The sequence below is a fragment of the Erythrobacter sp. JB3-1 genome (assembly GCF_057364995.1).
Genome location: NZ_CP200289.1, coordinates 1161049 through 1217581, shown reverse-complemented (window position 1 = coordinate 1217581; position 56533 = coordinate 1161049). Strand labels below are relative to the sequence as shown.

53 protein-coding genes, 1 tRNA gene and 1 pseudogene (2 of these 55 running past the window's edge) are annotated in these 56533 nt (G+C 56.6%); 34 read left to right on the top strand and 21 right to left on the bottom strand.

What is annotated here, in order from left to right; genetic code table 11:
* Positions 1-565, top strand: the 3' portion of a protein-coding gene (locus AC0V6M_RS05765; protein ID WP_486137887.1) for an SDR family NAD(P)-dependent oxidoreductase. Its footprint begins 188 nt before the window's first position; 565 of the gene's 753 nt are visible here — the last part of the coding sequence; its start codon lies off the left edge, out of view; the stop codon is at positions 563-565.
* A gap of 48 nt (positions 566-613) precedes the next feature.
* On the opposite strand, the gene AC0V6M_RS05760 is transcribed toward AC0V6M_RS05765, so the two are convergent.
* A tRNA-Thr gene (locus tag AC0V6M_RS05760) sits at positions 614-688 on the bottom strand.
* Positions 689-778: 90 nt separating this feature from the next.
* On the opposite strand from AC0V6M_RS05760, the gene AC0V6M_RS05755 reads away from it, so the two are divergent.
* From AC0V6M_RS05755 to AC0V6M_RS05715, 9 genes are all read left to right on the top strand, one after another.
* The gene (locus AC0V6M_RS05755) at positions 779-937 is read left to right on the top strand and encodes a hypothetical protein (protein WP_472643664.1); all 159 of its coding nucleotides are present in this window, start codon (positions 779-781) and stop codon (positions 935-937) included.
* A 141-nt stretch (positions 938-1078) separates the two neighbouring features.
* Positions 1079-1765: a 2,3-diphosphoglycerate-dependent phosphoglycerate mutase gene (gene gpmA / locus AC0V6M_RS05750; protein WP_486139576.1), complete on the top strand. Its 687-nt coding sequence runs from the start codon at positions 1079-1081 to the stop codon at positions 1763-1765.
* A gap of 7 nt (positions 1766-1772) precedes the next feature.
* Positions 1773-2267, top strand: coding sequence for a 5-(carboxyamino)imidazole ribonucleotide mutase (gene purE / locus AC0V6M_RS05745; RefSeq protein WP_486137886.1), 495 nt, complete (start codon positions 1773-1775; stop codon positions 2265-2267).
* A gap of 9 nt (positions 2268-2276) precedes the next feature.
* Positions 2277-3362 (top strand): 5-(carboxyamino)imidazole ribonucleotide synthase, encoded by a 1086-nt coding sequence (locus AC0V6M_RS05740; protein ID WP_486137885.1) that lies wholly within the window; start codon positions 2277-2279, stop codon positions 3360-3362.
* Entirely contained in the window at positions 3359-3883 is a 525-nt protein-coding gene (locus AC0V6M_RS05735; RefSeq protein ID WP_486137884.1) for a dihydrofolate reductase, read from the top strand. The genes AC0V6M_RS05740 and AC0V6M_RS05735 overlap by 4 nt, the downstream gene beginning before the upstream one ends.
* Positions 3883-4821, top strand: a complete 939-nt coding sequence (locus tag AC0V6M_RS05730; protein ID WP_486137883.1) for a bifunctional riboflavin kinase/FAD synthetase — start codon at positions 3883-3885, stop codon at positions 4819-4821. Before AC0V6M_RS05735 ends, AC0V6M_RS05730 begins: the two co-directional genes overlap by 1 nt.
* Positions 4822-4833: 12 nt before the next feature.
* Positions 4834-7887, top strand: a complete 3054-nt coding sequence (locus AC0V6M_RS05725; protein ID WP_486137882.1) for an isoleucine--tRNA ligase — start codon at positions 4834-4836, stop codon at positions 7885-7887.
* A 111-nt stretch (positions 7888-7998) separates the two neighbouring features.
* A complete protein-coding gene (gene lspA, locus AC0V6M_RS05720) occupies positions 7999-8553 on the top strand; it encodes a signal peptidase II (RefSeq protein WP_486137881.1) in 555 nt (184 codons plus the stop codon).
* Positions 8554-8568: 15 nt separating this feature from the next.
* Positions 8569-8979, top strand: coding sequence for a DUF3035 domain-containing protein (locus AC0V6M_RS05715; protein WP_472643672.1), 411 nt, complete (start codon positions 8569-8571; stop codon positions 8977-8979).
* 104 nt (positions 8980-9083) lie between these two features.
* Here AC0V6M_RS05715 and AC0V6M_RS05710 read toward each other — a convergent pair whose 3' ends face one another.
* Positions 9084-10394 carry a hemolysin family protein gene (locus tag AC0V6M_RS05710; protein ID WP_486137880.1) on the bottom strand — a complete coding sequence of 437 codons (1311 nt, stop codon included), beginning with the start codon at positions 10392-10394 and terminating at the stop codon, positions 9084-9086.
* A 224-nt stretch (positions 10395-10618) separates the two neighbouring features.
* Here AC0V6M_RS05710 and AC0V6M_RS05705 point away from each other — a divergent pair, with 224 nt between their 5' ends.
* Positions 10619-11317, top strand: a complete 699-nt coding sequence (locus AC0V6M_RS05705; protein WP_486137879.1) for a YiaD family glycine zipper/OmpA-like lipoprotein — start codon at positions 10619-10621, stop codon at positions 11315-11317.
* 215 nt (positions 11318-11532) lie between these two features.
* On the opposite strand, the gene AC0V6M_RS05700 is transcribed toward AC0V6M_RS05705, so the two are convergent.
* Complete coding sequence (locus AC0V6M_RS05700) at positions 11533-12312, bottom strand: 3'(2'),5'-bisphosphate nucleotidase CysQ (protein ID WP_486137878.1); 780 nt, start codon at positions 12310-12312, stop codon at positions 11533-11535.
* A gap of 110 nt (positions 12313-12422) precedes the next feature.
* Here AC0V6M_RS05700 and sucC point away from each other — a divergent pair, with 110 nt between their 5' ends.
* Together sucC and AC0V6M_RS05690 are read left to right on the top strand one after the other, a co-directional pair.
* Positions 12423-13637 (top strand): ADP-forming succinate--CoA ligase subunit beta, encoded by a 1215-nt coding sequence (gene sucC / locus AC0V6M_RS05695; RefSeq protein ID WP_486137877.1) that lies wholly within the window; start codon positions 12423-12425, stop codon positions 13635-13637.
* Positions 13637-14092, top strand: coding sequence for a GFA family protein (locus tag AC0V6M_RS05690; protein ID WP_486139575.1), 456 nt, complete (start codon positions 13637-13639; stop codon positions 14090-14092). Before sucC ends, AC0V6M_RS05690 begins: the two co-directional genes overlap by 1 nt.
* 5 nt (positions 14093-14097) lie before the next feature.
* Here the strand turns inward: AC0V6M_RS05690 and AC0V6M_RS05685 are convergent, their stop codons facing one another.
* The gene (locus tag AC0V6M_RS05685; RefSeq protein ID WP_486137876.1) at positions 14098-14577 is read right to left on the bottom strand and encodes a lysozyme inhibitor LprI family protein; all 480 of its coding nucleotides are present in this window, start codon (positions 14575-14577) and stop codon (positions 14098-14100) included.
* Positions 14578-14789: 212 nt separating this feature from the next.
* Here AC0V6M_RS05685 and AC0V6M_RS05680 point away from each other — a divergent pair.
* Positions 14790-15537: pseudogene (locus AC0V6M_RS05680) on the top strand (electron transfer flavoprotein subunit beta/FixA family protein).
* A 32-nt stretch (positions 15538-15569) separates the two neighbouring features.
* Complete coding sequence (locus AC0V6M_RS05675) at positions 15570-16505, top strand: electron transfer flavoprotein subunit alpha/FixB family protein (RefSeq protein ID WP_486137875.1); 936 nt, start codon at positions 15570-15572, stop codon at positions 16503-16505.
* Positions 16506-16668: 163 nt separating this feature from the next.
* Here AC0V6M_RS05675 and AC0V6M_RS05670 read toward each other — a convergent pair whose 3' ends face one another.
* From AC0V6M_RS05670 to AC0V6M_RS05640, 7 genes are all read right to left on the bottom strand, one after another.
* Positions 16669-17145 (bottom strand): flagellar biosynthesis repressor FlbT, encoded by a 477-nt coding sequence (locus AC0V6M_RS05670; protein ID WP_486137874.1) that lies wholly within the window; start codon positions 17143-17145, stop codon positions 16669-16671.
* 79 nt (positions 17146-17224) lie between these two features.
* Positions 17225-18448 (bottom strand): DUF445 domain-containing protein, encoded by a 1224-nt coding sequence (locus tag AC0V6M_RS05665; RefSeq protein ID WP_486139574.1) that lies wholly within the window; start codon positions 18446-18448, stop codon positions 17225-17227.
* 132 nt (positions 18449-18580) lie between these two features.
* Positions 18581-22114 carry an efflux RND transporter permease subunit gene (locus AC0V6M_RS05660; protein WP_486137873.1) on the bottom strand — a complete coding sequence of 1178 codons (3534 nt, stop codon included), beginning with the start codon at positions 22112-22114 and terminating at the stop codon, positions 18581-18583.
* Between the two features lie 5 nt (positions 22115-22119).
* Entirely contained in the window at positions 22120-23310 is a 1191-nt protein-coding gene (locus AC0V6M_RS05655; protein WP_486137872.1) for an efflux RND transporter periplasmic adaptor subunit, read from the bottom strand.
* 216 nt (positions 23311-23526) lie between these two features.
* Positions 23527-23793 carry a GlsB/YeaQ/YmgE family stress response membrane protein gene (locus AC0V6M_RS05650; RefSeq protein WP_486137871.1) on the bottom strand — a complete coding sequence of 89 codons (267 nt, stop codon included), beginning with the start codon at positions 23791-23793 and terminating at the stop codon, positions 23527-23529.
* 165 nt (positions 23794-23958) lie between these two features.
* Positions 23959-24258: a CtrA inhibitor SciP gene (gene sciP / locus AC0V6M_RS05645; protein WP_218316081.1), complete on the bottom strand. Its 300-nt coding sequence runs from the start codon at positions 24256-24258 to the stop codon at positions 23959-23961.
* The gene (locus AC0V6M_RS05640) at positions 24251-24652 is read right to left on the bottom strand and encodes a hypothetical protein (protein WP_486137870.1); all 402 of its coding nucleotides are present in this window, start codon (positions 24650-24652) and stop codon (positions 24251-24253) included. The genes sciP and AC0V6M_RS05640 overlap by 8 nt, the downstream gene beginning before the upstream one ends.
* 194 nt (positions 24653-24846) lie before the next feature.
* Between AC0V6M_RS05640 and mnmA the strand changes: the two genes are divergently transcribed.
* Positions 24847-26013: a tRNA 2-thiouridine(34) synthase MnmA gene (mnmA, locus tag AC0V6M_RS05635; RefSeq protein ID WP_486137869.1), complete on the top strand. Its 1167-nt coding sequence runs from the start codon at positions 24847-24849 to the stop codon at positions 26011-26013.
* A gap of 15 nt (positions 26014-26028) precedes the next feature.
* Here the strand turns inward: mnmA and AC0V6M_RS05630 are convergent, their stop codons facing one another.
* On the bottom strand, positions 26029-26379 hold the full coding sequence (locus AC0V6M_RS05630; protein WP_486137868.1) for a hypothetical protein: 351 nt from the start codon (positions 26377-26379) through the stop codon (positions 26029-26031).
* A gap of 92 nt (positions 26380-26471) precedes the next feature.
* On the opposite strand from AC0V6M_RS05630, the gene AC0V6M_RS05625 reads away from it, so the two are divergent.
* A complete protein-coding gene (locus AC0V6M_RS05625) occupies positions 26472-27569 on the top strand; it encodes a serine hydrolase domain-containing protein (RefSeq protein WP_486137867.1) in 1098 nt (365 codons plus the stop codon).
* 27 nt (positions 27570-27596) lie between these two features.
* Here the strand turns inward: AC0V6M_RS05625 and AC0V6M_RS05620 are convergent, their stop codons facing one another.
* The 3 genes from AC0V6M_RS05620 to AC0V6M_RS05610 all read right to left on the bottom strand — a co-directional run bounded on the left by AC0V6M_RS05620 (position 27597) and on the right by AC0V6M_RS05610 (position 29587).
* Complete coding sequence (locus tag AC0V6M_RS05620) at positions 27597-28412, bottom strand: PhzF family phenazine biosynthesis protein (protein ID WP_486137866.1); 816 nt, start codon at positions 28410-28412, stop codon at positions 27597-27599.
* Positions 28413-28423: 11 nt separating this feature from the next.
* Positions 28424-29086 (bottom strand): pyridoxamine 5'-phosphate oxidase, encoded by a 663-nt coding sequence (gene pdxH, locus AC0V6M_RS05615; protein ID WP_486137865.1) that lies wholly within the window; start codon positions 29084-29086, stop codon positions 28424-28426.
* A 288-nt stretch (positions 29087-29374) separates the two neighbouring features.
* Positions 29375-29587 (bottom strand): hypothetical protein, encoded by a 213-nt coding sequence (locus tag AC0V6M_RS05610; RefSeq protein ID WP_486137864.1) that lies wholly within the window; start codon positions 29585-29587, stop codon positions 29375-29377.
* A 250-nt stretch (positions 29588-29837) separates the two neighbouring features.
* Here AC0V6M_RS05610 and AC0V6M_RS05605 point away from each other — a divergent pair, with 250 nt between their 5' ends.
* From AC0V6M_RS05605 to pseC, 11 genes are all read left to right on the top strand, one after another.
* On the top strand, positions 29838-30818 hold the full coding sequence (locus AC0V6M_RS05605; protein ID WP_486137863.1) for a DnaJ C-terminal domain-containing protein: 981 nt from the start codon (positions 29838-29840) through the stop codon (positions 30816-30818).
* Between the two features lie 20 nt (positions 30819-30838).
* Positions 30839-31879 (top strand): YihY/virulence factor BrkB family protein, encoded by a 1041-nt coding sequence (locus AC0V6M_RS05600; protein WP_486137862.1) that lies wholly within the window; start codon positions 30839-30841, stop codon positions 31877-31879.
* 13 nt (positions 31880-31892) lie between these two features.
* Positions 31893-32729 (top strand): enoyl-ACP reductase FabI, encoded by an 837-nt coding sequence (fabI, locus tag AC0V6M_RS05595; protein ID WP_486137861.1) that lies wholly within the window; start codon positions 31893-31895, stop codon positions 32727-32729.
* Positions 32726-33655 (top strand): NAD-dependent epimerase/dehydratase family protein, encoded by a 930-nt coding sequence (locus AC0V6M_RS05590; RefSeq protein ID WP_486137860.1) that lies wholly within the window; start codon positions 32726-32728, stop codon positions 33653-33655. Before fabI ends, AC0V6M_RS05590 begins: the two co-directional genes overlap by 4 nt.
* Before the next feature lie 105 nt (positions 33656-33760).
* Positions 33761-35689 carry a polysaccharide biosynthesis protein gene (locus tag AC0V6M_RS05585; protein ID WP_486137859.1) on the top strand — a complete coding sequence of 643 codons (1929 nt, stop codon included), beginning with the start codon at positions 33761-33763 and terminating at the stop codon, positions 35687-35689.
* Between the two features lie 104 nt (positions 35690-35793).
* Positions 35794-36513 carry a polysaccharide biosynthesis/export family protein gene (locus AC0V6M_RS05580; RefSeq protein WP_486137858.1) on the top strand — a complete coding sequence of 240 codons (720 nt, stop codon included), beginning with the start codon at positions 35794-35796 and terminating at the stop codon, positions 36511-36513.
* Between the two features lie 30 nt (positions 36514-36543).
* Positions 36544-38715, top strand: coding sequence for a GumC family protein (locus tag AC0V6M_RS05575; RefSeq protein ID WP_486137857.1), 2172 nt, complete (start codon positions 36544-36546; stop codon positions 38713-38715).
* Complete coding sequence (locus AC0V6M_RS05570) at positions 38712-39914, top strand: tetratricopeptide repeat protein (RefSeq protein WP_486137856.1); 1203 nt, start codon at positions 38712-38714, stop codon at positions 39912-39914. The genes AC0V6M_RS05575 and AC0V6M_RS05570 overlap by 4 nt, the downstream gene beginning before the upstream one ends.
* Positions 39914-41335 carry an O-antigen ligase family protein gene (locus AC0V6M_RS05565; RefSeq protein ID WP_486137855.1) on the top strand — a complete coding sequence of 474 codons (1422 nt, stop codon included), beginning with the start codon at positions 39914-39916 and terminating at the stop codon, positions 41333-41335. The genes AC0V6M_RS05570 and AC0V6M_RS05565 overlap by 1 nt, the downstream gene beginning before the upstream one ends.
* Before the next feature lie 68 nt (positions 41336-41403).
* Positions 41404-42399: a UDP-N-acetylglucosamine 4,6-dehydratase (inverting) gene (gene pseB / locus AC0V6M_RS05560; RefSeq protein WP_486137854.1), complete on the top strand. Its 996-nt coding sequence runs from the start codon at positions 41404-41406 to the stop codon at positions 42397-42399.
* 17 nt (positions 42400-42416) lie between these two features.
* Positions 42417-43583, top strand: a complete 1167-nt coding sequence (pseC, locus tag AC0V6M_RS05555; RefSeq protein ID WP_486137853.1) for a UDP-4-amino-4,6-dideoxy-N-acetyl-beta-L-altrosamine transaminase — start codon at positions 42417-42419, stop codon at positions 43581-43583.
* 5 nt (positions 43584-43588) lie between these two features.
* Here pseC and AC0V6M_RS05550 read toward each other — a convergent pair whose 3' ends face one another.
* Positions 43589-44146: a sugar transferase gene (locus AC0V6M_RS05550; protein WP_486137852.1), complete on the bottom strand. Its 558-nt coding sequence runs from the start codon at positions 44144-44146 to the stop codon at positions 43589-43591.
* 136 nt (positions 44147-44282) lie between these two features.
* On the opposite strand from AC0V6M_RS05550, the gene AC0V6M_RS05545 reads away from it, so the two are divergent.
* The 5 genes from AC0V6M_RS05545 (at position 44283) to pseF (ending at position 49874) form a co-directional block, all read left to right on the top strand.
* Positions 44283-44987, top strand: coding sequence for a phytanoyl-CoA dioxygenase family protein (locus AC0V6M_RS05545; RefSeq protein ID WP_486137851.1), 705 nt, complete (start codon positions 44283-44285; stop codon positions 44985-44987).
* A 272-nt stretch (positions 44988-45259) separates the two neighbouring features.
* Positions 45260-46603 carry a hypothetical protein gene (locus AC0V6M_RS05540; protein WP_486137850.1) on the top strand — a complete coding sequence of 448 codons (1344 nt, stop codon included), beginning with the start codon at positions 45260-45262 and terminating at the stop codon, positions 46601-46603.
* A 15-nt stretch (positions 46604-46618) separates the two neighbouring features.
* Entirely contained in the window at positions 46619-47893 is a 1275-nt protein-coding gene (locus AC0V6M_RS05535) for a glycosyltransferase (protein ID WP_486137849.1), read from the top strand.
* Positions 47890-49158, top strand: coding sequence for a hypothetical protein (locus AC0V6M_RS05530; RefSeq protein WP_486137848.1), 1269 nt, complete (start codon positions 47890-47892; stop codon positions 49156-49158). Before AC0V6M_RS05535 ends, AC0V6M_RS05530 begins: the two co-directional genes overlap by 4 nt.
* Before the next feature lie 23 nt (positions 49159-49181).
* Complete coding sequence (gene pseF / locus AC0V6M_RS05525) at positions 49182-49874, top strand: pseudaminic acid cytidylyltransferase (RefSeq protein ID WP_486137847.1); 693 nt, start codon at positions 49182-49184, stop codon at positions 49872-49874.
* A 72-nt stretch (positions 49875-49946) separates the two neighbouring features.
* Here pseF and AC0V6M_RS05520 read toward each other — a convergent pair whose 3' ends face one another.
* The 3 genes from AC0V6M_RS05520 to pseG all read right to left on the bottom strand — a co-directional run bounded on the left by AC0V6M_RS05520 (position 49947) and on the right by pseG (position 54077).
* Complete coding sequence (locus AC0V6M_RS05520) at positions 49947-51248, bottom strand: hypothetical protein (protein WP_486137846.1); 1302 nt, start codon at positions 51246-51248, stop codon at positions 49947-49949.
* Between the two features lie 5 nt (positions 51249-51253).
* On the bottom strand, positions 51254-52306 hold the full coding sequence (pseI, locus tag AC0V6M_RS05515) for a pseudaminic acid synthase (RefSeq protein WP_486137845.1): 1053 nt from the start codon (positions 52304-52306) through the stop codon (positions 51254-51256).
* A gap of 190 nt (positions 52307-52496) precedes the next feature.
* Positions 52497-54077 carry a UDP-2,4-diacetamido-2,4,6-trideoxy-beta-L-altropyranose hydrolase gene (gene pseG / locus AC0V6M_RS05510; RefSeq protein WP_486137844.1) on the bottom strand — a complete coding sequence of 527 codons (1581 nt, stop codon included), beginning with the start codon at positions 54075-54077 and terminating at the stop codon, positions 52497-52499.
* Positions 54078-54120: 43 nt separating this feature from the next.
* Between pseG and AC0V6M_RS05505 the strand changes: the two genes are divergently transcribed.
* Positions 54121-55134 (top strand): GDP-mannose 4,6-dehydratase, encoded by a 1014-nt coding sequence (locus tag AC0V6M_RS05505; protein WP_486137843.1) that lies wholly within the window; start codon positions 54121-54123, stop codon positions 55132-55134.
* A gap of 8 nt (positions 55135-55142) precedes the next feature.
* Here AC0V6M_RS05505 and wecC read toward each other — a convergent pair whose 3' ends face one another.
* Positions 55143-56462, bottom strand: a complete 1320-nt coding sequence (wecC, locus tag AC0V6M_RS05500) for a UDP-N-acetyl-D-mannosamine dehydrogenase (RefSeq protein ID WP_486137842.1) — start codon at positions 56460-56462, stop codon at positions 55143-55145.
* Positions 56459-56533: the end of a non-hydrolyzing UDP-N-acetylglucosamine 2-epimerase gene (gene wecB / locus AC0V6M_RS05495; protein ID WP_486137841.1), read on the bottom strand. It continues 1077 nt past the right edge of the window; only the last 75 of its 1152 coding nucleotides appear in the window; its start codon lies off the right edge, out of view; the stop codon is at positions 56459-56461. Before wecB ends, wecC begins: the two co-directional genes overlap by 4 nt.

The window sequence follows — 56533 nt, the reverse complement described above, 5'->3', positions numbered from 1 at the left end:
TGTCGGCCGAGATGCGGATATTGTCGCAGGGTTCGACGCGGCAGAAGCCGCCTTTGGCATGGTCGATACTGTCATCGCCAATGCCGGTATTGATGGCCAGGGCATGGCGACCGAAACCAGCGAAGAAGAGATAGAGCGAACGCTAAGCATCAATCTAAAGGGCGCGATCCTGACCGCGCGTGAAGGTGCGCGGCGAATGATTGATGCGGGCGTGCCCAATGGCCGGATCGTGATGATTGCCTCGATCACCGCATTTGAAGCCTCTCCGGGGCTCGTCGCTTACTCAGCGAGCAAAGCGGGCGTGGTGCAAGCCGCACGCAGCATGGCAAAGGAATGGGCACGCACCGGAATCTGCGTGAACACCGTATCGCCCGGCTACATCCGCACCGACATCAACAATGACTGGTTCGAAACCGATGCTGGCAAACGTCAGGTGAAACGCTTTCCAAAGCAGCGCCTGATGGGCGAAGAGGGCTTGGACCCAGTGATATTGATGCTCTGCTCAGACGCGGCGGAATTTATCACGGGCGCGGATTTCGTTCTGGACGACGGGCAGAGTTTGTAGGCCCGCGTGAAGCGCAGGTGCTGCCAATTTCCATAAAACAGAGAAGAATGGTGCCACGAGAGAGAATTGAACTCTCGGCCTCGTCATTACCAATGACGCGCTCTACCACTGAGCTACCGCGGCGCCTGTTCAAGACGCGCGCCTATCGTTGGGTGCGGCGCCAATGTCAAGCGGCGCTTGAACCTGAGGCCCGATATCGGCAAGGCATTTCGCATGAGTGACACCAAAAGCAACAATCTGTCGCGCGAGGAGCGTTTGGCCGCGAAATTGCGAGAGAATCTGCGCCGCCGCAAAGCGCAAGGACGCGATCTTGCTAGCCCCGCGAGCGAATCGGGCGAAAGCAGGGTTTCCAAGGACGACGCCGGGGGCTAGTGGGTTTGACTTAAATTTTGGGTAACCCGAGCCACCCACTCCCTCCGCCCTTCCACCCGGATCGTATCCGAAAGTGTCCGGGTGGAAGGGCGGAGGGAGTGGGTGGCTCGGAACAGCAAAGCGGAAATCCGGAGAAACACCATCCCTAAACTTATTCTCGTGCGCCACGGCCAGAGCCAGTGGAACTTGGAGAACCGTTTCACCGGATGGTGGGACGTTGACCTCACGGAACAAGGCATTGCCGAGGCCAAGGCCGCAGGTGCGCTGATGCGCGAGAAAGGCGTGGTGCCAACCACCTGCTTCACCTCGCTGCAAACGCGCGCGATCAAAACGCTCAACCTCGCACTGGAAGAAGCCGGCCTGTTGTGGCTGCCGGTGACCAAGAACTGGCAGCTGAACGAGCGGCATTACGGCGGACTGACCAGCCTCAACAAACAAGAAACCCGCGACAAGCACGGCGATGAGCAGGTGCATATCTGGCGCCGCAGCTTTGACACGCCGCCCCCGCCAATTGAGCCGGGCAGCGAATATGATCCCGGTGCAGACCCGCGCTATGACGGGATTGATGTGCCTCAGACCGAAAGCCTGAAGCTGACGATTGAGCGCGTGCTGCCCTATTGGGAGAGCGCAATCCTGCCGGTGCTGGCCAGCGGCGAGACGGTAATCATTTCTGCGCATGGCAATTCGCTGCGTGCGCTGGTGAAGCATCTGTCGAACATTTCAGATGAGGACATCACCGGGCTCGAGATTCCCACCGGCCAGCCGATCATCTATGATTTCGACGATGCCATGGTCCCGGGCGAGCGGTACTATTTGAAGGACAGCTGAGGCGCATATGGCCAAGGATACCACCGGCAAAGTCGCCATCGTCATGGGCAGCCAATCGGATTGGCCCACGATGAAGCGCGCGGCTGACGTTCTTGAAGAGCTGGAAGTGGAGCATGAGGCGCGGATCGTGTCGGCCCACCGCACACCTGACCGCATGGCCGCCTTTGCCAAAGGCGCAGAGGGCGAAGGCTTTGACGTGATTATCGCGGGCGCAGGCGGAGCGGCCCATTTGCCCGGTATGATCGCGGCGATGACGCATCTGCCCGTGCTCGGCGTGCCGGTTCAGTCCAAGGCGTTATCGGGCTGGGACAGTCTGCTGTCGATTGTGCAAATGCCCGCTGGTGTGCCCACCGGCACGCTGGCGATTGGCGAGGCGGGCGCGACCAATTCCGGCCTGCTTGCTGCCAGCATTCTGGCGCTGTCAGACGAAGGCCTGTCGCAGCGGCTGCAAGATTGGCGGGCCGCGCGTAGCGCCGCCGTCACTGAAACGCCGCAGGACTAAAGGGGCGCCATGAGAACGCTTCCTCCCGGCTCGACAATTGGTATTTTGGGCGGCGGTCGGCTGGGCCGAATGCTGGCGGTTGCCGCGCTCCAACTTGGCTATCGCTGCGTCGGCTATGCGCCCCAAGGCGACAATATAGCGCGCGATGTCTGTACTGATTTCTTCGAGAATGACTGGAGCGACACCGCCGCGCTCGCCGCCTTTGCGGCCAAATGCGATGTGGTGACATGGGAGTTTGAGAACGTCCCGCTCTCCACGGTGCACGCTCTGCCAGAAACAATGCTGGCCCCCGGGCCGAAGGCTTTGGAAGTCGCGCAAGACCGCCTCAATGAAAAGAGCTTCGTCGAAGGGTTCGGCGCGCAGCCAGCGCCCTATAAGCGAGTTGAAGATGATGCGGATTTTACCAGAGCGCTGGAGATGGTCGGCGCGCCCGGCATCCTTAAGACCGCGCGCGATGGCTATGATGGCAAGGGCCAATGGCGCGTCGCCTCCGCGCATGACGCGGATGGCATCCGCTTCCCCGGTGTCGCCTGCGTCTATGAAGGCATGGTCGATTTCGAAACCGAGTTTTCAGTGATCCTCGTGCGCGGATATGATGGCGAGATCCGCTTCTGGGATTCCACCGCCAACACCCATGACAGTGGGATGCTGAGCAGCTCCATCCTGCCCGCTGGCCCGTTGGTCGAAGCGCAGGTTGAGGCCGCGCGCGGTATCGCCGGGCAGGTTGCCGATGCGCTGAAGTACGTCGGCGTCCTAACGCTAGAATTCTTCGCGACAAAGGCTGGCCCAGTCTTCAACGAAATGGCCCCGCGCGTGCACAATTCCGGCCATTGGAGCATCGAGGGCGCGGCCACCAGCCAGTTTGAGAACCACATTCGTGCCATTTGCGGCCTGCCGCTGGGCGGCACCGAAACCCGCTTTGCCAGCATCGAAATGCACAACATTATCGGCAAAGACGCGCTGGAGGCGCACGCACTGCTGGCCGAGAACGGCGAGCCGCATCTGCACCTCTATGGCAAGGCGGAGGCCCGCGAGGGCCGCAAGATGGGCCATGTCACCCGGGTGAGCCATGAAACAGGACCGGCCAGCGCGTGAGCGACAAGATATTCCTGATTTATGCCCGCGCTGGGAACGGCACGATTGGCAAGGATGGCAAGCTGCCCTGGCACCTGCCTGCGGACCTAAAGCGGTTCAAAGCCTTGACCATGAACCGCCCGATGATCATGGGGCGCAAGACTTTTGAGAGCCTGCCAGGCCTTTTGCCCGGCCGCCGCCATATCGTTCTAACCCGGCGCGATCGCTGGGACAGCAGCGGCGCAGAGGTGGTGCATTCCATCGACGAGGCGCTGGAGCTGGCCCGCGATGGCAATGAAACCGGCGAGATCGCCGTGGTGGGCGGCGCAGCGATATACGACGTGTTTCGCCCGCATGCCGACCGGATCGAAGTGACCGAAATCCATGCGGACTATGCCGGCGACACCTTCATGAAGCCGATTGGCGATGAATGGGAAGTCACCGCCCGTGAAGACTTTCCAGCCGAGGGCGATCAACCGGCTTACTCCTTCCTCACCTATCATCGGCAAGGACGCACAGACACGCTGGATGCGGACGCATAATGCGCTGGCTCGATCACCGTGAACCTGTCTCAGAGGCGCTGCGCGGCGCGATTATTGCGCTGGGCAATTTCGATGGCTTCCACCGCGGGCATCAGGCCGTCGCCGGTGAGGCGATCGACTGGGCGCATGCCGAAGGTCGCCCTTCGATCATCGCCACATTCGATCCGCATCCAGTGCGCTTTTTCCGCCCCGATGCCCCGCCGTTCCGCCTGACCACACTGGAGCAGCGCCAAGAGCTGTACCTGGGCGCAGGCGCAACCGCGATGCTGGTGTTTCATTTCGATGCTGAGCTCTCCAGCACCAGCGCGGAGGATTTCATCACCGAGATCCTGATCAAGCGCTTTGGCGCGCATGGCGTCGTGACCGGCGGCGATTTTACCTTTGGCAAAGGCGCGAAGGGCAATGTCAATCTGCTGCGCCGCTTTGGCAGCGAACACGGCCTTGAAAGCCGGGTCGTCTCCCCGGTCGAGGGAGAAGGCGCAATTGTCTCCTCCAGCCGCATTCGCGAGGCCTTGCGCGAGGGCCAACCGGAACTCGCCGCAGAGCTGTTCACCCGTCCCTTCGCGATCCGCGGCATTGTTGAGCACGGCGACAAAAACGGGCGCAAGCTCGGCTATCCCACCGCCAACCTGCATGTCGAAAGCTACCTGCGGCCCAAATACGGTGTCTACGCCGTGACCGGCAAAGTGCTGGCCACAGGCGAAGAGCTCAAAGGTGCAGCGAACATGGGCATCCGCCCTCAGTTTGAGCCGCCCAAGGAATTGCTGGAGCCGCATTTCTTTGATTTCTCCGGCGACCTTTATGGCCAGGAAATCGAAATCGCCTTTCACCACTTCCTGCGCGGCGAGGCGAAGTTCAACTCGCTCGATGATCTCATCGTGCAGATGGACAAGGATTGCGAGGAAGCGCGAAGGCTTCTAAGCGCGCCGAAAGCGTAGATTAGGCCAACAATGACCGAAGAAACCCAAAAGCGAGATTACAAGGACACCGTCTTCCTGCCGAAGACCGCGTTTCCAATGAAAGCCGGCCTGCCTCAGAAGGAGCCGGGCATTCTCGCGCGTTGGCAGGATGCGAACCTGTACCGCACTATGCGCGACACCCGCAGCGGTCGCGAGAAGTTCATCCTGCATGATGGCCCGCCCTATGCCAATGGCGACATGCATATCGGCCATGCGCTAAACCATATCCTCAAAGACATGGTGTGCCGCACGCAGAACCTGATGGGCAAGGATGCGCCCTATGTGCCGGGCTGGGATTGCCACGGCCTTCCAATCGAGTGGAAGGTTGAGGAGCTGTACCGCAAGAAAAAGAAGAACAAGGACGAGGTTCCGCCAAAGGAATTCCGCGCCGAATGCCGCGCCTATGCGCAGAAATGGGTCGATGCCCAGCGTGAGCAGCCGAAACGCCTTGGCATTATGGGCGATTGGGACAATCCGTACCTCACCATGGACCCTCAGGCAGAGGGCACGATTGTTGCCGAGCTGATGAAGTTTGTGGAGGCGGGCAACCTCTATCGCGGGTCGAAGCCGATTATGTGGAGCCCGGTTGAAAAGACCGCTCTGGCCGAGGCTGAGGTTGAGTATGAAGACCTGACCGACAGCCCACAGATTGACGTGGCGTTTGAGATCGCGGAATGCCCGAATGTGCCCGAACTGGTCGGCGCGCATGCGGTGATCTGGACGACGACGCCTTGGACGATCCCAGTGAACCAGGCGATCGCCTATGGGCCGGATGTTGAATATACGATCATCGATTGCCTGCTCAGTTTTGATGGCGCCGCTGAGGACGGTCAATACGATCAAGCTATAACAAGAGTCGAAAACGTCTTGCCATGGTACAAACGTGGCAACCGAATTTTGATCGCGACCGATTTGATCGAGCCTTTCTTTGAGCGTCTAAACATAAGCCTGAAGGGAATTGACCTCGGTGACCCCACCTTAGGGAAGATGATCTTCGAGCCACATCTTGCGATGGACGAAACCCTTTCCGAAATCTCAAAGACAAAACTGGTAGGCTCAGACTTAGCCGGAACCATCGCCAAGCACCCAATGGCGGACAAGTTCCCGGACAACGAGTTTTACGCCAAGCCGCGCCCCTTCCTCGAAGGCGATTTTGTCACCACCGAAAGCGGCACTGGCCTGGTCCACATGTCGCCCGATCACGGCGAGGATGATTTTGAGCTGTGCAAGGCGAACGGCATCAATCCCGTTTTCGCGGTGATGGACGATGGCCGGTACCGTGATGATTGGCCGTGGCTCGGCGCGGATGATCTGGATGCGGACGGCAAGGCGCGCCGCCGCGCGGTCATCAACAAACCATTTAACTCTAAAGAAGGACCAATTCGAGCTGATTTGAGGAAGGTCGGTGCTCTCCTCTCCGAAAACGACAAATACGAACACTCCTATCCGCACTCCTGGCGCTCCAAAGCCAAGGTGATCTATCGCTGCACGCCGCAATGGTTTGTGCCGATGGACAAGCCGCTGGAGCCATTGTCTTCACTGCATTCCGCGTCTTTGGAAGACTTGGACGCGGCCGTGGGCGGCACATTGCCCAAGGGCGAAGGCGACACTCTGCGCGCCCGCGCCATGTCGGAAATTGAGCGAGTGAATTTCGTCCCGCCCAAGGGCCAGAACCGCATCGGCTCCATGGTCGAGGGGCGGCCCGATTGGGTGCTCAGCCGCCAGCGCGCCTGGGGCGTGCCGATCACGCTGTTCGTGCGCCCCGATGGCACCTATCTGCAAGACCCAGAAGTGAACGCGCGCATTGTCGCCGCCGTCACCGCCGAGGGCGTCGATGCCTGGGAAGAAGCACGCAAGGCCGAATTCCTCGGATCCAATCACAACCCGGATGACTATGAAATGGTCACCGATATTCTGGACGTGTGGTTCGACAGCGGCTGCACCCACGCATTCGTGCTGGAATCGGACCGCTGGCCGGATCTAACCTGGCCTGCGAACCTCTATCTCGAAGGCAGCGACCAGCACCGCGGGTGGTTCCAATCCTCCTTGCTGGAAAGCTGCGCGACGCGCGGCCGCGCGCCCTATGACGAAGTGCTGACCCATGGTTTCACCATGGACAGCGCGGGTAAGAAGATGTCGAAATCGCTCGGCAACACCATCGATCCGCTGAAGGTGATGGAGCAATATGGCGCGGATATCATCCGGCTGTGGGCGCTCAGCGTGGACTTTACCGAAGACCACCGGATCGGCGATGAAATCCTGAAAGGCGTGGGTGACCAATACCGCCGCCTGCGCAACACATTCCGCTATATGCTCGGCGCGCTCGATGGCTTTGTCGGCGATATGTCGGATGGCGGCGAAATTCCTGAGCTGGAGATCTATGTTCTCTCGCTGCTGGGTGATCTCGACGCCAAGCTGCGCAAGGCCGCCGAAGAATACGACTTTAACAGCTACACCCGCCTGCTGGTCGATTTCTGCAACGAAGACCTCTCGGCCTTCTTCTTCGATATTCGCAAAGACACGCTCTATTGCGACGGCGAAAACTCAGTTAGCCGAACCGCCTATCGCACTGTGCTCGACCTGCTGTTCCACGCGCTTGTTCGCTACGCCGCGCCAGTGCTGGTCTACACCGCCGAGGAAGTGTGGCAGAGCCGCTATCCCGAAGACGGCGAGCAAGGCGGCAGCGTGCATTTGCTTGAATGGCCGAGCATTCCGGTCGTGCCTGCCGACACCGGCAAATGGGAGGCCTTGCGGGCTCTGCGCGAACGTGTGACCGAAGCGATTGAGCCCTTGCGGCGCGAAAAGACCATCCGCTCCAGCCTGGAGGCCGAGGTTACTGTGCCCGCCAGCGCGGTGCCGGAAGGCGTGAGCGACGAACAGCTCGCCGAATTGTTCATCACTGCGACAGTCAGTCGCGGCCAAGGGGACGAGGTGACCGTCGTCAAAACATCTCATGCGAAATGCGGGCGCTGCTGGCGCTTGCTGCCTGACGTGCCTGAGGAAGGCGCGCTATGCGGACGCTGTGCGGAGGTGCTCGGTGAATAACGAACAGGCCCGTCACCCTGAACTCGTTTCAGGGTCCATCCCCAGCGCCATTTCACTCAGGTGGAGTCAGCGATGGATGCTGAAACAAGTTCAGCATGACGAGAAAAAATCATGAGCGGCCTGTTTACCCGCAACCGGATAATCGGCCTGGTGCTGGCGCTCATCATCGCGGGCGTGGATCAGCTGATCAAATGGTATGTGACCGGACCGCTTGGCCTGACACGCGAAGGTGACAAAATCGATCTCCTGCCATTTTTCGATCTAACGCTTGTTTTTAATCGCGGCGTTTCGCTCGGACTGCTGACCGCGCAGAGCATGGAAATGCGCTGGGCGCTGGTCGGTATGACGGCGCTAATCGCGCTCGTCGTGCTGGTCTGGATCATGCGAGAGCGGCTGATGGGTGACATCATTGGCCTTGCCATGATCCTGGGCGGAGCCATCGGAAACATCCGTGATCGCTATGAATTTGGCTATGTGATCGACTATGCCGATTTGCACATCGGCACATTTCGCCCGTTCCTTGTTTTCAACGTCGCCGATGCCGCTATCACCATCGGCGTGGTCGTAATCCTTATTCGCAGCTTTTTTGCGAGCGATAAGAGTGATACAGAAACCGCTGAAGAGCCAGCCAGCGAGCTTAACGCTGAGCGGCCGGCTGAGAATTGACTCGGAGAATTTGCAATGCGTGCCTACAAAACTGCCATCCTTCTGATCTCGACCAGCGCTATGCTGGGCGCCTGTGGAGGCTCGGGCATTTTCAACCGCGAGCGGCCTGATGAATTCGCCGTTCAGCGCCAGGCACCCCTCGTGGTTCCGCCAGATTTCAACCTCGCGCCGCCTGCACCGGGCGCGCCGCGTCCGGCCGATGGCACTGCCTCTGAGCAAGCATTGGACGCTATCTTTGGCGGTCCTGCTGAGCGCAGCCAAGTGGAAACCAGCGCGCTTGACCGTGCTGGTGCCGCTGCACCGGGCATCCGCTCACAAGTGGGTGATGAGGGCACCAATACGGTCGCCAAGGGCCGGGTAACGCGGGACATCATCGCTGCGCCAGAGGGCGACGGCGCATCGGCTCAGACGGTCGTACCTGGTTAGTTTGCGCAAGCGCGCATCCGCGCTTGCAATATCCTCGCTCACGCGACCTAAAGGTCGCGTCGCTGCGGGCGGTTCGGCGTCGTTCAACCGCCCGTACGAAAAATTCACTCTTCGGTTGGCTCCGGCAACTTCCGCACCAGGATCTTGCTGATCCGGCGGCGGTGCATTGTCACAACTTCGAAACGCCAGCCCTGGTCGCTGAACGTGTCGCCTGCGACCGGTAGGCGTTTGAGCACGGACAGGACATAGCCCGCGGCCGTGCCAAACTCTCGGCTCTCGTCGTAGTCAAGGCCGAGCCGGTCCGCCAAAGCATCCGCTGAGATTGCGCCAGAAATGATCAGAGAGCCATCCGGGCGCTCGATCAGGTCAGGCTCATCGCCTTCGTCCTTATCGCTCACAAAATTGCCCGCCATTGCGGTCAGCAAATCGACCGGCGTGACGATGCCGTCGAGATGGCCATATTCATCGTGGACCATAGCGAGCGCGATATCGGCCTGCTGCAAAACCCGCAGCGCATCCATCGCGTCGAGCTGATCCGGGACCACCTCGGCCTTGCGCATCATATCTTTCAGCGAAACCTCTTCACCCGCCACCATGTGAGCAAGCACTTCGCGCACTTTCACCACGCCCAGCACGTTGTCAGGCGAGCCATCAGCGATTGGCAGCAGCGAGTGCGGGCTGGCTTCAATCGCGGCTTTGATCGCCTTTTCATCGGCGCTGATATCAATCCAGTCGAGCTCTGTTCGCGGTGTCATCATCTCGCGCACGGGCCGCTCGGCCAGGCGCACAACACCGGTCAGGATCTGATGCTGTTCCGCCTCGATCACGCCAGAGCGGGTCGCATCAGCGAAAATCATCTGCAATTCCTCGGCGGTCACCGAATTGGAGCTGCCCTTGCGAATGCCGAACAGGCGGATGATCCCAGCGGAGGATTTATCGAGCAGCCACACCAGCGGGGCGGCGATCTGGGCGATAAAGGCCATCGGCCGCGCCATGACCAAGGCGATGGGCACCGAAGAACGCAGAGCGAGCTGCTTCGGCACGAGCTCGCCAATCACCAGGCTGAGATAGGTGGTCAGCGCAATCGCGATGCCAAATCCAACGTCACTGGCCATGTCTGCAGGCACGCCCAACGGGATCAGACGCTCACCCAGTGGTTCACCCAGACTAGCCCCGGAGTATGCGCCGGTAATGATCGCTACCAGGGTAATGCCGATTTGCACGGTGGAGAGGAATTTGCCCGGATCAGCGGCCAGCTCTAGCGCGGTCTTCGCCGCAGCGGAGCCATCCTCTGCTTTTGCCTTAAGGCGTGCGGTTTTCGCCGATACGATCGCTAGCTCTGACATGGCGAACACGCCATTGAGCACGATCAATCCGAAAATGATGAACAGGTCTGGCCAAGGAAAGGGGGTCACACCCTATCCGCTAGCACAATTGTTCAGCCTTGCCAGCCGGTCTCGCATCCATACGCTCAAAAAGCGGCCACTCTGGATTATGGTTTACAAGAATTAACTCCATTCAGCTTGCCGAAAAGCGGGCCAAGGCACATGCACGCCAGATCAGCGCAGCTTTAGGCGCTGACACTTGCACGCGAAGCCAGATTTGTGCGAGCTTTAAGCGGTCGAGGAGGACAACGACAATGAAAACAGCAAGAATTTTCCTATCGAGCACAGCAGCCATCGCGCTGCTCGGCACCAGCGCCTGCGTCACGGACCCTAACACCGGACAGCAGAAAATTTCACGCACCGGTATCGGCGCGGCATTGGGCGGCACTTTGGGCTATCTGCTCGGCGGCGTGGTTGGCGGCGATACGGCCCGCATTATTGGTGCAGGCATCGGCGGTTCCGCCGGCGCGGTTATCGGCAAGCAATTTGACGACCAGATCAAGGAACTCGACGAGCAGACCGCAGGTAGCGGCGTCGATGTCGAGGAGATCGGCGATCAAGATGCGATTCTGGTGCGCCTACCTGATGGCGTAACCTTCGCCAGCGGATCAGCCGACATCAATCCCGGGTTCTACGACACACTCAACACCGTGGCCGACAGCCTGATCAAATATCCCAACAGCCTCGTCGATGTGTACGGCTTTACCGACACCACAGGCTCTGATGCGCTAAACCAGCGCCTTTCAGAACAGCGCGCTCAGGTGGTTGCCGATTACCTCGCGTCGCGCGGCGTCGCCCGCAGCCGGATGGCAACGCAGGGCTTTGGTGAAAGTTACGACTATCTGCGCGTGAAGACCGGCGACAATGTCAACGAGCCGCTCAACCGCCGGGTCGAAATCAAGATCGTACCGATCAGCCAAGACGATGTGAACGCAGCGCGCGCTGGTTCATAAACACTCATTCTTGTGAGTATCGAGAAGGGCCGGGGAAACCTGGCCCTTCTTTGGTTTCGCCTCAAGCGCCGGCGCTCGCGTACGCTTGCTTGGCTCAGCCTTTTGAACGATGGCCTAGCCACCTGCGCCCTCCACCCTTCCACCCGGAGCTTACCGGGATACCATCCGGGTGGAAGGGTGGAGGGCGCAGGTGGCTAGGTCGCAAACAAAACAGCCTACTTGGATAGATCTCTGGCCCGTTCAGCAATCCGCTCAACCGCAGCGCCATGTATCTGTGGTGAGCTAACGAGCACTCCAAAGGCACGCGGATCCCGTTTGTTATAACCAAGCGGTGCGCCAAAAGCGTCGGAAACCTGCGCGCCGGCTTCGCGCGCTATCAGCGTCGCAGCGCCCACGTCCCATTCATAGCCCCAGCGCAAAGTTGCGACCAAATCCGCCATATCCGCCGCCACCATCGCAATGCGCAGCGCGATTGAATTGGGCTTCTCAACGATCACCAGATCAGAATCGGGACTAGGCAATTGATCAATCGGAATACGCGCCCCGGAAAACTCGGTCCGCCTTGAAGCGGTGATCGCTTGGTCATTGAGGGTCGCGCCCTTGCCCGCCTCCGCAATCCATTCCTCGCCGCGTGAAGGCGCAGCCAGCATCCCGATAAGAGGCCGTCCAGCGCTGATCAAAGCAACGGATACGGCCCAGCCCGGCCGCCCGCGAATAAAGTCGCGCGTGCCATCAATCGGATCGACCAGCCAAATCAGGTCGTTATCAAGCCGCCCCGGATCATCCGCGGTCTCCTCGGACAGCCAGCCAGCAGACGGCAGCAGCGCGCCCAGCTCTCGCTTCAAGAAGGCATCAACCTCAAGATCAGCCTCGCTCACAGGATCGCCAGGAGTCTTCTCCCACGTGCTCAGCGCATGACCATCACCCGGCCAGCGGGAATGCGCGATCCGGCCCGCTTCGCGGACGATTTCTTGAAGGCGAATTCGGTCAATCATGTGAGCGTTTAGTCGTGGCCGTACAAAGCACACTTTTCAAGCCGGTGAATCCATGCTTAGGCACGTACCAACATTATCTCCCCGCATTTACGAATTAAGGACAGCCAGCGATGAACATTCACGAGTATCAGGCCAAGGAATTGCTAAAAGAACACGGAATCGCCGTGCCAGCAGGCCATGCCGCGATGAGCGTGGAAGAAGCCCTGGCCGGTGCCAAGCAGCTGCCCGGGCCGCTCTATGTCGTAAAAGCGCAAATTCACGCTGGTGGACGCGGCAAGGGCAAGTTCAAGGAACTGCCAGAAGACGCAAAGGGCGGTGTACGCCTCGCCTTCTCTCTCGATGAAGTGGAAAATCACGCGAAGGAAATGCTCGGCAACACGCTCGTGACCATTCAAACCGGTGCAGAGGGCAAGCAGGTCAACCGTCTGTATGTGACCGACGGCGTTGATATCGAGAGCGAATATTATCTCGCGATGCTGGTCGACCGGGCCAGCGGTCAGGTCGCCATGGTCGCCTCCACCGAAGGCGGCATGGATATCGAAGACGTGGCGCACAACACGCCAGAGCTGATCACGACGATCACAATCGACCCGGCGCAAGGCTTCATGCCGCATCACGGCCGCGCGGTCGCATTCGCTCTGAAGCTCTCAGGCGATCTCAACAAGCAGTGCCAGAAACTAGCCGCCAAGCTTTATGCCGCCTTCATGGCAAGCGATTGCGAAATGCTGGAAATCAACCCACTGGTTGAAACCAAGCCAAATGCCGAGGGCAAGGCCGATCTGCTGGTGCTCGACACCAAGATGAGCTTTGATGGCAATGCGCTCTATCGGCACAAAGACATCGAGGCGATGCGCGACGAGACCGAGGAAGATCCATCCGAGGTCGAAGCGTCAGAATATGACCTCGCTTACATCAAGCTCGACGGAAACATTGGCTGCATGGTCAATGGCGCAGGCCTCGCCATGGCAACGATGGATATCATCAAGCTGAACGGCGCGTTCCCAGCCAACTTCCTCGACGTAGGCGGCGGCGCAACCACTGAGAAAGTGACTGCGGCCTTCAAGATCATCCTGAAAGATCCAGCGGTCGAGGGCATCCTCGTCAATATCTTCGGCGGTATCATGAAGTGCGACATCATCGCCGACGGCATCGTCCAAGCGGCGAAAGACGTGAACCTGTCCGTCCCACTGGTGGTCCGCCTCGAAGGCACCAATGTCCAGCAGGGGAAGGACATCCTCGCCAATAGCGGACTGCCGATTGTGGCTGCAGATGACCTGGGTGACGCTGCGAAGAAGATCGTCGCTGAGGTTAAGCAGGCGGCGTAATTCTGGCTGTCTACAACGGACATTGCCGGTGCGGCGGAGTGCAGTGCGAGGTCGATGGACCTCCCCTGCTCACCGCCGCTTGCCACTGCGAGGGCTGTCAGCGCATGACCGGCGGTCCATATTCCTTGAGCGCACTTTACAAAAAAGAGCGCTTCCGTGTGACGGCGGGCAGCCCGGTGCGAGGCGGCCTCAAAGAAGCCACACAGCACTTCTTTTGCCCAGAGTGCCTCGGCTGGATGTTCACTCGCCCAGCCGGGATGGACGATATGGTCAACATTCGCACCCCGATGCTGACGCAGGCCCTTGAGTTTGCTCCTTTTGTAGAGCTCTACACCGATGAAGGCCTGAAGGCCGCCGTCGGCGTAGCACCACACAGTTTTGCTATGGCACCCTCCGCAGACGAATTTCTGAGACTCGCTGACACTTACAGAACGTGGGAAGTGCGGATCTCTTAAAGACTCTATCGCGTCGGTTTCGGCTCCGGCAGAATGGGCGGCGTGCTGTCAGGATATGTAAGCCAGTTTTGCCATATTGTATGCGTACGCTCGTCCGTCATTTCAATTTGGCAAGTTAGGTGCATCACGCCGCGAATTGAGCCTTCTTTCCAGTCTTCATAAACTGCCCGGCATTCAGCATCGCGATAAGCAGTGAAGGCGGTGTCACTGGCGGCAATCAACTGCGCAAGTTCAGGCCGGTCCAAGTTTCTTTGCCGTGCAATTTGTAGATAGTGCGCACGGCGCATGTCAGCTTTCCTCAAAAGCCCACTCAAACAATTGTTCATTGCGAGAGTCGTGTAGGCATCCGAGCAGCTTGATGCGCTCGGGGGCGACTGCGCTTCTAAGGTTACATCTTCGACCAGCTCCTCTTGCGCAGATATCGCACTAGGTGGTGCCACCACGACAATTGTGACCGCCATCAAGATTCCATATCCGATTGCCATTCGTGCCCACTCCCGGACTTTCACTGTTCTGTTCTATACAACCCTACCTGCAAAGCTCTCAAAAGGGCAGGCTTGACCTTGAGCGATCAGCGCGCGAGGACTGCCTGCGAAACATCCACTTGGGACTACGGCGTTACTTGACGTTTACGTAAACGCAAGCTAGGGCGGTGTTTAGTAGAGTTGCGCCTAAGCGCCATAAGGAAGGAACTGCGATGAAAATCCTCGTCCCCGTCAAACGGGTGATTGATTATAACGTGAAACCGCGCGTTAAAGCCGACGGCACGGGCGTTGATCTGGCCAATGTCAAAATGAGCATGAACCCGTTTGATGAAATCGCTGTCGAAGAGGCGATTCGCATCAAAGAGGCGGGCAAAGCCGAAGAAATCGTCGCTGTTTCGATCGGCCCTGCGAAGGCTCAGGAAACGCTGCGCACCGCGCTCGCCATGGGCGCAGACCGCGCGATCCTAGTTGAGACCGATGAAGAGGTTGAGCCACTGGCCGTTGCGAAGATCCTGAAAGCGATTGCGGACGAAGAACAGCCCGGTCTCGTGCTGCTCGGCAAGCAATCGATCTCTGACGATCTCGAACCAAACCGGCCAAATGCTCGCCGCTCTGATGGGTCGCCCGCAAGGCACGTTTGCGAACACCGTCGCCGTTGACGGCGACAGCGTCGAAGTGAAGCGCGAAGTTGATGGCGGTCTTGAAACCGTCAAGCTGACTCTGCCAGCGATTGTCACCACTGACCTGCGTTTGAATGAGCCGCGCTATGCTTCGCTGCCGAATATCATGAAGGCGAAGAAGAAGCCGCTCGACAGCAAGACCCCGGCCGATTTCGGTGTCGATGTGGCCCCGCGCCTCACGACCACCAATGTCGCTGAGCCGCCCGTCCGTCAGGCCGGCGAAAAGGTCGCCGACGTCGATGCGCTGGTTGAAAAGATCAAGGCTCTGGGCATCGCCTGAGGCGCGCCTGAGCAGGATAAGGAATAAAGACCATGAACACTCTGGTTCTCGTCGAACACGACAATTCATCCGTTAATGACGCCACGCTGGCTGTCGTCACCGCAGCAGGCAAGCTGGGCGAAGTGACCGCGCTAGTCGCTGGCCACAATTGCGGCGCTGTCGCCGATGGTGCCGCGCAGATCGCAGGCGTATCAAAAGTGCTGAAGGCGGATGATGCCGCTTACGCCAATGGCCTCGCTGAGAACGTTGCCCCATTGGTGGCTGGCCTGATGGACCGCTATGACGCTTTCCTCGCCCCGGCGACCACGAGCGGCAAGAACATCGCGCCGCGCGTCGCAGCACACCTTGATGTGATGCAGATCTCCGACATTCTCTCAGTTGAAGGCGGCAAGACCTTCACCCGTCCAATCTATGCCGGCAATGCCATCGCCACCGTCGAAAGCGCCGATCCCAAGCTGGTGATCACCGTTCGCGGCACAGCCTTTGATAAGGCAGAGGCTACTGGCGGATCAGCCTCGGTTGAAGACGCAAGCGGCCCCGGCGATGCTGGTATCTCCAGCTTTGTCAGCAGCGAAATTGCTGATGGCGGCGACCGTCCAGAACTCGCCAGCGCGGGCGTTATCGTATCCGGCGGACGCGCGCTGAAAGACAGCGAAACCTTCGAAAGCGTGATCACTCCGCTGGCTGACAAGCTTGGCGCCGCCATCGGCGCGTCGCGCGCCGCGGTGGATGCAGGCTATGTCCCGAACGATTATCAAGTCGGCCAAACCGGCAAGATCGTCGCTCCAGAGGTCTATATCGCGATCGGCATTTCCGGCGCGATCCAGCACCTTGCGGGTATGAAAGACTCCAAAGTGATCATTGCGATCAACAAGGATGAAGATGCACCGATCTTCCAAGTGGCAGATATCGGACTGGTCGCTGATCTGTTCAATGCAGTGCCAGAGCTGACGCAAAAGCTCGGCTAAGCCACTGCTCTGCATAAAGACTTAAGGTTGAAGCAGACCCTCGCCTCGTTATTGTGGGGCGAGGGTTTTGCTTTATAGGGGCACATATGCGGTTTGGATTGGGCGCCAATCGCGCGCCGACGGCATCGTATTACCTCACCTCGATTACTTACAAAGTGAACAACTAAACCGTCCCGTTTGAGACGATCTGCGCCCGCCGCTGCGCCGGCGCTCCGCGAGGGCTTGGCGTGCGCTTTGCTTTCGCGGCATTCACCTCAGCCAATCGGCGCGCACTTGCTAGCGCGGCCTCTGCATTGCCCGCGACCAGAGCTGCGGCGCAGGCGGCGCATTCCTTCTGCGACTGGTGCGTGCGGTCTTGGGCCACAACCTCGCTCAGGGCGGCAAACAAGCGGAAGCGTGCGGGCTCAAAATTTTCCGATGCAGTGCACGCCTCCAGCATAGCAAAGTACAGCGCATCGGCGCTGCTGGAGCGGTCCCGCTGGCTGCGCCAAAGCGCCCGGCTCGTGAGGACATAAGCGCCGGAGCCAACTTCGAACTGGCACGGCTCCAGAGCAGTCACCAAAGCGCCGTTGATCACTGCTTGCGCGCCGGCGGCTAAGCGAATCGTCTTTGGTGCGGGAGTTGGCTGTTTGGAAGGCATGCCTTGTTGCTAGCCGCTATTGCCAAACTGATGGCTGCAATGGGCCTGCGTACTTGTCCGCAGCCGGGTGCAGTCTCTGCTACATAAAGCCGATGATGAAATGGATCGTCATGCCGACGAGCCCGCCCACCAGGGTGCCGTTGATGCGGATGAACTGAAGATCGCGGCCGACCGCGCTTTCGATCCGGCCAGTGATCGTGGTCGCATCCCAGCGCTTCACCGTGTCAGAGACCAGGGTCACAATCTCGCCGCCATAGCGGGTCGCGACGCCCACCAGAGTGCGCCGTGCAAACCGGTTAATCTGCAGTTGCAAGCGCTCATCCTGTTTGAGCGCGCTGCCGAGCTCGGACAGGCCTTTGCGCATTTCATTGCCCAGCTCGCTGTCAGCCTCGCGTGCGCGGCGGATCAAGGACCTGCGGATGCGTTCCCACACGCCCATCCACCATTCGGCCACCGCCGGATTTTCGATAAGGTCGCGCTTCATGCTCTCGACACGCTCGCGGGTCTCAGGGTCATGCTGCAAATCTTGCGAGAGTTTGGCGAGCCCCTCTTCAATCTTGCTGCGCAGTGGATGCTCGGGATCGACCAGAACCTCTGCCAGCAGTTTATAGAGGCCATCCAGCACAGAGCCTGAGATCCGCTCATCAAGGCCAGTCCAGCGCAGCACCGCATTGGCGCGCGCGTGGATCACTTCGCGCACCGTCTCTTCATTGTCTTCCAGCGTCAGGCCCGCCCAGCGGATGAAGCCATCCATCAAAGGCATGTGCCGTCCATCGGCGATCGCGCTTTCCAGCATTCGGCCGACCAGCGGCGAGATATCAATTTTGGCAAATTGATTGCCCAGCCCGCTGCGCACTTGATTGCCAAGCCGGTCAGGATCGAGCGATTCGAGCACCTCAGCCAGCAATTCTGCGGCCCCTCCCGTGATGCGGGAGCGAGGGTCAGGACCGTCGTCGCTGCGTGCGGGCGCCACCAGAAAATCACCCACGGCGCGCGCGACATTCATGCTCGCCATGCGCCGCGCCACCACGGCGGGGGTCAGGAAATTCTCCTGCAGAAACTGCGCCATCGTATCAGCGATGCGGTCTTTGTTCTCAGGGATGATCGCCGTGTGCGGGATTGGCAGGCCGAGCGGGTGACGGAACAGCGCGGTCACCGCGAACCAATCGGCTAGGCCGCCAACCATTGCCGCCTCGGCAAAGGCGTTCACATAGCCCCATGCCGGGTGCAGCTCGACATAGGGATGCGTCGTAAAGAAAAGCAGCGCCATCGCCGCCAGCAACCCGGTCGCCGTCCAGCGCATACGCCGCGCACGGTCCGCCGTCAGCGCTTCGCCGCCGAACTTTAGTGGAATTGGCTGAGCATCAGACATGGCCGCGCGCCTAGCATGCCGCTGGGAGTTGCAGCACGGTGGCTGGCATTAGCGCGAGTTCGCTCACTCGGCAGGCTCGGCCCCGGGCGGCAAACGGGTTGCCGGAGTCGCCGAAGGCTTAGGCTCGCCGCCCGCCTCAGGCACATTAGACGCCCCTGGGGTGTTGCTGCTGTCCTCATCGCCCGGACGATAGGTGAGGAAGCGTTGACGCATCCACGGCCCAGCGCGCCGCTCAAAACTATCGGCCAGACTGAAACCAGCCGGAACGATCAACAGGGTCAGCACGGTTGACAGGATCAAGCCGCCGATCACCACAACGCCCATAGGTTGGCGCCATGCGCCATCACCTGACAACGACAGCGCCGTTGGCACCATGCCCGCGGTCATCGCGACTGTGGTCATTACAATCGGCTGAGCACGCTTATGGCCAGCCTCCATGATCGCTTTGAATTGATCCGTGCCGTCGGCCATTTCCTCAATCGCAAAGTCTATCAAGAGAATTGAATTTTTGGACACGATCCCAAGCAAGAGCAGGATGCCGATCATCACCGGCATGGAAAGCGGCTGACCCACGATCCAGACAAGGAAAATTCCACCGAGTGGCGCCAGCGCAAGCGACGTCATGTTCACCAGCGGGCTCATCAAGCGCTTATACAGCAGCACAAGCACCGCAAAGACGAGCAGGACGCCTGCAAGAATGGCCGTGCTGAAATTCTCAGCAAGTTCATTCTCAACGTCGGCTGCGCCAATGGAATCGCGGATGACGCCGGTTGGCAGGTCCTGCAGGGTTGGTAGCTCCTCAATTTGCGCATTCACATCACCGCGCAGGAATCCAGAGGCCAAGTCAGCGCCGATGAAAACCCGGCGGTTCTGATTGTAGCGCTGAATCGAGGTGGGCCCCGACCCGAATGAGATCTCAGCAATCGTGCCGAGCGGCACCGATCCGCCGCCCGCTGTCGGAACCGGCAGATTTTCCAGCGTCGTCATATCTTCACGGGAAGAGGCCGGCAGCCTGACGGAAATCGGCACTTGGCGATCAGACAGTGAGAATTTGGCCGAGTTCTGCTCTATCTCGCCCATCGTCGCGATGCGGATCGTTTGGCTGAGCGCGACGGTAGAAACGCCCAAATCCGCAAGCAGTTCTTGGCGCGGACGGATGATGATCTCCGGCCGCGGAATATCAGCGCTGACACGCGGGGCAACCACCGAGTCGAGCTTTTGCATGTCTTCAACGACCTTCGCCGCAGTGGCATTGAGCAAAGCCGGGTCAGAACCCGCCAACATGATCGTAAAGTCGCGCCCACTGCCGCCGCCGCCCGGTCCATTGTCGTTTTGGAAGCGGACGCGCGCATCCGCAATGCGCGCCAGTTCTGGCGCCAGATCGCGGGTGAATTCGACCGAGGTTTTCGAGCGATCTTCCTTCAGGGTGACGAACATGGTCGCCGCGCCTTCGCGCACGCGCTCCAGCGCCAGCTCCACATCATCTTGCGCATACATCAAGGCGGAAACCTGATCGGTTACGCGTTCGGTATCCGCCAGCGTAGTGCCGGGCACCATCTCGATCTCAACCCGAACGTTATCGTCATCAATATCCGGAAATGCCTGAAACGGCGTTTTCTGCATCAACAGCACAGTCAGCAGAAGCGCGAAATAGCCGACGCCCAGCATCCAGACCCGGTGGTCGAAGAAGCGCGCGGTCATGTATTTTACGCTGTGCGAGAACTGTCCACTGCTGAAACGGCTGAGCAATTGGATGACTTTAAAGACCAGCCAACCAGCCAAGAAGCCGACTGCTAGGCCTAGAACCAGGAACAGGAGTTCGAAGACTTTCGAGACCAGGCCGAATGCGAAGGAGTTTGGATCGCTGGAAACGAGCGCCGCAACCTTGGCAGGAATGTCGAGGCCCGAGACGACGCCAAAGCTCATGAACAAACCGGCCGCCGACGCTGCGAGCAAAGCAAAGACCGTGAGCAGCAAAGAAAGTACATAGAGCCAGCGATACCGCGGGGCGTCCACACCTTCGCGGCGCTCCAACATCTTCGTCTTATCAAGCGACCAGTTGAGGACCCGCATGTAGCGGTCCATCCACTTGCCTTCGCCATGCGCGGCGTGCCCTTCTGCACGCAGGAAATAGGCAGCAAGCATGGGCGTGATCATCCGCGCCACGGCCAAGCTCATCAAAACCGCGATCACGACCGTCAGGCCGAAGTTTTTGAAAAACTGCCCCGTAATGCCCGGCATCAAGCCAACGGGGAAAAACACCGCGATAATGCAAAAGCTGGTCGCGACAACGGGCAGACCAATTTCATCCGCCGCGTCAATCGATGCTTCATAGGCGGATTTGCCCATTCGCATGTGTCTGACGATGTTCTCAATTTCAACGATGGCATCATCAACCAAGACCCCCGCGACCAGACCCAATGCCAGCAAAGACATTTGGTTGAGGTTGAAGCCGATCAAATCCATGAACCAGAAAGTCGGGATCGCCGACAGCGGGATCGCAATCGATGAGATCATCGTCGCGCGCCAATCGCGCAGGAAGAAGAACACCACCACAACGGCCAAAACAGCGCCCTCCACCATGGCGGAGATCGAGCTGGTGTATTGGTCTTTTGTGTATTTGACGGTGTTGAACAGCGGGATGAATTTCACCCCGGGATTTTCTGTCTCAATCCTGTCAATGATCTCCAAAGCTTCTTCGTAGACTGTTACGTCTGAGGCGCCCTTTGCGCGCGACATGAAGAAGTTGACGACCTCCTTATCGCGCACCTTGCTGATCGAGGTGCGCTCAGAATAGCCATCGCGCACTCGGGCCACGTCAGCCAATTTGATCGACGTGCCATTGTTGAGGCGGATCTGGCGCTGAGACAGTTCAAACGCGCTTTCGGTGTTGCCAAGCACGCGCACCGATTGCCGCGCGCCGCCAATCTCGGCCATGCCGCCGGCGGCATCAACATTGTCGACGCGTAGCACTTGGTTGATCTGACTGGCCGTGACGCCGAGCGCGGAAAGCCGCGCTGGATCAAGAATAACCTCAATCTCGCGGTTTACCCCGCCCCACCGGCCGGCCTCAGCCATGCCTTCCACAGACAGCAATTGTTTTGAAACGGTGTCGTCGATGAACCAGCCGAGCTGCTCAATCGTCATGTCGTCCGCTTCGACGGCGTAAATGCCGAGGAAACCACCAGCAATATCGACCTTGCTAACGCGCGGTTCTAAAATCCCGTCAGGCAAGTTCCCACGCGTGCTATCGACCGCATTTTTGACCTCAGCAACGGCCACATTGGGATCAATGCCAAGCTCAAACTCGACAAAAGTGTTTGAACTGCCCTCGCGCGCGGTCGAAGATATGTTGCGGACACCGCTAAGCGAACGCACAGCCGATTCGACCTGCTGCGTGATTTGGTTTTCGATCTCAGTTGGGGCCGCACCTGGTTGAGAAATGGTGACTTCGACGCCCGGAAACTCAATATCCGGGTTGTTCACCACATCCATTTTGTTGAAGCTGAGCAGGCCCGCCAAGAACATTGCGGTGAACGCAACCAGCGGGATCACGGGATTGCGGATTGACCAAGCAGAGATGTTCCGAAAACTCATGGCGACTAGCTATCCTCAAGCATCTGGGGCGAGACCGCTTCGCCTTCGGTCAGGAAGCCGCCGGCGCGCAGCACAATTTGCTCGCTGCCGTCGAGGCCTTCGGTCACGACGATACCGTCAGGCGTGACCATGCCGGTCTTGATCGCCCGCCGCTCCGCCTTCTTCTCGTCGCTGACGATGTAGACATAGCTGCCCTCGCTATCGGCCAAGACCGAGCTTTCGGGCAAGATCGTCGCGACGACCGTGCCGCTCTTGATTTCTGCAGTGGCAAAGCCGCCGGGGCGCAATTCCGGCGCATAGGACAATGCGACGCGCGCAATGCCTTGGCGGTTTTGAGGATCGATAATCGGCGAAACCTGCCATACTTGACCGGTAAAGCTCTTGGTTGATCCGGTCGGCACGACAGTGGCTGCTACACCCTGACCAAGGGATGCGATTTGTTCTTGGCTCAGCTGCGCCAGCATTTCCATTTCGCCGCCGCGCGCAATCCGGAACAGGCTTGGCGTGCCGCCAGAGACCGTTTGTCCCGGTTCAACATTGCGCTCAAGCAGCAGGCCCGCCGCCGGAGCGACAATATTAAGCCGAGCCGCGCGTGCACGCAGTTCGCGCAATTGCGCTTCGGCCACCTGGACCCGGGCATTTGCAGAATCGCGCGTCGCAGTCAGGCGATCGACATCGGCCTTGGAGACGAAACCGCGCTCAACCAATTGCAGCGCGCGGTCGAGATTGGCCTGCGCCAATTGCGCGTCCGCTTTGGCAACGCCGATTTGAGCCGCTTGCGCCTGTGCCTGCTGGGACTGAACTGAGCGGTCGATCACGGCCAGCACTTGGCCCTGACGAACCCAATCGCCCGCATCCACGGGAACGGAGACCACCCGGCCACCTTCGCCCACCACGCCAACTGGCATTTCACGCCGCGCGGCCAAAGTACCAGGCGCAGTGATCACGCCTTCGACGGTTGTTTTGCCAGGGGCAACCACGGTTACGACCGGCGCCTGATCATTGTCATCGCCCGCACCGACACCGTCATCCGAAGTCAGCACGACATAAGCCGCAATCGCCAGAAGCAAGCCAAGGATGCCGATACCGATCAACACCACAGGGCGCGAGACGCGCGGCTTATCGGCGGCAGTGCCCGACAAGTCTGTCGGCACACTATCGGCGGCCTCTGCAGTGATGGTAGTTTCGTAATTCATGGCTAAACCTCAGGTGTATCGCACAGGTGTGTTATACTCATAAGTCACCTTGTACAATCCCTCATACGCCGACGCCGCGCATCGGGCAATGCGCGGTTCGACTGATGACTTTGACTATAGACGAGCGGCATGGCGCATAAGTTCCTAAGCGCGCACGAAAAAGGGCGAGGCAGCCCACCGATGCCCCGCCCTTAGATGCGTATTTGTCACAGGGTCTTAGCGCACACTGCCACGCTTGATCAGGTTAACGATGCCGAGAAGCACTACGGCGCCGACAACAGCAACGCCCAAACCGATCAATGAGAATTCTTGCACGCTGCCGCTGATGCCCAGCAGCGGGCCAACAATCGCATTACCGACGATTGAGCCAACGCAGCCCACGACAATGTTCCAAAAGATGCCCATCGATGCATCGCGGTTCATAACCAAGCTAGCGAGCCAACCGGCCACGCCGCCGACGATAAGAGCAATAATCCAACCCATAATGATCCCTCCTGAGGTTTTCTTTATCAGCAACGGGCCGCGCCAAGGCGCGAATCCACTGCGTCCCGCGCCCTTTAGAGCGCGAGAACCACAGGATGCTAGGGGGTTTTACGAGTTTGTGCGAATCTGGGCCCGAGAAATGCCCGTACTCACACGCCTAAGGCGTCAGTATTTAAGCTGGCGCTCGTAGAGGTCACGGTAATGCTGGATGCGGGTCACACGCAGGCCTTGCATGCCTGAACGATCGACCGCGCGCTGCCACGATGCGAACTCTTCAAGAGTCAGCCCATAGCGCTCAAGTACTTCGTCAATGGTCAAGAGACCGCCATTTACCGCAGCCACGACTTCAGCCTTGCGGCGCACAACCCAACGTTTCGTCTTGGGTGACGGCAAGTCATCAATCGTCAGTGGCTCACCAAGTGGGCCAATGACTTGTGCGGGGCGGATGTCCTGATTTTCAATCATTTATCGTCTCTCGATCGCCTCTTACCGCGTTCTCTTCGTGTTGAAGCCTTATAGTGGCTGAGGCTTTGCGACCCTCTAAATCAATAGGGTTAACAGGCCGTTCGCTTTCTCCAATCGCAGCAAAATAACTTGCTGCCGCATCTCCAAAGCTCGCGACGCTAACAGATCCATGGACCGCATCGCGGCGCAATACGGCGCGAAGGTCGTGCGCTGCGTTGATCCGTGCGGTCAGTTCGCTCCAGCCGATTGCGCGCAAAGCATTGCCGCCCCGATCATCGTCCATGCCATTGGCACTCGCGTCGATCTGGGTCAGCGATGTCGGCACGGCGATACCCGCTGCAGCCAGTTCGGCCTGCAACTGAGCGCTGTGAATCGGTGAAACGTTTTCGAACATTCGCTCGTCTCTAAGGCAAGCATGTCAACATGAGGTAAAACTCACATTTACCTGCTCTTAGGACTATTGGCGGCCGGGCCTTCAAGTATTCGCAAGTTCTCACGCAGCATATCATCACCCAAAGACCGGCCTTAACGCGCGTCCCGCAAAGCACTGGAACCCGCAGCAAAGCGGGTGTAAAGACGCCCTCTGCAATGACTGACAACACACTTCTTGATGCCAGCCCTACCTTTGGGCTCGATAGCACCGCCCTGTTCGACTTGCCCAAGCCGGCGAGCGAATCGCGCATCGTTGTGGCAATGAGCGGCGGCGTCGATTCCTCTGTAGTGGCAGCTTTGGCGGCGGATACCGGCGCAGAAGTGATCGGGATTACGCTGCAGCTCTATGATTATGGTGCAGCGACGGGCCGCAAAGGCGCATGCTGCGCCGGCGATGACATTCAGGATGCCCGCGCGGTATGCGATCGCTTGGGCATCGCCCACTATGTGTTCGACCATGAGAGCGCTTTTCGCGAGGACGTCGTCGAACAATTCGCTGATGAATATCTGGCTGGCCGCACGCCGGTGCCCTGCATCCGCTGCAATATGGGCCCCAAGTTCACCGATCTGTTCCGCATGGCGCGTGAGCTGGGTGCAGACTGCCTCGCCACCGGCCACTATGTCCGGCGAGTGCTGGAGGACACAGGGCCAGAGCTTTACCGCGCGGTCGATCCCTCACGCGATCAATCCTATTTCCTCTATGCAACCACGCAGGAGCAATTGGACTATATCCGTTTCCCGCTGGGCGGCCTGCCCAAAACGCAGGTGCGCGAGCTGGCTGAAGCGGCCGCATTGCGCAATGCCGCCAAGCCCGATAGCCAAGACATCTGCTTTGTGCCCGATGGCAATTACGCCAAGATCGTGAAATCACTGCGCCCTGAAGGGGGCATCCCAGGCGACATCGTGCACGCGCAAACCGGGGAGACTTTGGGCACGCATAAGGGAATCGTGCATTTCACCGTTGGTCAGCGCAAGGGTCTGGATATCGGCGGACAGCCGGAGCCGCTTTATGTCGTGGGCCTCGACGCAAACAACCGCGAGGTTCGCGTCGGCCCGAAAGTCATGCTCGCGGTGAGCGAGGCGAAAGTCATTGAGACCAACCGGATTGGCCCGCTGCCATACGCTCCGCTGACCGCGAAAGTGCGCAGCCTTGCCAAGCCTGTGCCGATCGAGCTGATCGGTGAGCTGGGCGATGGGGCGACCTGCTCCATCCGCTTCGCTGAGCCAGAATTCGGTGTCGCTCCCGGACAGGCCGCCGTGATCTATTGCGGAGAGCGCGTGGTAGGCGGCGGCTGGATCGATGGAACGACCGCAGCGGCTTAAGCAGTAGGGTCTTGCTCAACCCTCCCACTTCTCCATCACGCAGCCATAGCCTTCGCGGTAGGTCGCGGTTGCATCGGTGACCAATGGGAAGCGCGCGGTTACGCTTTTCGCCTTCACATTATCGACCAAAGTGATCAGCTCCATCCCGGCAAGTTTGTCTTTCTTGCAGTCTTCTAGGCTGCGCCCCGCGACAAACCGGCATGAGCACGCAACCCGCGCAGAATAGCTTGTGCCCGCATTCGCATAGCCGCGCACGGGCTCGCGGTAGACCCATGCTGCTACCGCCAAAGCGATCAGGATGAGGAGGAAAAGCCACAATCCCACTCGCGATGATCGCGCCGCGCGCGGCCGCGTTGAATTTGCCATTGCTAAACCGTGATCCTTGGGGAATTGAGTGTCAAATGTCTGTGCGTCACATCTCCTCTAACGCCGCTCTTGCGCTTCTGTCAGCCCCTTTGATGCTGCTTTCCGCATGCGGCGAAGCCCCGTCCGCTGGACCGGCACCGCTCAGCGACGAGGCACTGGCCGCCGTCACTGAGAACGCGGGCGCCCCGCGCGAAGATCTGGCCCGCGCCATCGACGAATTGTTCAATGCCGAGGGGATCGGTGAGACCCGCGCTGTCGTAGTGATAGCGGATGGAGAGATCGCCGCAGAGCGCTATGGCGAGGGCTATAACGCGGATACCCGGCATATTAGCTGGTCCATGGCCAAGACTGTGACAGCGGTGATGGTCGGCATGCTGGTTGCGGATGGACGTTTGCGCCTCGACGAGGCTGCTCCAGTTCCTATGTGGCAGCGCCCCGGCGATCCGCGCGCAGAGATCACCTTGCGGCAATTGCTGCAAATGCGCAGCGGGCTGCGCCATACTGAGGCTGGTGATCCGCCATACGAATCCTCCGAGGTGCGCATGCTGTTTCTCGACGGACGAGACGACATGGCACGCTGGGCTAAGGAGCAACCGCTGGAGGCGGAGCCGGGCGAGACCTTCGAATATTCATCCAACACCACTGTGATCCTCGCCGATATTGCGACCCGAGCGCTGACCGAGAGCGATGATCCCGATAGGCGGCGCACAGCGGTAACCGAGTATTTGAGCGAGCGTTTGTTCGATCCGCTCGGCATGGACTCCATGGTGCTGGAGTTCGACGCCTCAGGCACGATGATCGGCGGCAGTTTGATGCATGCCACCGCGCGCGATTGGGCCAAGTTTGGCGAGTTCCTGCGTGCCAATGGCCGCGCCCCCAACGGCGAGCGCTTGGTCCCGCGCCGCTATGTCGAGGCAATGGTCACGCCTAGCCCAGCAAGCCCGCATTACGGCCTGCAAACCTGGCTCAATCGGCCATTGGGCGAAGCGAGAAGCGATCGTCCCCATCCGCTGTTTCCAGACCGTGCGCCGGCCAGCCTGTTCTCGCTGATCGGGCATATGGGCCAGTATGTGCTGGTTTCACCAGATCAGCGCGTGACCCTGGTGCGCCTCGGTCATTCCACTTCAGAAGAACGCCCGCCCATGCTTGAAGAGGCCGCCGACGTGCTCGCGCTTTATCCGCAGCTTTAGGCGAGCACCCGTACGCAGACTGATCACTCAAACGTAAAACACACCCTCAACCACAGTCACGCATGGCCCGCCGAGCCAGACACGCTCTCCGTCCAGACGGCAGGTTAGGTCGCCGCCGCGTTCCGATGCCTGATGCGCTGTGAAACTGTCGCGGTCCAGCCGCTCGGCCCAGAACGGTGTGAGCGCTGCGTGCGCAGAGCCGGTCACGCTGTCCTCATCCACGCCCGCACCGGGCACGAACACGCGGCTGACGATATCGCTGTTGTCGCCCGGCGCGGTGCAATCGAACTGGTCAACGCCCAGCGCACCAAGCGCCTTTAGGTTAGGCTTAAGCGCACGCACTTGCGCTTCGTTTTCATAGAGGAAGATGTTGTAAAGCGTGTCATTGCGGTGGACCAGCAGCGGCTCGGCCCCGAGCAGTTTCACCGCTTCTGGATGGGCTCGAGGCTCGGTCCTGATCGCAGGCAGCGCCACTTCATAGCCCTCACCTACTCGCTTAACTTCAAGAATGCCTGACTTGCGCGTACGGAAGGTGACGGACTCGCGCCCGCCATTCTCGCTTCCCCATTCGTGGTGGGAAAGCAGCACATGACCAGCCGCCAATGTCGCATGACCGCACAGCGCGATCTCGTAGGTCGGCGTGCACCAGCGTAGTTCCCAATCAGCCTCGCCCGTTTCATCGCGAACCACAAAGGCAGTTTCCGCGAACATGTTCTCGCCGCCAATTTTGACGAGCACATCATCCGGTAGCCACTCATCCAGCACCATGACCGCCGCCTGATTTCCGCCAAAGGCCTGGGCGGCGAAGGCGTCAACATGCCAATAGGGTATTGTCTGCGTCATTGGGTGCTCCTTCACGGATAGAGCAGCGTATCGGACCAGTAGCCGTCAGGCGCGCGCTCAAACAGGCGGCGGTCGTGAAGGCGATTGTCGCGGTCGAGCCAAAACTCGATACGGCTGGGTACCAGCGTAAACCCGGTCCAATGCGCCGGGCGCGGCACTTTACCAGCCGCCTCATGCTCCGCGCGCACTTGCTCAACCCGATCGACATAGGTCTGCCGATTGGGAAGTGGGCGCGATTGCTCGCTGGCCGTAGAGCCAACCTGGCTCTTGAACGGACGCGAGTGGAAGTAGGCATCGGCGCGCTCAGCCGTCACCTCGTATAGGCGCCCTTCGATCCGAATTTGGCGGCGCAGGCTCTTCCAATGAAACAGCATGCTTGCCTGGGTATTGGCGAGGATCTCGCTGCCTTTGCGGCTTTGCGCATTGGTGTAGAAGGTGAAGCCCCCGCCCCCGATCTCAGCGGGCGCGTCCTGCGGTCCATGCTCTTTCAGCAAGACCATGCGAACGGATGGCGCAGCATCGGCGGTTGCAGTGGCAATAGCCACCGCATTTGGATCGTTCGGCTCGCTCGCCTTGGCAAGCGCAAACCACTCATCGAACAGAGCGTAGGGATCCGCGCCAGAGGGGATCGCGCTATCCGCCAATTGCGCGGCATTCAGGGTTGTATCAGTCATGTCATTTCCCACTCGCTTCACCGCGCGTCAGCCACGCTTGGAACACCTGGAACACTGTCCAGAGGCAAAAACTGCTCGCTTTCACCGCAGTGCAAACCAGCGCCGCTTCGCATGCTCGTCATGTGGGATGTTCGGGCCATCATGCAACGAGAATTACTGCCCCGCACCCAAGTAGGAAAGCGCAGCGCCATAAAGGCACTATTCGCGCCTCCACTAGCGCCCAAATGAGAGCGGCCCGGCCTCCGCAGTGGAGGCCGGGCCGCAAATCAGCTTAAATGTTAAAGCGTCTTATGCGCTAACAGGCGTATCGTCATCGTCGCCATCGGCAAAGGCGAACACGCCAATCGCAATGATACCAGCGATCAAGCCAGCTGCTACGAGACCAGCGCTGTCGCCGCCGAGTTCGCTTTCAGCTTCAACAGGTGCAGCAACCTGCGCCATGACTGGCGCGCTTGCGAGACCAACAACAGCCAAAGCTGCGAAAATGTTCTTCTTATTCATTTGAGAAACCCTCATAAAAAAACTGAACGACTGCAATTGCGCAGCTTACGTTACCCCCTCGTGAATAGTGGTTAAGAATAGTTGAAGCAACGCATTTTCTTTCGCAACTCGTCTTAGCAAATGCACGGTTCATTGCAGAACTAGGTAATTTCGCCGATTCTAGGGCGCATAGCCGGATTGGCGCTCTCCAATCAGGACAAGCGCATGTGCACGCTTGCGCCGTGGGACTGTTGCACTTAGCTAATACGCTATGGCTGACCCGTATAGCACCCTTGGCATTGCCCGCACCGCCTCCGAAAAGGAGATCAAGAGCGCGTATCGCAAGCTCGCCAAAGAGCTGCACCCGGACAAAAACAAGGACAACCCCAAAGCCTCGGAGCGCTTTTCCGACGCTACCAAAGCCTATGATCTGCTGTCTGACAGCGCCAAGCGCGCTCAGTTTGATCGCGGCGAAATTGATATGGAAGGCAATCCCACCAACCCGTTCGGCGGCTTCAGCGGCGGCCCGGGCGGAGGATTTGGCGGCGGAGCCGGCGCACGGCGCAGTTACAGTGCGGATGACCTTGGCGGCTTCAGCCCGGACGATATGGACCTTGGCGATCTGTTCGACGGTCTGTTTGGCGGCGGCAAACCGCGCGGCGGCGCCAGAGGTGGAATGGGCGGCGGGCAAAGGCGCGGCGGATTTGGCGCGCGCCCCTCACCTCCGCCAAAAAAAGGCGCAGACATTCAATACCGACTGGCGGCTCCGTTCATTGATGCAGCAGCAGGCGTGGATCAACGTATCACGCTAGCCGATGGCAAGACCATTGATCTGAAATTGCCCGCTGGCGTCGAAGACGGCACGCAAATGCGCCTAAGAGGCAAGGGCCATGATGGCCCGGGCGGCAAAGGCGATGGATTGGTGATTGTCGAGGTTGGCAGCCACCCGTTCTTCCGCCGCGACGGCGATCATATCCGCATGGATTTGCCGCTGACGCTGGACGAGGCGATCCGCGGCGCGAAGGTCAAATGCCCAACTGTCGATGGCCCGGTCATGCTGACAATTAAACCCGGCACCAATGGCGGCACAGTCATGCGCCTGGGCGGCAAAGGCTGGACCAAAAAGGGCGGTAAGCGCGGCGATCAATTGGTGACGCTGGAGATCCAATTGCCCGAAGACCTCGATACCCTGTCGGAAAAGCTCGGCGATTGGAGCGATCCAGACAAACCGCGTGAGAAATTTGGCCTGTGATCATCAGGGTGTTCTAACCAATGGGCGCGCCCACACGTCCCCCCAACGACCACATCCACGAAGTGCGCTCGCTCTCGCCGGAGGCCCGCCGCGCCCGCCTGAATGCGCAAACAAGCCCGCAAGGTCTGATGAGCGCACGCGAAGCGCCGCTCTCTGTGCGCGGCAAAATGCTGAGCACGCTTGGGCCGGGCTCGCGTGCGTTCACCGTGGTGAAGCGGGCCGCGATTGGCACCTATAATGATGGCTTCATCCACGCCGGCAATCTGGCCTATTTGTCGATGCTGGCGATCTTCCCGTTCTTTATCCTTGGCGCGGCCTTGTTTGAGCTGGTTGGCGGCAAAGAGAACAGCGCCGGGCTGATTGCGACGGTGCTCACCGCAATGCCGCCGATTGTCGCAGACACTATCGCGCCGGTCGCCAACAACACGATGGGCGCGCGCAGCGGCTGGCTGCTGTGGTTTGGTGCGGGTGTCGCGCTATGGACGGTCTCCAGCCTGGTTGAGACCATTCGCGATATTCTGCGCCGCGCCTATGGCACGGTCGCCAGCCACGCGTTTTGGAAATACCGCCTGCTATCTGCGGGACTAATCCTGGGCGCGGTCGTGCTCCTGATGGGTTCGCTGTTTGCGCAGGTTGCGATTGGCGCCGCCCAGCAGCCGATCGATGCGCGTTTCCCGCAATTGACCGAGGCGGCCGGCACCTTGCGCCTATCGCGCATTATCCCGGCCTTTGGCCTGTTTGGCTCGCTTTACATGCTGTTCTACACACTGACCCCGGCGGCATACCGGACAAAGGCCTATCCCAAATGGCCCGGCGCTTTGTTTACCGCCGCCTGGTGGCTCGGGGTCTCCAGCGCGCTGCCGCCGATCTTGCGCAGCTTTTTTACCTATAATCTCACCTACGGCAGTTTTGCCGGGATCATGATCGCGCTTTTCTTTTTCTGGCTGGTGGGGCTAGGGCTGGTGATCGGCGCGGAATTGAACGCTGCGCTTGCAGAACCTGACAGTGATAGCAGGCAAGCGAGCGAGAACGGCGACGCGCAAGACGCAGGTAAAGAATGACGAGGAGGATGCGATGGGTACGGCTGGTCAAGGTCTAATGCAGGGCAAGCGCGGGCTGATTATGGGCCTTGCGAATGACAAGTCGATCGCCTGGGGCATCGCCAAGCAACTGTCCCAGCAAGGGGCTGAACTAGCGTTTTCTTATCAGGGGGATGCGCTGGCCAAGCGGGTCAAACCGCTAGCAGAGCAGCTCGGCAGCGATTTTGTGTTTGAATGCGATGTGTCGGATATGGCGTCGCTCGACAGTGCGTTTGATACGCTCAAATCCCGCTGGGACACACTGGACTTTGTGGTCCACGCGATTGGCTTTTCCGACAAATCGGAGCTGCGCGGCAAATATGTCGACACCAGCCTCGATAACTTCCTGATGACGATGAACATCTCCGCCTATTCGCTGGTCGCGGTGACCAAGCGCGCTGCAGAAATGATGCCGCCCTTGCAAGAGGACGGCTCAGGCGGCGGCAGCATCCTGACGCTGACCTATTATGGCGCAGAAAAAGTCATCCCGCATTACAATGTGATGGGCGTCGCCAAAGCGGCGCTGGAGACCAGCGTGCAATATCTCGCCAATGATCTGGGTCCAGCAGGCATCCGGGTAAACGCGATCAGCGCGGGGCCAATCAAGACACTGGCGGCGAGCGGAATTGGCGATTTCCGCTACATCCTCAAATGGAACGAATACAACTCGCCCATGCGCCGCAATGTCACCATCGACGAGGTCGGCGGCTCAGCGCTCTATTTCCTGTCTGATATGTCCAGCGGCGTAACCGGCGAGGTCCAACATGTGGATGCTGGCTATCATGTGGTCGGCATGAAACAAGAAGACGCGCCTGACATTACTGTGTCATGAAACGAGTTGCCGTAACGGGTTCCGCGGGCTTTATTGGCCGAAAGCTGGTCCAATCTCTAGCCAATCAAGGGCACGTCGTCCGGGCAATCAGCCGCTCTGTTAATAGCATTGAAGGAGCGGCGGAAAACGTAGCGTGCGGAGATCTTACTCAAGCGGCGCTAGAGCCGATCGTTGATGGATGCGATGCAATCATCCATTGCGCAGCGCGGGTACATGTCACGGCTAGCGAGCCAGACGAGATGGCGGCAGTGTTATACCATCAATATAATACCGATCTGACCAATCGCCTTGCAAAAGCGGCCAAAGCCGCCTCCTGCAGTCGGTTTATATTCCTGAGTTCAGTCGCAGCGATCTGTTCCTCTTCAGCACCGGGCCAAATCACTAACGATAGTGCGTTGCCGCAGCCGGAAAGCCCATATGGAGCGTCCAAACTTGCAGCCGAACGAGCAATCGCTAGCCTCGCTGATGAAGCGTTTCATCCAATCTCGATCCGCCCTCCCGCAGTTTATGGGCAGGGCGTGAAAGCGTGGTTCATCCCATTCGCTAAGGCCGCGTCTCGAGGCGTGCCACTGCCACTTGGAGCCGTCAAAAATAGCAGAAGTTTCATATTCGTCGGCAACTTATGTGATGCGATCAACAGGGCTTTGGGCACTAAGGATGTTGGCGACTTTATCGTGACTGATAGCGATCCGGTCTCAACCGCTGAGCTCTATCGAAAGTTACTGACCCTTTATGGCCATGGTGACCGAGTTTTCAAACTCCCCGCACCTCTTGTTGAATGGCCAGCCCGACTGTTACTCGGCAAACGCGCACAAAGCATCTTTGGCAATGCGGCTTACGATGGCTCTAGGTTCGCAGATACGCTGAATTGGACACCTGCCACGAGTATGGACGACGGATTGGTGCGAACAGTTCAAAAATGCTAGACAACGGCGAAGCGGCTGTGCGATCCTTCGGTTTCTTGCAAGGATAAAATTCGCCGTGTAAGCCACCGGGCATTGCAAAGAATTGCGTAGAAAGCCTCAAGCCCAATGAAATTGCTGATCGCAATACTTGTGAACATTCTGAAGAGGATGTCGATCTGGCCACGCGCACGTAAACGAGCGCTGGTTTTTGCGCTGGATTTAGTCCTTTTGGTAGCTTCGGTTTGGATTGCTTACTCACTGCGTGTTGGGCAATGGGAATTGTTCTCTTACCCCATTCAAATGTTGCTTGCTGGCGGTTTGGCATTGATGGTGCCGATCTTCTGGTCGGCCGGAGTGTACAATACAATCTTCCGTTATGCTGGCGTGGGGATGATGCGTACTCTGATCCCGCCGTTCACGCTCTACACCGCAGCGATGTTCGGCGCCTTCATGGTTTTTGGATTTGTGGGCGTACCCCGTACAATGGGCGTTTTGCAGCCCTTCACTTTCTTTGTGCTTGTTGTGGGCTCAAGGGTGGCCGCGCGATATTTCTTTATCGACATTTTGGACCGAGGAGACGTGAGCGGGAGAGTGCGTAAGGTTCTGATTTATGGCGCCGGTCGCGCCGGACAGCAACTGGCAAGTTCTATTCGCTCTGATCCGCAAATGAGAACTGTTGGCTTTGTTGATGATGACGCAAGATTGTCTGGTCAACGTCTCGATGGTGCGAGAGTTTTCGCGAGCAGCAATTTGGCCGCACTTATCGCACGCGGTGAGGTAACCGACATATTGCTCGCGCTCCCGCGAGTTTCGCGTAATCGTCAAACCGAAATCTTGAAACGCCTGAGGCAGTTCAAAGTCGATGTGAAGATCCTTCCGCGTGCACGCGATATTGTCGACGGGCAGGTTTCGCTTAGCGACATACGTCCGGTCGAAATTGATGACTTGCTTGGCCGCGACCCTGTCAGACCAAATGAGCTCTTGGTTGGGCGCACTGTTGTATCACGAACCGTAATGGTCTCTGGCGCTGGCGGATCAATTGGCAGTGAATTGTGTCGCCAGATCCTAGACATTGGACCGAAAAAACTCATCCTATTCGAGCGATCAGAATTCGCACTCTACTCGATCGAGCGAAGCCTTCAGCAAATGTCAGCAGAACGCAGATTGCCCACAGAAATTGTGCCGATCTTGGGGTCTATCCTTGATCGTAACACCGTGCGTTCGGCCATCACTAGCCACGAAGTCGATACCATCTATCACGCAGCAGCTTACAAGCATGTGCCCTTGGTTGAGGCCAATCTGATTGCCGGAATTCGCAACAATGTTTTTGGAACTAAGATTGTGGCTGAGGAGGCTGAGAACGCAGGCGTTCGAGATTTTATCCTGATCAGCACCGACAAGGCAGTGCGCCCCACCAATGTTATGGGAGCCACCAAACGCATCGCCGAGCAGATTCTTCAGAGTTTGGCCGATCAGGCTGGCAAGACGCGGTTTTCGATGGTTCGATTTGGCAATGTCTTGGGGTCCAGCGGTTCCGTCGTACCTCTTTTCCGCCAGCAGATCGAAGCCGGGGGGCCGGTAACCCTGACGCACAATGATGTCACCCGCTATTTTATGACAATTCCTGAAGCAGCATCGCTCGTCATCCAAGCTGGTGGTATGGCGAAAGGCGGCGAAGTTTTCGTCCTAGATATGGGAGACCCCATCAAGATATCTCACCTTGCTCGATCCATGATTGAACTATCGGGACTCGAGGTGCGTGATGAGGACAATCCCGAGGGCGACATTGAAATTACAGAAGTTGGGCTGAGGCCTGGTGAAAAACTGATTGAAGAGCTGTTGATCGGCGCGGACCCAGAAAGCACGCGGCACGAGCGCATAATGATGGCACGCGAGGAGTGGCTGGCAAAGCCCAAACTGTGGCCGATCCTAGACGAACTACAAAATACAGTCGATGAGGGCGCTGCTCTGTCGCTTATCGAAAAAATGGTGCCTGAATTCCACCATATTCCGATCCACCCCGACGGTCAGAATCGAGCAAAATCTGCTCACTGATCTTGCTAAGACGCAGTTTCACCGTCTTTGTCTTGCTTGAGCAGCCTCACCTGAGTAGAGCCTCTCAGACGTAATTTTATCATGCTTAAGATTTTGGATTTGGTATGCAGCCGAAAGTTTTTCTTCCTTTGGTGCTCGGCATTTTGGCTGCACTTTCGGCCTGCGGGGGGAACCGCACCTACGGACTTTCTCCGGATGTGACGGTCCTTGGCGAAGGTGCTTTGCCAGAACCAAAGCGTTCCGATTTGGTCGATGCGAGCAGACCTTACATTGTCGGGCCTTTCGACAAGCTCAGAATTGATGTTTTTGGCATTGAAGAACTCAGTGAAATCACAGTGCGTGCCGATGCTGGAGGTCTCATTTCGTTTCCTCTCGTCGGCACAATGCAAGCAGCCGGCCGTACGCCTGAAGAGCTAGCGGATGATCTGGAAACGCAATTGCGCGGTCGCTTCATCCGAAATCCACAAGTTACTGTAAACTTGGAAGAAACTGTAAGCCAGGTCATCACGGTTGATGGGCAGGTCGAAACCCCGGGACTCTATCCGGTCATTGGACGAATGACCCTTATGCGTGCGGTCGCGACAGCCGGCGGGACGGCCGAATATGCTAGGTTGAAAGATGTGGTGATTTTTCGCACGGTCGAAGGGCAGCAGATGGTCGGCCTTTATAACCTAGAAGGCATCCGCCAAGGAAACTACTCCGATCCAGAAGTCTTTGCGAACGACATCGTTTTTGTCGGCGATTCGGTTGCGAGACGCCGTTTTGATGATTTGCTGCAGATCACTCCCCTCATTACTTCGCCGCTCGTTTTGCTTTTGCGCTGAACTTAGGCATTTTGGACTCCTACCGATAACATGAACTCTGAAAGTCAAATCGAAGCGCCTGCGCCAAATATACTGGCGGCGCGGCCAGTGTTGCTCGACTACTGGCGCAGTCTGACCAAACATAAGTTTTTGGTGATCGGCATTGTCACTCTAGCGGTGATCATAGGCGCTTTGGCCACACTCTTTATGACGCCTTACTACGAGGCAGAAACGCGGATTGAAATTAGTCGATCTGACGGCAATGTCGCCAAGGTTGGTGATATTGATGACGATCCGGACTTTCAGGAACTTGAGTTCTATCAGACGCAATACGCGTTGTTGCAATCCCGTTCCCTGGCCGAGCGCGTTGCGCGGCAATTGGACTTGGCGAGCAACAATGACTTTCTCGAAGCACATGGCCGAAGCGTTGACTTTCCGCTATCGGGTAATGCTAGCGGAGAGGTGTTGTCACGTCAGACTGCGACCCTGCGAATGGAACGGGTTATTGACACCCTGATAGATCATTCGACAATCACACCTGTGCGTGGTTCCAGCTTGGTGGATATCGCCTACGAAAGCCCGTCGCCGGAGCAAGCAGCCGAGGTTGCAAATGCATGGGCAACCCAATTCGTGGCCGCTACTCAAGAACGCAAATACGCCGCAAGTGCGGACGCCAGAGAGTTGCTCGAAGATCAATTGGCAGAGATCCGCACGCGTTTGGAGACGTCAGAGCGCAATTTGGTAGATTACGCTTCGGCCAATGAGATTATTTCGCTTTCGACTCGCGAAGGTGCTCAAGGAGCCACCCGAACGGACCGAACGCTTGCTTCTGCCAACTTGGAAACACTTAACCAAGAGCTTGCCAGGGCAACGGCAGATCGCATTGCGGCTGAAAGCGCCTTGAAACGCGGGCGCGCCGATTCAGTCGATGCCGCGCTACAGAACAATGCACTCAACGGTCTTCGTCAGGAAAAGGCCTTAGCCGAAGCAGAGTACGCGAGGCTTTTGACGCAATTCGAGCCCGGTTACCCTACCGTTCAAGCACTAGAATCTAAGATTGGCGCACTGCAAGCTGCGATATCGCAGGAAGAGCAGCGATTCTCAGCTAATCTCAATGAGAAGTATCGCTCTGCCTTGGCCCGTGAGCAACAACTGAACGGGACTGTTGACAGGCTCAAGGGTAGCCTGATTAACGAACAGCGAAGCACAATTCAGTACAACATCTTTCAGCGCGACGTGGATACCTCGCGAGAATTGTACGAGGCGTTGCTGCAGCGATTTAAGGAGATTGGTGCTGCTGGCCTTGGGTTGAATAACATAGCAATAATCGATCGTGCACAAGCTCCGCGCAATCAATCAAGCCCGCGACTGGTGATAAACATCGCACTTTCGTTGTTGCTTGGGATGCTGCTTGCCGGCGGACTGGTGCTGCTGATTGAACAAATCGATGAAAGCGTCAACGATCCGGGCGAAATCGAGCGGAAGATCGGTTTGCCAGTTTTGGGAGCCATCCCGCTTATTGAACCAGAAACAATCTTCGACGAGCTTGATGATCGGAAATCTGGATTGTCTGAAGCATACATGTCTGTTCAGACGAACTTGTCGTTCCTGACGGATCATGGAGTTCCGCGCTCGTTCATGCTCACGAGCACCCGAGACGCCGAAGGGAAGTCGATTTCGAGCGTCGCGACGGCTTTGTTGCTTGCTCGTCTTGGTCGCAAAGTGCTGCTAATCGACGCAGACTTGCGGTCGCCTTCGGTGCATGATTTGCTTGGGTTGGAAAACAAGCAAGGGCTTAGCAACTACCTTGCTGGCAGTGACAATTGGATGGAGTTTGTCCAACGCGATGGCGAACGCGCGCTCGACATGATGTCGACTGGACCCATTCCGCCAAATTCACCCGAACTGCTGAGCTCTGATCGCCTTGCGCGACTTGTTGCTGCCGCAGGCGAAAAATACGATCACGTGATACTAGACAGCACTCCACTTCTGGCGCTGGCTGATGCCCAACTTATCTCACGATCATGTGAAGGCGTAGTGTATGTGATCGAAGCCAACGGACCTAAACTGCGCGGTATTCAGAACGCGATCGATCGACTCAGGTCCGCAGGCGCGCATGTGTACGGAGCAGTCGTTACGAAACTCGAAGAGCGCGATCTAAGCTATGGCTATGGATACGGTTATGGCTATGGATACGGCCAAACTGACAGCTCTCAAGCATGACGCAAAAGACATATTTTGGGTTCTCTGGCCGCCGACTTGCGACAACCGCAATGGTCAGCTTGATGCTTATGGTGCCTACAGTGCAGAAAAGCGCCAGCAATGTTCTGGATCGCAATCAACCTAGTCTTGCCCTGCAAGTTGATGGCAACAATCCCGTCGCTCATTCAAAAATGTCGATCGCAGCCGTGTTTCTCGATCCAACCAACCCTGATTTTGATTTGGCAGAGGCGCACGCGATCGAAGCGCTAAGAGGTGCCCCGCACGATGCTTCCAGCTTGGCGATGCTCGCATTTGCAGCAGGCTCGCGTGAACAAGACCCCTCACTTATGTTGGAGCAAGCGAGAACCTTCTCAAAGCGGAGCTTCCCGGTACAGCCGTATACCGTACTTGAAGCCCTGCAGGAGGAGCAGCTTGGAGAGGCAATTACTGCTCTAGATTTGGCGCTGACGACCAATCCTGAAGCGCAAGAAGTCCTATTCCCTTATCTCTTTCAGGTGATGGAGCAGGAAGAGGGCCGGGCATCAGTTATTAGATTACTGAGCGAAGACCGTGCCTGGAAAAGGCCTATGTGGTTTGCAATCTCAGATGCGAGACCAGTGCCTGATTTTGTGGTCCCACTGTTTGAACAGATCGGATCAAATCAAGCCACAAAGATCGCAGGCATTGATGCGCGGCTTGTCCGCGCGCTCGCTTCTTCCGGTCGGTTGAGCGAAGCTGATCAAATTGCGCAAATGGCGGGTGGCCCAGCATCAGTAGTAGATGCAGCTAGCAGCCTGCTGGCACTACCAAACGCAGATCCCCTCGTTCCATTTGATTGGAACCTCATTTCCGAACCAAGCCACTCGACTTTATTGGCGGATGGCCAGTTGACCGGCAATATTCAATCATCGCGTCGCGTGCAGATCGCCTCGCGTGTTATAAAATTAGCATCTGGGTCGTGGGCATTGGCGGGCAAAGCGTCTGTAACAGATGGCGCTGGAGGCCTTGAACTCTCGGTCACCTGCAGCACGGGAGGGAGTGCTTTGGCGCTAGAGACGATATCGCTTGACGCACAGGCCGATGGCACGTTCACCATTCCTTTTGATGTCGATGCCGATTGTGATTTCCAAACAATCCAATTGCATTTTGACTCGTCGAGTATTTCGCAGGCCTCACTATCGATTGATGAGCTTGCAATTGTGACTGCAGAGCGAAACTAATGGCTGCGAAACACAGGCGATCGAGCAAATTCGCTCTAGGTAAGAACCCGGCCGCGTGGCACGCAGGAGCTTTGATCGCTTTTGCGCTCGCTTTGGTTTTACTTGGCGGGAGTTCTCGCGGCGATATGAGCCAGGTAGTGTTGCTGAGGCCTCTGGCTTGCATTGCAATTACCTATTCCCTGCTCTTTCTGACGCGTGATCAGGTTTCATCGATACGCCTGCCTCTCGCGCTTCTACTGGGCTTAGCGAGTTACGTCGCTTTGCAGCTTGTGCCGCTACCTCCCGCAATCTGGACACATCTTCCAGGACAATCATCGCTGATTCCCATCTATGATACCCTACAGATTCGCGAGCCGTGGCGGCCCATCTCTATGCATACTCAGCATACTTGGAACAGCCTTACTGCCCTAACGGTCCCCCTTGCAGCTTTGCTGCTTTTTGCACTGCTAGAACCGCGGCAAAGATCGTACATCCCGCTCGCGGTAACCGCTATCGCGACCATTAGCCTTTTGCTTGGGATAATGCGGCTGGTTGGCGATAAGCCCAGCATGCACCTCTATCGGATCGCCAACTTTGGCTCCAACACCGGGTTTTTGGCCAATCGCAATCATCAAGCCTTGCTGATTGCATTAGGTCTCATATGCCTTCCAGCGGCCCGTCTAAGCTTGAAAGGCTCCCGCACGCCAGTGTATCTCCTCAACAGCTTTGCGGTCGGGTTCTATTTGCTGCTTACAGTCGGTGTGTTCCTAACGGGATCCCGCATCGGATTCATACTTGGCGTCATCGGCGCTGGGTGGACGGGCTATTTCTTGATGAAAATCTTACAGACCCCGACCGACTCAAGGTATCGTAGATCGCAGGCTAAGTTTACCATATCTCCTAAAGGACAAAAGGTTGCATTGGCGGTGTCAGCCTTGTTGGTTGCGGCAGCAGCTGTTTTGGCCCCGCAGCAAGTCGTACTGGATCGCTTGTCCGACCCATCCACAAGTATAGCAGAGGACAAGCGCGTCACAATTGTCCAGCAAACCGGAGAGATGATTTCCGACTATCTACCGCTTGGCGGAGGGGCTGGTACATTCCCAGCAATTTACCGCGAATATGAGCGGCAAGGCGAGTTGAGCTTCCGCTACATCAACCATACCCACAGCGACCTGGTAGAGATCATTTACGAAGTCGGATTGGCAGCGCCTATTTTGGCCTTTATCGTGGTGATGATCCTTTGGCGCGGCGTGAAGCGCTCTAGGCCCTTCTCAAACTTAGAAAATATTACAGGTTCGACGTTTATTTTGGCTATTGCTTTGGCTATAATTGCGAGCGCTTTCGATTATCCTATCCGAACGCCTTTGCTAGCAAGCATAGTTCTTGTCATGCTTGCCGTTATCGCCTCTTTGCCAAAAGAGCGAATCTCGCAAGCGAAATGACCGCTTTGAAAATTCTGCGCTATCGGAAATGCCTCCTCGGCGCTGCCTTTTAGAAAATATGGGTGAATATGCTTAGTAACAAATCGATCCTCGTTACCGGGGGAACAGGCTCTTTCGGCAAGGCATTTGTAAAAAGAGTTTTGAAGGATCACCCTGACGTAAGCAGGTTGGTGATCTATTCTCGGGACGAGCTCAAACAGTCTGAGATGAGCGCGGATTTCACGCCAGAAGAACTGCGTAAATTGCGTTTTTTCCTGGGCGATGTACGTGATCTTGATCGCTTAACTCTGGCATTGGACGACGTTGACATTGTCATCCATGCTGCGGCCCAAAAGCAGGTGCCTGCAGCGGAATACAACCCATTTGAATGCGTCAAAACAAACATTCTAGGTGGCCAGAACGTCATCGAAGCCTGCTTGCGCACAAATGTCACCCGGGTTGTGGCCCTTTCTACAGACAAAGCGGCTGCTCCGATCAATCTTTACGGCGCAACCAAGTTGGTTTCCGACAAGCTCTTTACGGCCGCCAACAACATCGTTGGCAAACGAGACCTAAAGTTTTCCGTGGTGCGTTATGGCAATGTGATGGGCAGCCGCGGTTCGGTTATCCCGTTCTTTCAGAAAGAGCGCGGTAAAGGGACTTTGCCCATTACCGACGACCGGATGACACGCTTTAGTATCACGCTAGATGATGGCGTGAGTTTGGTGATGCATGCACTGGAGCATGCTAAGGGTGGTGAAATTTTCATACCGAAAATTCCTAGCTACCGCATTTTGGACGTGGCCGAAGCGATCGCGCCGGAATGTGACACTAAGACAGTTGGAATACGGCCCGGCGAAAAGTTGCACGAGGAAATGATTACGGCAGCCGACAGTTTTAGTACGCTCGATATCGGCGACCACTATGTAATCATCCCCAGCACACACCCTGATCCAGAAGGGTTCGCAGAAGAGCTAGGCGGAAAGCCGGTCCCCCCAGGTTTCATCTATGAAAGCGGGACTAACACTGACTTTCTAACGGTCGATCAGCTTCGCAGCCTGATTGACGAGCACGTTACGGCTTAGAGCCAAGGACACTAGCGATGATCCCTTATGGTCGCCAGGATATCAATGAAGACGATCTCGCCGCAGTCAGAGACGTACTGACATCAGATTTCTTGACCCAAGGCCCGCAAGTTAGTGGCTTTGAACAAAGAATTGCTGAGATAACGACCGCGAAGCATGCAATTGCAGCGAACAGCGCGACCTCCGCGTTGCATATGGCGTGCATGGCACTAGGCCTGGGTGAGGGGGACGCGCTTTGGACGAGTCCGATCACCTTCGTGGCGACCTCAAATGCTGCCCTCTATTGTGGTGCAACCGTTGATTTCGTCGATATTGACCCGGCGACCTTTAACATGTGCCCCGATGCCTTACGCATTAAGCTCAAGGCAGCTGAAAAGGCGGGGCGATTGCCAAAAATTGTCGCGCCAGTTCACCTCAGTGGTCAGTCCGCCAATATGCGCGAAATTGCCGAACTGTCACAGCAATATGGCTTTAAGGTTATCGAAGATGCATCTCATGCTATCGGCGCCAGTTATCTCGATCAGCCTGTCGGAAAATGCCAATATAGCGACATTGCCGTTTTCAGTTTTCATCCAGTCAAAATCATAACTTCGGGCGAGGGCGGCGTAGCAACAACCAACGACGCACAGCCGGCAGAGCGCCTTCGATTGTTCTGCAGTCACGGCATAACCCGTGATCCAGAGCTTCTGGCTAAAACTGACGAAGGCGGCTGGTACTACGAGCAGCAATTGCTCGGCTACAATTATCGCATGACCGACATTCAAGCGGCGCTGGGGGCTAGTCAGTGTAAACGCATCACGCAGTTCATCGCGAGGCGGCACGACTTGGCTGATCGCTATGATAAGTTGCTTGATCCAACGCTTCTCGATCTTCCTGTTCGGCTGGGCGACAGATACTCATCGCTGCATCTATATGTCATTCGCACCAGACAGGGCATGGCCCATCGTAGGACCGTATTCGAAGCAATGCGTGCAGCCGACATTGGCGTGAACATTCACTACATTCCAGTCTATCACCAACCATACTATCGAAACCTGGGCTTTGAGCCTGGCCTATGTCCAAATGCGGAAAACTATTACGCAAGTGCAATCAGTATCCCGCTCCACCCTGGGCTGACATATGAGGACCAAGATCAGGTGATAGATGTCCTGCACGGCGCAATTGCGAAGGCATCATCTAATTGAACAAGTCAGCTCTTGGTCATCGCGTCGCCACTGCCAGAACCCAGGAATGTACGCGTAAGTATAGAGATATCGCCCATGAGCGACCAATTCTCCAAGTAGCGGGCGTCTGAAATCGCTAGCCGTTCTGGCTCAGACATATCAATGCCCTCGAGCTGGGAAATACCGGTAATTCCTGGCGTGAGCTGCTCAACCCCCTCGCGCTTGCGATAGGCCAATAGCTCTTCTTGAATTAGCAGACATGGACGCGGCCCGACGAAACTCATCTGACCCGCTAACACGTTTACGACTTGCGGGAGCTCGTCGATCTTCACTTTGCGCACAATGCGACCAAACGGCGTGACTTGGCTGACTGACATCTCATGCGTCGCCGCTTCAGCAGTTTCGGGATACATTGTGCGCAATTTGTACATAACAAATGGCTCAAAGTTCCGCCCTGCGCGGCGCTGCGCAAAAATTGGGTTAGCGCGCATTTCAATGGCCAAAACGGCCATCGTCACTAAGCAAACTGGCACGACTATTGGTAGAAGCAGCAAAGCAACGATAATATCGAATAGTCTTTTCATTGAATCTCAGTCCAACATCTTTGCTTAAAGGTGCACGGCGATAGCTCGCCCATCACACACGCCGACAAAAGGGTTTAACGGCTCCGAGATGGGCCCTATAGGATACCGATCACCCATCTCCAACCCGGGATATGTAATGCTCGATACCGAGTCATATTTAGCTGAGTTTGAGCGCGCTGGAGCCATTGAGCAGGTACGCTCTAAGGGATACTTCATCTTTCAAGCACGCCTCAGCGACAAGAATTGCCAAAGCCTTTGCGCCGCAATTGATGACTTGGCGCTCGCTGATGACGTTGAGGTGAATTATCGCGGATCAGAGCACCGGATTTGGCATGCGCCCCGAAAGCACGCAGCATTCTCTGATTTTGAAACCTTGGCCAATGGCATAATGCCGCAACTGTATGGGCGGGAAGCGAATGCCCACAATGTCCTGGCAATACGCAATCGCCCCCGACCTTTGGATGCAGAAAGAGAAAATACTCGTTGGCATATTGACAGCTTTCGCAAACAGCTAAAGCTGTTCGCCTTTCTCACTGACGTAAGCGAAGACAGTGGTCCCTTCGAGTTGGTCGAGGAGACCCACAAGCCTTGGTTCAAATTGCGCAATGCCTTGCCTCTAGGTTACTACACGCTCAATGATTTGCGCCAATGGCGCAGCGGCAAGCGCAGCTGGCAATACATTCATGATGAGACAGTTGACGGCGTTCTCGACGGCGGTAAGACGTGCCGAGCGTTTACTGTGCCCAAAGGTACGATGGCAATAGTCGACACGAGTGCAATACACCGTGCAAAGCCATGCGAGGCTGGTGAAAGATACGCTGTTACAACCTACCACCGTTAGCCCTTGCCTTGCATTTTCCTAAGGCACCGGGCTGGTATCCCAACACTCATCACAATTGAGCGCCCGAACACTCGTTGTTGACGACATGCACTGACATTAAAGGAAGTTTCGCAAACATGCTCGAAGTTTGCTATGTTTGCGTCGCTGTAAACAGCACATTCCCGCGCTTTTGCTAGACTTAAACCGGAAAGTCAGCGAATGAAGGCAATGGGCAAGCACAGGTGAAGCGCGCCTCTAGCCACGACGCGGGGCGTAATCAGAGAAAACCATCCATGAATGCCCCTTATCATCCCGTAGCGCTAGGATCAGACTATCGGCCAGCAAGCACTGAGTCGATTGCCGCTCAAATATTGTTGGCATACGCAACGATATTTTATGGCATCCCTATTATGTTGACCATGCTCTTTGGCGGAGCGTTAGATTTCATTCTGATCACCTCACCAAACTATTTTCTGGGCGCAACGTTCGTCGGTGTAGTCTTACTATACGCGTATTGGTTGATCGGTCGCGTGAATGTTCCCAGTTTAAAGTGGTTGCGGCCGGCCTCGCGAATAGGATTCTCTCCTTATGCGATTTTGGTTGGGGCAGCCGCCTTTTTTGCGCTGTCTATCTATTTCTTTTACACATTCGGGCTTTCTTATCGACAAACAGGCGACCGGATCGGTGACAGTGGCGGTATCGCGATCGTTTACTATGCCTTTCAAAGTTACATTTTTGCCGCACTGCTCGTTTTGTCCGGGCAAAGCGCAGTCGAATTAAGGGCGCGCTGGCTTCCCTACGGCCTATCAGCAATCTTGATTGCGATCGGTATTTTGCTCTCACTGCAAGCGTCGAGCAACGTGGTATTGTTAGCCAGTGGTACGCTCGTCCTGTTGCGAGTACTTAAGCGAAGCGAGGTTTTCCGACCATCAAAAGCTGGGGTATCCAAGGTCTCACTCTTGGTCGTAGGGATGGTTGGAGCAGGAGCGCTTTTTGTAGGGATAGCCAACAAACTGGGAGTCGATCGAACTGTCGATTTGTTCGCTAACGACATGGTATCTGTTATCGAGATTGTCCAGCGGCGTATCTCATATCACTATTACAGTGTCAGCTTTCATGTCACTGAAAATTTCTTCAACTTTGAACTCGGCTTCACTGCCGTTCAAGATGTACTTAACAATATACAGCATCGTTCAGACGTCCTGCTTGGTAACAGTACAATTTTCAATGAGATTACGTCAGTTAAGCGACTGAATTATGAATCAATTGCATTCTCCATTCGAGAACGAACAGGCACCTCTCCGGGCCTGGTTGGAGGGCTGTTTTTCTATCCCTTGGGTGTTTTACTGGCGCCCTTCATTATTGTATTTTATGTAATGATTCTAAAGGCTTTGGCGACGTTGATGCGTAACGTGCAACCAGGGCTTGTGGAAATCGCGTTGCTCGTCATTTACTTTGGTGGAACCGTTGATTCTAGTTTGGATCTGGTCAATCCGTTCGATCCAGCCTTCCTACGCCTCACCTTACTAGCGATCGCTGTTTCAGCGCTCACCGACACTGCCTCCAGACGTATACCTCAAGACACTGTTGAGCGGCCCAACTTCCAAACGCGGCCATTGCAAGCCCAAAGCAACTAGGGGCGAGTTTCTACCATGAACGTATGGATTTTACGGGATGCAGAACCTCTGCCGCTCGACCCAAACACACCCCGTTTGATGCGTGCCGGAATGTTGGCCTCACACCTCGCTGAACGCGACCACAAGGTGCGATGGTTCAATTCTACTTTTGATCACTACCAAAAGACACATCGCTCTCAATCAGCAGGAACACATGAATGGCTGCCAAATTGCCAAATTGAGTTGGTGCCAGGCATAGGATATTCTAAAAACAGCAGCCCGCGCAGGCTGTTACACAACTTCCTCGTTGGCAAGGCAATGCTCAAGCGCGGCAAGGAGTTGGGGGTTCAGCCTGGAGAGAGTCCCGATGTAATAGTAGCTGATTTGCCAATGCCCGAAAGCGCATTGGCTGGGGTAAAGCTGGGGCAAATGCTCGGCGCACCATCTGCGGTGTCGATACGGGATCTGTGGCCTGACTTCTTCACTGATTTTCTGGAAGGCGCGAGAAAAGTGCTCGCGTTTCCGGGAATCACGCATATTGACCGTGTTGTGCACCAGGCCTGCCGTGAGGCGGACCACGTTGTCGGTATATCCCAAGGTTATCTCGACTGGGGCCTTGGGAAAGCAGGACGAGCACAAGGCCCTCAGGATGCAATTTTCCCGCTGGGATACCAGCCTGCAGCGGACACTTTAGATGAGGCGAGTTTCAAGTCCTTACGCTCCAAAGGAGTAGACTTTGAAAAGCGTTTGGCTGTCTTCATCGGCTCATGGGGCGGAACCTATGATCTATCGCTGCTGGTTGATGCGGCGAAGCAATTGGCTCACCATGATAATGTGCAGTTTGTACTCGCAGGAGACGGGGATCAACGCAAAGCAATCGACAAGGCAAGGGCAGGTCTGAGCAACATTGTCACCCCTGGTTGGTTGAACAAGTCGGAAATCTCCGCCCTGCTTAAGCAAAGCGACGTCGCACTAGCTCCGTACCCTCCAAATGCGCCTCAAGGTCTGCCTAACAAAGTGTTTGAATATATGTCAGCAGGACTCTGGCAGGTGTCTACCCTTGGACAAGAAGCGAAGGAATTGCTCAGCAAGCACAATCTTGGCTCACCTCTTTCTCCGGGTGATGCCGACGCCTTTGCCAACGCCGTCATGAAGGGCCTTGAGGCAATGGAGGTTTCAGGGACGCGTGAGCGAATCCAAGGCTATTTTGAGCAAAATTTCGACGCGGGCCGTGTCTATGGTCACTATTGCGATTGGCTAGAAGACGTAGCAGCCGGCAGCATTGTACCGACTAAGACGACGACCCGATGAAGCGCATACGTCGCAACGAGTATTTAGCATTCATTGTCTTGCGGCTGGCTGGTGTAGGAGCCAAGCCGCTGGCGTTGCTGGCTGCGGCGGTGACGCAGCAAGACCAGTTTGCAAAGGACTATGCGATCTTGATTACAGCGATCGCTTCGCTGTTCGTGCTAACTGGCGCTCAAACTCACGTCAGCTATTACAAACGCCGCTTTGGCGATAACAGTCGATCCTATTCCAAGGCCTATGCGGGCTATTTCCATGATTCTGTCATGCAGTATCTCTGGGCCTTGCCACTTGTCGCCATATTGGCACTGGCTTGGTCATCCAGTCTGATGATCGTGGTTTCAATTGTTCTTTTGGTTGGATGTGAGAAATTCTTCGACGAGGATCAACGACACTTCCTATTCGAAAAGAACTATTTGGGATGGGGTTTGTCATTCTCGTTTCGTGTGATCATTCCAACCTTCGCGATAATTGGCGTGCTGCCTTTTGTGACCGGCAGTTTGATCATCATCTACACGGTGGTGTGCTTGGCTTGTATGTGCGCATATTGGGTGATTAGGCGGCGTCACACCAGGATACATGGCAGGCTTGCCGCAAAGTTCTTTGCCAGCATTGCCGCCAACACCAAGGTAACCTTGCAAGCCTTTTGGGCGCGTTGGAAGAGCGAGTATTCCTACAACCAATTATGGACATTCCTATCGGTCAATATCCTCCTTTTAGACCGTTTCTGGATCGCCCAGAACCACACAGGAGAAATTGACCGATATGTGTTTTTTGCCAATGTTTTCAATTTGGTGAATGTCGGACATTCGCTTCTTTATTTCACTCGCAGACGACCAGAACTGATCAAACCAAATGGTCCAGGCGTGCTAGTTGAAGTGTTGCGATGGCAAAATCTGGTTCTTCCTCTCATGTTGCTGATAATCTGTATGACAGCCGCCTTTGTCCTGGTGGAGATAGTGCCCGCTTACGCGGATTTGCCGGCGGTTATGTTCGCAGGCTTTGCGGCAGTTTTTTTGCTACAGGCCTACAGTCTAGTCGGCGTTGAATACGCATTTTGGCGCCTTTCCCGAAAATGGCTGGTAGCAGTTGATAGCAGCCTTATCGCCAGCACATTAGGCTTGCTTTGGTGGTTTAACCCATCGTTCGAATACACTGCCTTTTTTACAGCGATAGCAATTCTTGGAAGGTTGCTCTTGTATCAAGTGTTGCTGCGCTCAAACGCCAAGAAAGGCGGCGCTGAAGGTTCAAGCAGCTCCAGCCTAAGTTGAATGAGAGCAAAGAGAGTCAGCCAATGAAACTTGCAGTAATTCCAGCTCGCTCTGGCAGTAAGCGTATACCCCGGAAAAACGTAAAGCTCTTTGGTGGCCGCCCAATGATTCAGTGGTCGATTAAGGCTGCGCGCGAAAGCGGTTGTTTTGATAAGATCATTGTCAGCACTGATGACAACGAAATCGCCGAAATCGCAGAACAAGCTGGGGCTACGGCGCCGTTCTTGCGTCCAGCCCACTTGTCGGATGACCATACGGGAACAATTCCCGTAATCGCCCACGCAGTCGAATGGCAAAAGGCCAACGACCTGGCAGCAAGCGAAGTTTGCTGTATCTACGCCACAGCCCCCTTTTTGGACCCATCAGACCTAGTCCGCGGACTTGCAATCCTGCGCGAGACGAAAAGCAACTATGCCTTCTCTGTGACGAGCTTCCCAGCGCCCATACAGAGGGCTTTTCGCATTGTTGGTGGTTCAAGAGTTGAGATGTTCGACCCATCGAAATTCGCGGTTCGCTCTCAGGACCTCGAAGAGGCTTGGCATGATGCCGCGCAATTCTATTGGGGCACCGCGCAGGCCTGGCTGGCACAAGAAACGCTGTTTGGCCTCGGTTCTGCGCCAGTCGTACTACCCCGCCATCGGGTTCAAGACATTGACACACCTGAAGACTGGGAACGGGCAGAAATGATGCTCAAGGCAAGCCATCATTCAGACTGACCTTATGGATCGAAAATTGATGCCACGCGATCACCGTGTCTAAACTCGGCATAATTGGCTCAAACCTAAGACTCAGCTAGGAAGCTCTGCAGTGCCCTCGCGGACTATATTCATGCCGTCCCCTGACAATTTGGCAATTGCTTTACCAATATTATCTGCCGTGTTCCAACCGGCTTCAGCGCTCTTCTCCAGTCGGCTGAGCGCCGAGCGATCGACCCCCCAATCCCATGGGAGTTGCGCATCTTCTTCCGCGAAAACGCGCACCAAACCGAGTTCCTCTAAACCATAATAATCGTCAAAAACGCTACCTTCATCGCCGCCAGAGTCTGCATCCTCCCACTCCAAAGGATCGAATCCGAGCAACAACGCATCAATCAAGACCCCGCTGAACCGGGACAGAAAGAAACGATAATCCTGTGTTTGTTGGTGAAGCTCAAGCGATGCGGAATGGTAGTAACAATCCATTTCCAAGCAGATCTTCTGATGCGCGTCAAATCTAGCGCTGTCACGCGGATGAGGCCGCAAACCGATGGGTATGCGACCATTTTCCTTGCGAATTTTTTTGATCAACACTTTCAAATCGTCAAGGTCGCGGATGAGTGAGTTAGTGCAAATCAGCACACCCTTGGCAGCGGAACGATCAGAATAATGTTCTGCTAATGCGGCGCCCCGCGCCGAGCCCGTGACAATCACATTCGTCCGGCCTTTCGGAAACAAGGCGGCCTGGAACTCGCCATCCAGCAGAGCCCAATCGGTTGGCAAAGACATTTGCCCTCTGCCGATTGGCGCATGAGAGATAAAGACGCTCGAAATTCCAAGCTCTCGAGCCTGTTCAACAATCAGATTCTGATACACACTAAGAGCAGAGGTCACCACGACGCATTGCGCGCCGCTTGCTCTCAATTGATTGCGAATGCCGCGACCCCAGCCAAAGGTCAGCACAAGATTATCTAGCCTCGCCACCATTGCCCTGCGCCGAAAACTTCGCGGTTCGGCTAAAAGCAAAATGGGCAACAGGGCCAATATCCATAACCCCGTTAGGTATTGTGAAAAGAGGCCAATGCGACCAAGCCCATCGGCTTGAAGGTTGTGAAAGACCATAGTTCCACTGCGAGGCACGTGTGCCATTGCTAGCTTGGCAGAACGCAAGTTGTTTTGGGTGCCTGCAAAAAACACGATCGGCACTTTTTCACCGATTGGCTTTGATCCAGCTATTGCCTCACTCATAGTAAACCGGACCAATCGCGCGATACCTTCTAGGATCACAGGCCGATACTTTGTCTTTAGCGAGATACCTTTCCAGTTGTCGTTGCAGTTTGCTTGATTGAAATCAGCAAACCTCCCGAGCATTCTTTCAAGAAAGGCAATCTTCATTGGCGTCATTTTGGCCGAAACATGTCGACGGCAAGCGGTTCGCCTCGGCTAAGTGGTCGCACAGCAACTTGACCGACGACATCCGGAAAATGCTTTGGAGCCATGCCGAAACCAGGCCGAATGGATCTAATGTTCTGTGCAGACAGAATTTCCCCTGCTGCGACATCTTGGACGACATAAAGCGAACGCCGGAATTGGGCAGAGCCCTCCTCTGCGCCCTTCAGGCTGTAAGCGACATCACCGAGCGCAATCCAGGCTCGTTTGCAATCCGTAACGAGGCTTGAGAACTCATCGGGCTCTAGGCTGAAATCAGCATCAGGACCGCCGTCTGCGCGGGCCAGAGTGAAGTGTTTCTCGATTACCGAGGCCCCAAGCGCGATCGATGCCACTGCAACCGCGCTGCCCATGGTATGATCTGACAGGCCGGCAACACAATCGAATGCTTCGCCTAGATGCGGCAAGGTGCGCAAATTGGTCTGTTCATCAGGAGCAGGATACGAGCTGACGCAATGCAGCAATATCAAATCCTTGCACCCGCCTTCGCGCGCCGCCCGAACGGCCTCATGAATTTCGCTCAAATTGGCCATGCCAGTCGAGATGATCATGGGTTTGCCCTTGGCCGCAGTATAGCGGATCAAAGGCAAGTCGATTGCTTCGAATGAGGCGATCTTGAAGGCTGGAGCGCCAAGGTCATCGAGAAGATCGACGGCTGTCTCATCGAACGGACTTGAAAATAGCGTCACACCGAGTTCACGGGCTCTCTTGAACAAGCCTTCGTGCCATTCGAACGGTGTTTGTGCCTCATTGTAGAGGTCGTAGAGAGTGTATCCATCCCAAGGCGTACCGCTTATTTTGAATTGATCACTGTCGTGATCGATCGTCATCGTATCAGGCGTGTAGCTTTGTATTTTGATCGCATCTGCGCCCGTGGCTGCAGCCGCTTCAAGCAGCGTAATTGCGCGCTCGAACGAGCCGTTGTGGTTGCCTGATATCTCGCAGATTACGTAGGGTTCATGATTTGGGCCAATTTTCCGGCCATCGATTTCAATTGTCTTCATAGTCTGCCTGCTAATCTTGTTGCTCGCGTAACTACGCCCAGCAAAGCTCTCTAGCTGTGTAGGGTAGCACTTTGCGGTACCTATAGTCTCTTCAGCGCCAAAAGCACGCCTTTCTAGCCTGCCCAGAACAGGCAAGTGTCGAAAATGTCAGTCTATGAACGCAAGACAAATTTGCGAATTGCGCCTTAGGTCAATCGATCTGCAGATTGAACTGCACCAAGCCACCAACGATCTCACCACTTCGCGAATAGCCGCAGCGCTCAAACAACGCGAGGGAGGCCGCATTTTCCACCCGTACAAAAGCAGTTATCGAACTGATGCCATGCTCTTGGTGCAACGCGCGATGACCAGCCTCCAACAAAGCCTTGCCAAGTGAGCGCCCACGCGCGCTGGGAGAAACCGTGATTGAAACTTCGGCGGCATGATCTTCAAGATCAAATCGCAGCATTCCAACCTGTTGTTCCGCCTGCTCTGCAATCAACAATATCTGATCATCAGAGCGCAGCACCCGATCGAGCCATGTCAGATGGTCTGACAACCGAACAGGGACGGTATTGCGGGCCATTTTTCGTACTGTGAGATCATTTCGCCAACGCCAAAGCTGAACAGCGTCCGATGGATTGGCGTTTCGAAGTGTCAGCCGATCATTTTGACCAGGGCGAGTTAAAGCGTGAACGATACGGTCAACGCCCCGGCCATCTGTAACGGCTGCGGCTATCGCAGCGCTCGATTGTAACTCGTCAGTGCTGTCTAAAAGTTGCCCGACGGCCAAAACTGTTTGCTCGACGTCGTCGGTCAATGTGATCGCACCAGCCTCCCTCAGTCGTTGGTTGACGAGCAGTTGGTTTCTGGCTGTTGTCAATACGACGGCAGGCAAACCAGAGCAGCAGCGTTCGAGTGCCGTCACACCGCCGCTACCAACCGCGACATCCGCCCATGCCATCGAAGCCGCCATATCGGTCGCATCAAATTGGACCTCAACATTCTCGAAGCGGCTAGGCAATTCTGCCAGTTGCGTTGCCGCTTCGGCCTGGCGGCCACATATGACTCGGAGCCGAGAGTGGGGAAAGCCCTGCGCCAGAGCCTCCGAAACTGGCAGAGTAAGCCCCCCTGCATCGGCCGCCCCAAAATTGATCAAAATGCGCTCGGCTTTTCTGTTGTGACGCGTCCGGATCGCTTGGTCACTAGCAAGCGCAAACTCATCACGTAGTAAACTGTATGATGCGCCAAGCAGCAACTGACACTCTCCGGGAACGAGATCTTGATAGTCGAGCACCGCACAACCAAAATTCTGATCGAGCAAGTAGCTGCACTGGTGATCTCGATTGGCAAGATCGTCGATAACCATCAGCGGAACGTCCGCCCACTGGCCCTCCCAAACTTTATCGAGCAAATAATGATCTACGACCACCAAATCGACTGAAGTGTCCGACAAAACATCTTGGCACGCCTCCCAATCTGCTAGCTGATCAGATTGTTCGGCCGGATTCTTTTCCCAACCGTAAGCGAGGTCATTTCCAATCATATTCGATTGGATGAGATGCAAACGATGGCCCGCCTCATTGAGCTTCTTGTCGAAGCCATCTGGCACCCGCGCGCAAAGAAAGGTGCACGAGTGTCCAGCCGCTTTCATCGCGTTCGCTAGGGTCAAACAACGATAAAGATGCCCTGCGCCAATCTGAGGATCGCCATCGGCGCGAAAAATAAGATGCACTGAAAGAGGTCTCCAATTTCCAGTGATTGCGTTACCCGGCTTTGCTGCATAGTCCATTCTTTTCTAAATGGCTGCAATCGAGGCCTAAGGACCGATCATCATGCGCAAAATTCTCGTTACCGGCACCGCCGGCTTCATTGGCTTCCACCTCTCTAAGCTGTTGCTAGAAGAAGGCTTCGCGGTCGTCGGATATGACGCGATGACCGACTATTATGATGTGCGCATCAAAGAGCGGCGGCATCAGATGCTGCTGCAAAATCAGCACTTCAGCTGCAAAGTCGGGATGTTAGAAGATTTCGATACGCTGCGCGAACTCGCAATGACAGAGCAGCCGGATGTGATTGTGCACCTCGCAGCGCAAGCTGGCGTTCGCTACAGTCTGGAAAACCCGCGTGCCTATTTGGACGCGAACGTCACGGGCACGTTCAATGTGATGGAGATCGCGCGCGAACTTGAGGTCGACCACCTGCTGATGGCCTCGACCAGCTCTGTATACGGGGCAAATGAGGACATGCCTTTTGACGAGCGCGAGAAGGTCGATACGCCGCTGACCTTTTATGCCGCCACGAAAAAAGCCAACGAAAGCATGGGCCATTCCTATGCCCACCTATGGAACCTACCGACGACCATGTTCCGTTTCTTCACGGTCTATGGGCCGTGGGGACGGCCGGATATGGCGCTGTTCAAGTTCACCAAGGGGATCCTTGAGGGCACCCCGATCGACATTTACAACAATGGCGACATGTACCGCGACTTCACCTTTGTTTCAGACCTAGTACGCGGCATTCGCTTGCTGATCGACACCCCGCCAGTGCGGCCCAGCAGCGCGGACGAAATCGCTGACTATGACAGCCTGTCTCCAGTCGCGCCGTACCGTGTGGTCAATATCGGCAACAGCGATAAAGTCCGGCTGATGGACTTCATCGAAGCGATTGAGAAAGAATGCGGCCGCGAGGCAATCCGCAATTACATGCCGATGCAGAAAGGTGACGTGCCAGCCACCTGGGCCAACGCCACATTGCTGAAAGAGCTAACCGGATACGCGCCGCAAACCAATGTTGAGGAAGGCGTCCGCGCCTTCGTCAAATGGTACCGCGAGTTTTATGAGGTCTAAGCAGACGGTTAGGTCGGTGTCCGGTCGTTCAAACGGCGTTCGACAAAGCTGTAAAGCTCTGGCGCCTGCGCCCAAACGCCGCGTGCATCGACGATGGCGCCATCGGGCCGCGCCGACCCCTTAAAGCCGGTGTGATCCACCAGCATAACGTGAATGTCGGCCTCAATACGGCCAAAACCACGGGCCAATTCCGCGCCGCTCAGCGCCTCGGGTAGCTCATCGATATAGGGCTCAACCACGGTGACCATACCCGCGTGCCAAGCGCAAAGCTGCTCAGCGATATCCAGCGCTGGGCTTTCTCTGAGATCATCAATATCGGGCTTAAAGCTCAAGCCATAGATCGCGATGCGCACGTGTTTCGCGGTCTTTTCCGGATTGCTGGCCAAGTGATCCGCCAGCGCCGATTTCACCTGCTCAACCACCCATCCTGGCTTTGAGGAGTTCACCCCGCGCGCGGCCTGGATCAAGGGCGAGAGCTGCGGCGCGGATGACACGATGAACCACGGATCAACCGCGATGCAATGGCCGCCCACACCCGGGCCAGGCTGCAGGATATTGACGCGCGGATGGCGATTGGCGAGCGCGATTAACTCCCACACATCGATCCCAAGCTCATCGCAAATCAGCGACAATTCATTGGCAAAGGCGATATTCACATCGCGGAAGCTGTTTTCGGTCAGCTTGGCCATTTCAGCGGCCCGCGGGCCCGATGCGATCACGCAGTCGCCTGAAACAAACAATTTGTAGAGCGCCGCAGCCGTCAGCGAACAGCGCTGTGTCATGCCGCCGATAACACGGTCATTCGTGATCAGCTCTTGCATAACTTTGCCCGGCAAAACCCGCTCGGGACAATGCGCGATGCGAATGTCCGATGCCTCACCAGTGTCTTGCGGGAACTTCAGATTCGGGCGCTCCTGCGCCAACCAATCCGCCATCGCCTCTGTCGCGCCGACCGGAGAGGTCGATTCAAGAATGACGATGTTTCCTGCGCAAAGCACTGGCGCAATCGCCTTTGATGCGGCTTCGATATAGGAAAGATCGGGCTCATGATCCGCGCCCTTAAACGGTGTCGGCACCGCGATCAGAAATGCGTCAGCCGGCTCTGGGGTCAGGGTGGCTCGCAAAAACCCCTGGGACACCGCAGCGCTAACGACCATATCGAGATCGGGCTCGATGATATGAATTTCGCCGCGGTTGATCGTGTCCACGGTTGCCGGGTTCACATCAACGCCGACCACTTCGATCTTGCGCGATGCAAACATCGCCGCTGTCGGCAGACCAATATAGCCGAGGCCGATAACCGAGACTTTTTGGATAGGATTTCTCATAATTGCTCACCCTCGCCATCGGCAAAGTAGCTCAGAATGGTATCGCGGATCCGGCCAGAGGCCTGGCCATC

Bases quoted from the DNA above. Each gene is read 5' to 3' on its own strand.
- AC0V6M_RS05755 (WP_472643664.1), top strand. From the start codon at position 779: ATGAGTGACACCAAAAGCAACAATCTGTCGCGCGAGGAGCGTTTGGCC.
- purE (WP_486137886.1), top strand. From the start codon at position 1,773: ATGGCCAAGGATACCACCGGCAAAGTCGCCATCGTCATGGGCAGCCAA.
- AC0V6M_RS05740 (WP_486137885.1), top strand. From the start codon at position 2,277: ATGAGAACGCTTCCTCCCGGCTCGACAATTGGTATTTTGGGCGGCGGT.
- AC0V6M_RS05730 (WP_486137883.1), top strand. From the start codon at position 3,883: ATGCGCTGGCTCGATCACCGTGAACCTGTCTCAGAGGCGCTGCGCGGC.
- AC0V6M_RS05725 (WP_486137882.1), top strand. From the start codon at position 4,834: ATGACCGAAGAAACCCAAAAGCGAGATTACAAGGACACCGTCTTCCTG.
- lspA (WP_486137881.1), top strand. From the start codon at position 7,999: ATGAGCGGCCTGTTTACCCGCAACCGGATAATCGGCCTGGTGCTGGCG.
- AC0V6M_RS05715 (WP_472643672.1), top strand. From the start codon at position 8,569: ATGCGTGCCTACAAAACTGCCATCCTTCTGATCTCGACCAGCGCTATG.
- AC0V6M_RS05705 (WP_486137879.1), top strand. From the start codon at position 10,619: ATGAAAACAGCAAGAATTTTCCTATCGAGCACAGCAGCCATCGCGCTG.
- AC0V6M_RS05700 (WP_486137878.1), bottom strand. From the start codon at position 12,312: ATGATTGACCGAATTCGCCTTCAAGAAATCGTCCGCGAAGCGGGCCGG.
- sucC (WP_486137877.1), top strand. From the start codon at position 12,423: ATGAACATTCACGAGTATCAGGCCAAGGAATTGCTAAAAGAACACGGA.
- AC0V6M_RS05685 (WP_486137876.1), bottom strand. From the start codon at position 14,577: ATGGCAATCGGATATGGAATCTTGATGGCGGTCACAATTGTCGTGGTG.
- AC0V6M_RS05675 (WP_486137875.1), top strand. From the start codon at position 15,570: ATGAACACTCTGGTTCTCGTCGAACACGACAATTCATCCGTTAATGAC.
- AC0V6M_RS05670 (WP_486137874.1), bottom strand. From the start codon at position 17,145: ATGCCTTCCAAACAGCCAACTCCCGCACCAAAGACGATTCGCTTAGCC.
- AC0V6M_RS05665 (WP_486139574.1), bottom strand. From the start codon at position 18,448: ATGCGCTGGACGGCGACCGGGTTGCTGGCGGCGATGGCGCTGCTTTTC.
- AC0V6M_RS05660 (WP_486137873.1), bottom strand. From the start codon at position 22,114: ATGAGTTTTCGGAACATCTCTGCTTGGTCAATCCGCAATCCCGTGATC.
- AC0V6M_RS05655 (WP_486137872.1), bottom strand. From the start codon at position 23,310: ATGAATTACGAAACTACCATCACTGCAGAGGCCGCCGATAGTGTGCCG.
- AC0V6M_RS05650 (WP_486137871.1), bottom strand. From the start codon at position 23,793: ATGGGTTGGATTATTGCTCTTATCGTCGGCGGCGTGGCCGGTTGGCTC.
- sciP (WP_218316081.1), bottom strand. From the start codon at position 24,258: ATGATTGAAAATCAGGACATCCGCCCCGCACAAGTCATTGGCCCACTT.
- AC0V6M_RS05640 (WP_486137870.1), bottom strand. From the start codon at position 24,652: ATGTTCGAAAACGTTTCACCGATTCACAGCGCTCAGTTGCAGGCCGAA.
- mnmA (WP_486137869.1), top strand. From the start codon at position 24,847: ATGACTGACAACACACTTCTTGATGCCAGCCCTACCTTTGGGCTCGAT.
- AC0V6M_RS05630 (WP_486137868.1), bottom strand. From the start codon at position 26,379: ATGGCAAATTCAACGCGGCCGCGCGCGGCGCGATCATCGCGAGTGGGA.
- AC0V6M_RS05625 (WP_486137867.1), top strand. From the start codon at position 26,472: ATGCTGCTTTCCGCATGCGGCGAAGCCCCGTCCGCTGGACCGGCACCG.
- AC0V6M_RS05620 (WP_486137866.1), bottom strand. From the start codon at position 28,412: ATGACGCAGACAATACCCTATTGGCATGTTGACGCCTTCGCCGCCCAG.
- pdxH (WP_486137865.1), bottom strand. From the start codon at position 29,086: ATGACTGATACAACCCTGAATGCCGCGCAATTGGCGGATAGCGCGATC.
- AC0V6M_RS05610 (WP_486137864.1), bottom strand. From the start codon at position 29,587: ATGAATAAGAAGAACATTTTCGCAGCTTTGGCTGTTGTTGGTCTCGCA.
- AC0V6M_RS05605 (WP_486137863.1), top strand. From the start codon at position 29,838: ATGGCTGACCCGTATAGCACCCTTGGCATTGCCCGCACCGCCTCCGAA.
- AC0V6M_RS05600 (WP_486137862.1), top strand. From the start codon at position 30,839: ATGGGCGCGCCCACACGTCCCCCCAACGACCACATCCACGAAGTGCGC.
- fabI (WP_486137861.1), top strand. From the start codon at position 31,893: ATGGGTACGGCTGGTCAAGGTCTAATGCAGGGCAAGCGCGGGCTGATT.
- AC0V6M_RS05590 (WP_486137860.1), top strand. From the start codon at position 32,726: ATGAAACGAGTTGCCGTAACGGGTTCCGCGGGCTTTATTGGCCGAAAG.
- AC0V6M_RS05585 (WP_486137859.1), top strand. From the start codon at position 33,761: ATGAAATTGCTGATCGCAATACTTGTGAACATTCTGAAGAGGATGTCG.
- AC0V6M_RS05580 (WP_486137858.1), top strand. From the start codon at position 35,794: ATGCAGCCGAAAGTTTTTCTTCCTTTGGTGCTCGGCATTTTGGCTGCA.
- AC0V6M_RS05575 (WP_486137857.1), top strand. From the start codon at position 36,544: ATGAACTCTGAAAGTCAAATCGAAGCGCCTGCGCCAAATATACTGGCG.
- AC0V6M_RS05570 (WP_486137856.1), top strand. From the start codon at position 38,712: ATGACGCAAAAGACATATTTTGGGTTCTCTGGCCGCCGACTTGCGACA.
- AC0V6M_RS05565 (WP_486137855.1), top strand. From the start codon at position 39,914: ATGGCTGCGAAACACAGGCGATCGAGCAAATTCGCTCTAGGTAAGAAC.
- pseB (WP_486137854.1), top strand. From the start codon at position 41,404: ATGCTTAGTAACAAATCGATCCTCGTTACCGGGGGAACAGGCTCTTTC.
- pseC (WP_486137853.1), top strand. From the start codon at position 42,417: ATGATCCCTTATGGTCGCCAGGATATCAATGAAGACGATCTCGCCGCA.
- AC0V6M_RS05550 (WP_486137852.1), bottom strand. From the start codon at position 44,146: ATGAAAAGACTATTCGATATTATCGTTGCTTTGCTGCTTCTACCAATA.
- AC0V6M_RS05545 (WP_486137851.1), top strand. From the start codon at position 44,283: ATGCTCGATACCGAGTCATATTTAGCTGAGTTTGAGCGCGCTGGAGCC.
- AC0V6M_RS05540 (WP_486137850.1), top strand. From the start codon at position 45,260: ATGAATGCCCCTTATCATCCCGTAGCGCTAGGATCAGACTATCGGCCA.
- AC0V6M_RS05535 (WP_486137849.1), top strand. From the start codon at position 46,619: ATGAACGTATGGATTTTACGGGATGCAGAACCTCTGCCGCTCGACCCA.
- AC0V6M_RS05530 (WP_486137848.1), top strand. From the start codon at position 47,890: ATGAAGCGCATACGTCGCAACGAGTATTTAGCATTCATTGTCTTGCGG.
- pseF (WP_486137847.1), top strand. From the start codon at position 49,182: ATGAAACTTGCAGTAATTCCAGCTCGCTCTGGCAGTAAGCGTATACCC.
- AC0V6M_RS05520 (WP_486137846.1), bottom strand. From the start codon at position 51,248: ATGAAGATTGCCTTTCTTGAAAGAATGCTCGGGAGGTTTGCTGATTTC.
- pseI (WP_486137845.1), bottom strand. From the start codon at position 52,306: ATGAAGACAATTGAAATCGATGGCCGGAAAATTGGCCCAAATCATGAA.
- pseG (WP_486137844.1), bottom strand. From the start codon at position 54,077: ATGGACTATGCAGCAAAGCCGGGTAACGCAATCACTGGAAATTGGAGA.
- AC0V6M_RS05505 (WP_486137843.1), top strand. From the start codon at position 54,121: ATGCGCAAAATTCTCGTTACCGGCACCGCCGGCTTCATTGGCTTCCAC.
- wecC (WP_486137842.1), bottom strand. From the start codon at position 56,462: ATGAGAAATCCTATCCAAAAAGTCTCGGTTATCGGCCTCGGCTATATT.